The 57,671-nt window shown below is 49.3% G+C and carries 51 protein-coding genes (1 of these 51 running past the window's edge); 23 read left to right on the top strand and 28 right to left on the bottom strand.

Annotated features, from left to right (window positions below):
* Both AC14M5_RS23630 and AC14M5_RS23635 read left to right on the top strand, forming a co-directional pair.
* The coding region (locus tag AC14M5_RS23630; RefSeq protein ID WP_484032183.1) for a class I SAM-dependent methyltransferase at positions 1-649 on the top strand (649 nt) is incomplete at its 5' end.
* Positions 646-1,113 (top strand): GNAT family N-acetyltransferase, encoded by a 468-nt coding sequence (locus AC14M5_RS23635; RefSeq protein ID WP_484032184.1) that lies wholly within the window; start codon positions 646-648, stop codon positions 1,111-1,113. The genes AC14M5_RS23630 and AC14M5_RS23635, both read left to right, overlap by 4 nt.
* On the opposite strand, the gene AC14M5_RS23640 is transcribed toward AC14M5_RS23635, so the two are convergent.
* The 7 genes from AC14M5_RS23640 to AC14M5_RS23670 form a co-directional block, all read right to left on the bottom strand.
* Positions 1,114-1,680 carry a hypothetical protein gene (locus AC14M5_RS23640; RefSeq protein ID WP_484032185.1) on the bottom strand — a complete coding sequence of 189 codons (567 nt, stop codon included), beginning with the start codon at positions 1,678-1,680 and terminating at the stop codon, positions 1,114-1,116.
* 190 nt (positions 1,681-1,870) lie between these two features.
* Complete coding sequence (gene tpiA / locus AC14M5_RS23645; protein ID WP_484032186.1) at positions 1,871-2,629, bottom strand: triose-phosphate isomerase; 759 nt, start codon at positions 2,627-2,629, stop codon at positions 1,871-1,873.
* A gap of 8 nt (positions 2,630-2,637) precedes the next feature.
* Complete coding sequence (locus AC14M5_RS23650) at positions 2,638-4,425, bottom strand: protein kinase domain-containing protein (protein WP_484032187.1); 1,788 nt, start codon at positions 4,423-4,425, stop codon at positions 2,638-2,640.
* A 142-nt stretch (positions 4,426-4,567) separates the two neighbouring features.
* Entirely contained in the window at positions 4,568-5,068 is a 501-nt protein-coding gene (locus AC14M5_RS23655; RefSeq protein WP_484032188.1) for a hypothetical protein, read from the bottom strand.
* 309 nt (positions 5,069-5,377) lie between these two features.
* Positions 5,378-6,550, bottom strand: coding sequence for a phosphoglycerate kinase (locus AC14M5_RS23660; protein ID WP_484032189.1), 1,173 nt, complete (start codon positions 6,548-6,550; stop codon positions 5,378-5,380).
* A 48-nt stretch (positions 6,551-6,598) separates the two neighbouring features.
* Complete coding sequence (gene gap, locus AC14M5_RS23665) at positions 6,599-7,609, bottom strand: type I glyceraldehyde-3-phosphate dehydrogenase (RefSeq protein WP_484032190.1); 1,011 nt, start codon at positions 7,607-7,609, stop codon at positions 6,599-6,601.
* Between the two features lie 221 nt (positions 7,610-7,830).
* Positions 7,831-9,240 carry a gluconeogenesis factor YvcK family protein gene (locus tag AC14M5_RS23670; protein WP_484032191.1) on the bottom strand — a complete coding sequence of 470 codons (1,410 nt, stop codon included), beginning with the start codon at positions 9,238-9,240 and terminating at the stop codon, positions 7,831-7,833.
* Here AC14M5_RS23670 and AC14M5_RS23675 point away from each other — a divergent pair.
* Together AC14M5_RS23675 and AC14M5_RS23680 are read left to right on the top strand one after the other, a co-directional pair.
* A complete protein-coding gene (locus AC14M5_RS23675; RefSeq protein WP_484032192.1) occupies positions 9,235-10,173 on the top strand; it encodes an ROK family protein in 939 nt (312 codons plus the stop codon). The genes AC14M5_RS23670 and AC14M5_RS23675 overlap by 6 nt on opposite strands.
* Before the next feature lie 114 nt (positions 10,174-10,287).
* A complete protein-coding gene (locus AC14M5_RS23680) occupies positions 10,288-11,610 on the top strand; it encodes an acetyl ornithine aminotransferase family protein (RefSeq protein WP_484032193.1) in 1,323 nt (440 codons plus the stop codon).
* A gap of 97 nt (positions 11,611-11,707) precedes the next feature.
* On the opposite strand, the gene AC14M5_RS23685 is transcribed toward AC14M5_RS23680, so the two are convergent.
* The gene (locus AC14M5_RS23685; RefSeq protein WP_484032194.1) at positions 11,708-12,145 is read right to left on the bottom strand and encodes a toll/interleukin-1 receptor domain-containing protein; all 438 of its coding nucleotides are present in this window, start codon (positions 12,143-12,145) and stop codon (positions 11,708-11,710) included.
* Between the two features lie 181 nt (positions 12,146-12,326).
* Between AC14M5_RS23685 and AC14M5_RS23690 the strand changes: the two genes are divergently transcribed.
* The 8 genes from AC14M5_RS23690 (at position 12,327) to AC14M5_RS23725 (ending at position 21,834) form a co-directional block, all read left to right on the top strand.
* Entirely contained in the window at positions 12,327-13,877 is a 1,551-nt protein-coding gene (locus tag AC14M5_RS23690) for an ATP-binding protein (protein ID WP_484032195.1), read from the top strand.
* Between the two features lie 145 nt (positions 13,878-14,022).
* A complete protein-coding gene (gene pepF, locus AC14M5_RS23695) occupies positions 14,023-15,831 on the top strand; it encodes an oligoendopeptidase F (protein WP_484032196.1) in 1,809 nt (602 codons plus the stop codon).
* Between the two features lie 123 nt (positions 15,832-15,954).
* The gene (locus AC14M5_RS23700; protein WP_484032197.1) at positions 15,955-17,313 is read left to right on the top strand and encodes a CpXC domain-containing protein; all 1,359 of its coding nucleotides are present in this window, start codon (positions 15,955-15,957) and stop codon (positions 17,311-17,313) included.
* Positions 17,314-17,374: 61 nt separating this feature from the next.
* Entirely contained in the window at positions 17,375-18,013 is a 639-nt protein-coding gene (locus tag AC14M5_RS23705) for a methyltransferase domain-containing protein (RefSeq protein WP_484032198.1), read from the top strand.
* 209 nt (positions 18,014-18,222) lie between these two features.
* A complete protein-coding gene (locus AC14M5_RS23710; RefSeq protein WP_484032199.1) occupies positions 18,223-19,446 on the top strand; it encodes an adenylate/guanylate cyclase domain-containing protein in 1,224 nt (407 codons plus the stop codon).
* A gap of 511 nt (positions 19,447-19,957) precedes the next feature.
* On the top strand, positions 19,958-21,019 hold the full coding sequence (locus AC14M5_RS23715) for a hypothetical protein (RefSeq protein WP_484032200.1): 1,062 nt from the start codon (positions 19,958-19,960) through the stop codon (positions 21,017-21,019).
* Between the two features lie 2 nt (positions 21,020-21,021).
* A complete protein-coding gene (locus AC14M5_RS23720; protein ID WP_484032201.1) occupies positions 21,022-21,429 on the top strand; it encodes a hypothetical protein in 408 nt (135 codons plus the stop codon).
* A complete protein-coding gene (locus AC14M5_RS23725; protein WP_484032202.1) occupies positions 21,430-21,834 on the top strand; it encodes a hypothetical protein in 405 nt (134 codons plus the stop codon).
* A 40-nt stretch (positions 21,835-21,874) separates the two neighbouring features.
* Here AC14M5_RS23725 and AC14M5_RS23730 read toward each other — a convergent pair whose 3' ends face one another.
* From AC14M5_RS23730 to AC14M5_RS23745, 4 genes are all read right to left on the bottom strand, one after another.
* On the bottom strand, positions 21,875-22,378 hold the full coding sequence (locus AC14M5_RS23730) for a hypothetical protein (RefSeq protein WP_484032203.1): 504 nt from the start codon (positions 22,376-22,378) through the stop codon (positions 21,875-21,877).
* A gap of 270 nt (positions 22,379-22,648) precedes the next feature.
* Complete coding sequence (locus AC14M5_RS23735) at positions 22,649-23,467, bottom strand: PIG-L deacetylase family protein (RefSeq protein WP_484032204.1); 819 nt, start codon at positions 23,465-23,467, stop codon at positions 22,649-22,651.
* 26 nt (positions 23,468-23,493) lie between these two features.
* The gene (locus AC14M5_RS23740) at positions 23,494-23,967 is read right to left on the bottom strand and encodes a HugZ family pyridoxamine 5'-phosphate oxidase (protein ID WP_484032205.1); all 474 of its coding nucleotides are present in this window, start codon (positions 23,965-23,967) and stop codon (positions 23,494-23,496) included.
* Between the two features lie 5 nt (positions 23,968-23,972).
* A complete protein-coding gene (locus AC14M5_RS23745) occupies positions 23,973-24,629 on the bottom strand; it encodes an FHA domain-containing protein (protein ID WP_484032206.1) in 657 nt (218 codons plus the stop codon).
* A 291-nt stretch (positions 24,630-24,920) separates the two neighbouring features.
* Here AC14M5_RS23745 and AC14M5_RS23750 point away from each other — a divergent pair, with 291 nt between their 5' ends.
* The 4 genes from AC14M5_RS23750 to AC14M5_RS23765 all read left to right on the top strand — a co-directional run bounded on the left by AC14M5_RS23750 (position 24,921) and on the right by AC14M5_RS23765 (position 30,062).
* On the top strand, positions 24,921-25,910 hold the full coding sequence (locus AC14M5_RS23750) for a serine/threonine protein kinase (protein WP_484032207.1): 990 nt from the start codon (positions 24,921-24,923) through the stop codon (positions 25,908-25,910).
* Between the two features lie 182 nt (positions 25,911-26,092).
* Positions 26,093-27,295, top strand: a complete 1,203-nt coding sequence (locus AC14M5_RS23755) for a glycosyltransferase (protein ID WP_484032208.1) — start codon at positions 26,093-26,095, stop codon at positions 27,293-27,295.
* On the top strand, positions 27,292-27,645 hold the full coding sequence (locus AC14M5_RS23760) for a YraN family protein (RefSeq protein WP_484032209.1): 354 nt from the start codon (positions 27,292-27,294) through the stop codon (positions 27,643-27,645). The genes AC14M5_RS23755 and AC14M5_RS23760 overlap by 4 nt, the downstream gene beginning before the upstream one ends.
* A gap of 224 nt (positions 27,646-27,869) precedes the next feature.
* Positions 27,870-30,062 (top strand): phosphodiester glycosidase family protein, encoded by a 2,193-nt coding sequence (locus AC14M5_RS23765; RefSeq protein WP_484032210.1) that lies wholly within the window; start codon positions 27,870-27,872, stop codon positions 30,060-30,062.
* 115 nt (positions 30,063-30,177) lie between these two features.
* On the opposite strand, the gene folD is transcribed toward AC14M5_RS23765, so the two are convergent.
* The 4 genes from folD to AC14M5_RS23785 all read right to left on the bottom strand — a co-directional run bounded on the left by folD (position 30,178) and on the right by AC14M5_RS23785 (position 34,600).
* Positions 30,178-31,056, bottom strand: a complete 879-nt coding sequence (gene folD, locus AC14M5_RS23770; protein ID WP_484032211.1) for a bifunctional methylenetetrahydrofolate dehydrogenase/methenyltetrahydrofolate cyclohydrolase FolD — start codon at positions 31,054-31,056, stop codon at positions 30,178-30,180.
* Positions 31,057-31,135: 79 nt separating this feature from the next.
* Positions 31,136-32,410 (bottom strand): tRNA (N(6)-L-threonylcarbamoyladenosine(37)-C(2))-methylthiotransferase MtaB, encoded by a 1,275-nt coding sequence (gene mtaB, locus AC14M5_RS23775; RefSeq protein ID WP_484032212.1) that lies wholly within the window; start codon positions 32,408-32,410, stop codon positions 31,136-31,138.
* Between the two features lie 121 nt (positions 32,411-32,531).
* On the bottom strand, positions 32,532-33,182 hold the full coding sequence (locus AC14M5_RS23780) for a hypothetical protein (RefSeq protein WP_484032213.1): 651 nt from the start codon (positions 33,180-33,182) through the stop codon (positions 32,532-32,534).
* Between the two features lie 23 nt (positions 33,183-33,205).
* A complete protein-coding gene (locus AC14M5_RS23785; protein WP_484032214.1) occupies positions 33,206-34,600 on the bottom strand; it encodes a tetratricopeptide repeat protein in 1,395 nt (464 codons plus the stop codon).
* A 133-nt stretch (positions 34,601-34,733) separates the two neighbouring features.
* Between AC14M5_RS23785 and AC14M5_RS23790 the strand changes: the two genes are divergently transcribed.
* From AC14M5_RS23790 to AC14M5_RS23805, 4 genes are all read left to right on the top strand, one after another.
* A complete protein-coding gene (locus AC14M5_RS23790; protein WP_484032215.1) occupies positions 34,734-37,073 on the top strand; it encodes a GAF domain-containing sensor histidine kinase in 2,340 nt (779 codons plus the stop codon).
* On the top strand, positions 37,073-37,882 hold the full coding sequence (locus AC14M5_RS23795) for a LysM peptidoglycan-binding domain-containing protein (RefSeq protein ID WP_484032216.1): 810 nt from the start codon (positions 37,073-37,075) through the stop codon (positions 37,880-37,882). Before AC14M5_RS23790 ends, AC14M5_RS23795 begins: the two co-directional genes overlap by 1 nt.
* A gap of 59 nt (positions 37,883-37,941) precedes the next feature.
* Complete coding sequence (locus tag AC14M5_RS23800; RefSeq protein WP_484032217.1) at positions 37,942-39,438, top strand: LCP family protein; 1,497 nt, start codon at positions 37,942-37,944, stop codon at positions 39,436-39,438.
* Between the two features lie 134 nt (positions 39,439-39,572).
* Positions 39,573-40,469 (top strand): tyrosine-type recombinase/integrase, encoded by an 897-nt coding sequence (locus tag AC14M5_RS23805; protein WP_484032218.1) that lies wholly within the window; start codon positions 39,573-39,575, stop codon positions 40,467-40,469.
* Between the two features lie 20 nt (positions 40,470-40,489).
* Here the strand turns inward: AC14M5_RS23805 and tilS are convergent, their stop codons facing one another.
* The 3 genes from tilS to AC14M5_RS23820 are packed head-to-tail and all read right to left on the bottom strand — an operon-like array spanning position 40,490 to position 43,029.
* Positions 40,490-41,947: a tRNA lysidine(34) synthetase TilS gene (gene tilS / locus AC14M5_RS23810; protein WP_484032219.1), complete on the bottom strand. Its 1,458-nt coding sequence runs from the start codon at positions 41,945-41,947 to the stop codon at positions 40,490-40,492.
* Between the two features lie 15 nt (positions 41,948-41,962).
* Entirely contained in the window at positions 41,963-42,370 is a 408-nt protein-coding gene (mce, locus tag AC14M5_RS23815) for a methylmalonyl-CoA epimerase (protein WP_484032220.1), read from the bottom strand.
* A gap of 38 nt (positions 42,371-42,408) precedes the next feature.
* Complete coding sequence (locus AC14M5_RS23820) at positions 42,409-43,029, bottom strand: SGNH/GDSL hydrolase family protein (RefSeq protein ID WP_484032221.1); 621 nt, start codon at positions 43,027-43,029, stop codon at positions 42,409-42,411.
* A 117-nt stretch (positions 43,030-43,146) separates the two neighbouring features.
* Between AC14M5_RS23820 and AC14M5_RS23825 the strand changes: the two genes are divergently transcribed.
* On the top strand, positions 43,147-43,944 hold the full coding sequence (locus AC14M5_RS23825; RefSeq protein ID WP_484032222.1) for a DUF1295 domain-containing protein: 798 nt from the start codon (positions 43,147-43,149) through the stop codon (positions 43,942-43,944).
* 66 nt (positions 43,945-44,010) lie between these two features.
* On the opposite strand, the gene AC14M5_RS23830 is transcribed toward AC14M5_RS23825, so the two are convergent.
* The 3 genes from AC14M5_RS23830 to thrC are packed head-to-tail and all read right to left on the bottom strand — an operon-like array spanning position 44,011 to position 47,383.
* Positions 44,011-44,943, bottom strand: coding sequence for a glycosyltransferase family 2 protein (locus AC14M5_RS23830; RefSeq protein WP_484032223.1), 933 nt, complete (start codon positions 44,941-44,943; stop codon positions 44,011-44,013).
* Entirely contained in the window at positions 44,940-46,118 is a 1,179-nt protein-coding gene (locus AC14M5_RS23835; protein WP_484032224.1) for an AI-2E family transporter, read from the bottom strand. Before AC14M5_RS23835 ends, AC14M5_RS23830 begins: the two co-directional genes overlap by 4 nt.
* On the bottom strand, positions 46,115-47,383 hold the full coding sequence (thrC, locus tag AC14M5_RS23840; protein WP_484032225.1) for a threonine synthase: 1,269 nt from the start codon (positions 47,381-47,383) through the stop codon (positions 46,115-46,117). Before thrC ends, AC14M5_RS23835 begins: the two co-directional genes overlap by 4 nt.
* Before the next feature lie 208 nt (positions 47,384-47,591).
* Between thrC and AC14M5_RS23845 the strand changes: the two genes are divergently transcribed.
* Together AC14M5_RS23845 and AC14M5_RS23850 are read left to right on the top strand one after the other, a co-directional pair.
* On the top strand, positions 47,592-48,710 hold the full coding sequence (locus AC14M5_RS23845) for a GGDEF domain-containing protein (RefSeq protein WP_484032226.1): 1,119 nt from the start codon (positions 47,592-47,594) through the stop codon (positions 48,708-48,710).
* Between the two features lie 91 nt (positions 48,711-48,801).
* Positions 48,802-49,233, top strand: coding sequence for a VOC family protein (locus AC14M5_RS23850; protein WP_484032227.1), 432 nt, complete (start codon positions 48,802-48,804; stop codon positions 49,231-49,233).
* A 94-nt stretch (positions 49,234-49,327) separates the two neighbouring features.
* Here the strand turns inward: AC14M5_RS23850 and AC14M5_RS23855 are convergent, their stop codons facing one another.
* The 6 genes from AC14M5_RS23855 to AC14M5_RS23880 form a co-directional block, all read right to left on the bottom strand.
* Positions 49,328-49,981, bottom strand: a complete 654-nt coding sequence (locus AC14M5_RS23855; RefSeq protein ID WP_484032228.1) for a hypothetical protein — start codon at positions 49,979-49,981, stop codon at positions 49,328-49,330.
* A gap of 329 nt (positions 49,982-50,310) precedes the next feature.
* Entirely contained in the window at positions 50,311-51,915 is a 1,605-nt protein-coding gene (locus AC14M5_RS23860) for a histidine kinase N-terminal 7TM domain-containing diguanylate cyclase (protein ID WP_484032229.1), read from the bottom strand.
* Positions 51,916-52,048: 133 nt separating this feature from the next.
* Positions 52,049-54,847 (bottom strand): molybdopterin-dependent oxidoreductase, encoded by a 2,799-nt coding sequence (locus tag AC14M5_RS23865; protein WP_484032230.1) that lies wholly within the window; start codon positions 54,845-54,847, stop codon positions 52,049-52,051.
* A gap of 10 nt (positions 54,848-54,857) precedes the next feature.
* A complete protein-coding gene (locus AC14M5_RS23870) occupies positions 54,858-55,682 on the bottom strand; it encodes an LEM-3-like GIY-YIG domain-containing protein (RefSeq protein WP_484032231.1) in 825 nt (274 codons plus the stop codon).
* A 29-nt stretch (positions 55,683-55,711) separates the two neighbouring features.
* Entirely contained in the window at positions 55,712-56,599 is an 888-nt protein-coding gene (locus AC14M5_RS23875; RefSeq protein WP_484032232.1) for an FAD binding domain-containing protein, read from the bottom strand.
* A 152-nt stretch (positions 56,600-56,751) separates the two neighbouring features.
* Positions 56,752-57,671: the 3' portion of an ABC transporter ATP-binding protein gene (locus AC14M5_RS23880; RefSeq protein WP_484032233.1), read on the bottom strand. 649 nt of this gene lie beyond the right edge of the window; the window shows 920 of its 1,569 coding nt (coding positions 650-1,569); its start codon lies beyond the right edge, outside the window; its stop codon occupies positions 56,752-56,754.

Here is a 57,671-nt window from a genome sequence, read left to right on the forward strand (position 1 = left end):
CATATCTGTGGAAAATAAAAAGGTTCTCGATATTGGCTGCGGGGGTGGGTTGTTTCTCTCCAAAATGAAGCAGGCAGGCGCAGACGTGTTGGGCATTGAGCTAAGTGACACACGGGCATATTACGCCAAAACCAAACATGGTATTGAAGTCATCAAGCGTACAATTGAAGATGAGTACTGGCAGCAGTATTTTGGAATTTTTGATGTGGTTACACTTTGGGATGTGATCGAGCATGTCAATTATCCCTTGTCCACTTTGCGGATGGCCGCGCATATGCTCAGAAGCGGAGGCATTCTGCTGATCGATACCCCATGCAGAGATGCGTTTTATCACCGCTTCGGCCAGTTTACCTACCAAATTTCGGGAGGGAAATACCCAACGTTCTTGAACACCATGTATTCGTCGAAGCCGTTTGGACACAAGCAAATTCTTTCGCTTTCTGAAATGAGGGAAATGCTCGAGGCTGCGGGGCTCGAAGTGCTGGAATTACGGCGCTTTCATGAACTATCCTTCCCTTACGGGTTTTACTTGAAAAAACTGGTCAGGTCCGATTTCCTGGTAAAGCTGCTTCTGCCATTTGTTCACGTCTTTTTTTTCATCTTTCCAATCAGAAACAAAATGCTGGCAATAGGACGAAAGAAAACATGACAAATACCATCAACCTCCGCGATGTATCGCAAGACGACTTGCCCATTCTATTTGAGCATCAACTGGAACCGGAGGCCACCAAAATGGCAGCCTTCCCATCCAGAGATAGGGAAGCTTTCATGGCACATTGGGCAAAGATTATGGCAGACGACAAGGCTATTAACAAGACCATTCTTTTCGATGGTCAGGTGGCAGGCAGCATTGCTTGTTTTGAAATGGATGGGAAGCGGGAAATAGGCTATTGGATCGGGAAGGAATTTTGGGGTAAGGGCATTGCGTCAGAATCGCTGAGGCAGTTACTAGGTCAGGTAACGATGCGCCCGCTTTATGCCCACGTCGCCATGCATAATATCGCATCTCAAAAGGTTTTACAGAAATGCGGATTTAAGGTCATCGCTGAAGATAAGTGGACACCCAGCGTTGAGATAGGCGAAGTTGAAGAGTTAATCCTCGAATTGAAATGATCATCTCACGTCCACTTGCAGGATGTATACAAGCAGGCGATGCAAAATATAAAACGGGATTAACAATACAATATGCAAGGCATTACTTAACCCTAAGAGTAAAGCCACTGAATTTAAGAATTCATCCAAAAGCGGAGCGAGGTTTTCAAGCATCCACGCGCCCGCACCCGAAAGGACCGCTAATGCGAGCAGCACCGTCACCCAGATGCCAAGCGGAAGCCAGGCATGACGATCTGATTCGGATGGCAGCATGGTGCTGGAAATCGCGAAGGTGAGATAAAACCACAGATAAAAATCTGGCGTCGAAGGCAGAAGATCTAAACCCATCCAGAACAGGTTAATCTGCCCATTGCGAAAAACATCCCATAATGTATTCAATTGCAACTGATAAATGCCTGCGTAGGCAACAAACAATGTGCCTGCAATCAAGGGAGCCAGGCCGATCAACGAATCACGCAGGACATCTGTCCGTTCAGTCTCAACATAACCCATGCGCAGATGCCCGTTGGCTAGTGGCTGGGGAGCCAATGAGAATCCATGGGTACGGACGTTTAAAATTCTTGCCATCAAATAATGACTGAATTCATGTAGGAATATTCCTGGGAAAAACAGAAAAGAGAATAAACCTATGGTTAACTGTGGATTGCGGGTGGTGATCAGCAACACAGCTTGAATCTCGCGATGCAAAAGCCGCTGGAGGATAACCAGCGGCAGGAGCATCATAATAAAAGAGGGAAAGCCAGCAAACTGCACAGTCTTATTTCACCGCGGCTCGTGTAATGGCAACGAAATCATACAGTTTCAAACTTGCACCGCCAACCAATGCACCGTCGATATCAGGCTGTGCGAAAAATTCCGCCGCGTTTGCGCCAGTGACCGAGCCGCCATACAACACGCGAATGGCTTGTGCGGTTTGTTCACCATACAACTCCGCAATTGCAGGGCGGATAAAATCCTTGATGACAACGTTCGCCGCTTCACCTGTGGACGCCTTACCTGTTCCAATTGCCCAGACAGGTTCATAGGCGACGACAATGTGCGGCGCAAAATCGGGAGATACATTTCTGAGTCCAAGGCTGGTCTGGCGCGAAACAACTTCACGAGTCTGTTTTGATTCGTATTGCTCCAAAGTCTCGCCGACACAAACAATTGGGGTTAAGTTAAAAGTCTGGGCGGCCATCAACTTCCGATTTACGATTTCATCTGTTTCGCTAAAATAAGCGCGGCGCTCCGAGTGACCAAGAATGACATAAGCGCACAATTCCTTTACCATGACAGGTGAAACCTCACCCGTAAACGCGCCTTTTTCCTCCCAGTGCATATTTTGCGCGCCAAGCCCAATATCTGTACCATCGAGTATTGGATGAGCCGCCATCAACGACATGAAGGGCGGGCACAAAACTTTTTCAACATCCTTGATCTCACGCAATACTGCGCTCATTTTAGAAACCAAGTCGCGGGTTTCCGCGATGGTTTTATTCATCTTCCAATTACCTGCCACGAGAGGTTTTCGCATGAATGATCCTAGTCCATTGTTTTAAGAAATACTTCCGCCATCAGCCTGATCCATTCGGGCGCAGCAAGGTCGGATGAAAGAGACAGCAGGGTGGTCTTTGCAAGCGTACGGTCTCCCGCTTTTAATTCATACTCAGCTTTTAGCAAAAACAATTCATACATATCAGGCTTAACTTTTTCAGCGTTTGCAATATGTAATTCAGCATCGGTGATCTCACCATGATATAAGGCGTACCGTCCGCGCGCAATATAACCAAGCGGCAGGCTGATATTATCGATGCGGTCAAAGAATACAAAAGTGGGCATATCCTTTAGTTCGGCAGCTTTATACACTGACTCATTTAGATCATCCTCAAAACCAGGAGGCGCACTCTCATCTTTATAGATCTGGGCAAGACGCAAATACATACCCGCTGCTGGTATCCATGCCTCGCGTGCTTTGAATTCTTCCGCGGCAGTCAGGTAAAAGTCCTTGTTGGTGGGGCCGGCCAGGTTCGCAGCTTGCGCAAGTTCCTGCATGGCAAGCGGAATTTGATGCGTATCCCAAAGCGCCAGCGCAAGTTCGAGATGCGCATTGGGATCGTTAGGATTCTTCAACATGAATTCGCGCGCGGCAACCACCGATGGATGCTCATTGCTTGTGACTATAGAGGATGGTGTGGTCTGGCCAACTAGAGTTGGAACTTGAGTAGGCAAAGGCGCCTCTGTAGCGGCCAGTGTGGGTCGAGGCGGATTGGGGATGAGTCTGGCAAGCCTGCCACTTCCGCGGAATGAATATAGAACGATGCCGCAACAAAGGATAGAGACCAAGCCAACCCCAACCCACATCCAGGGTGAACGCTTCTTTTCTGGACTTTTAGCAACTACTGTTTCCTTGGCAGGCACTTGCTCCTGGATTTTGGATGCAGTCCTTTCCGCTTTAAGGCTTGATGGACGCATCGTAATGGCTGTCCCTTGCATTGGCACACCGGCTTCCGTCCACGCACCTTTGAAGGCTTTGACCATATCCTCGATTGTTTCATAACGGTCATTACGGTCTTTTGCTAAGGCCTTCAACAAAACACGCTGCACAGGTTCCGGCACCTTGGGGTTGATTTCCATTGGCAGAGGCAATGGCGTATAGATATGGTCGTGAATGATCGAGAACGGTGTATCAGCACTGAACGGGACTTGCCCCACCACCATTTCGTACAACATCACGGCGAAGGAATAGATATCCGTGCCGGCATCCAAATCCTTTTTGCCCATGGCCTGTTCCGGCGAGATGTATTGCGGCGTTCCCATAATGGAATCAGATGAAAGAGTTGATTCTCCAGCGGCAGCAATGCGTGCCAGGCCAAAATCTGCCAGATACATTAATCCATCGGTTGATAGTAAAACATTGGAAGGTTTGATATCGCGGTGCAAAATCCCCTGTTGATGGGCATATCCCAAAGCGGAGCCAACCGAGTTTACGACTTGTTCAATCTCCTGCGATGTCAGCGGGCCCTGGCTCAGGCGCGCCTTCAAGGTATCGCCTTCAATATATTTCATCACTAGGTAAGGGCGTGACTGATGTTCGGAATAATCATAAACCGGGACAATATTTGGGTGTTCCAAACGCGCCACCACCCGCGCCTCCCTTTGGAAACGGGCTGTGAACGTTTTATCTTCATGAAAGGCGGTATGCAGAACTTTTAAAGCAACGTAACGATCAAGGGCTGCATGATAGGCTTTGTAAACAGTTGCCATGCCGCCCTGACCCAATTGCTCAATGATCTGATACGGACCGATATTTTCGCCGATATTGAAGGACATACTTGATCTCCGCTTACGATTTTCAACGATTATAGCCGAGTGTCCTTAAATTCGGTTAGGCTTATTCCAAACCATCAGGAGATTGAAATGAAAAGTGGGCGGGAAGACTCCTGCCCACTCGTTGAGATAATGGAGCAATCGACTAAGGCATTTCAACATTCACATTGACAACACCGTTTTCCGGTGTAAAGGTCACTTTGAAAGGTTGGGAGCTGCCATTCCCACAGTTTACGTTCCACTCTTCGACCCATTCACCGTTTGAATCAGGCTGTTGAAGAACTATGATGGTAGTGCCCTGTGCGGTGGGGCTTTCGCAACCGGCTATTGCGCCAACTACTTGAAGAGACAGCCATGCCGTATAGCGGGTAGAATCATCAGAAAGGCCGCCCTGGGGCACCTCGCCGCTTATGTCAAAACCAGGGATCGGAATGGATGGGCTGTTCGGGTCATTGGGGTCTGAAGGTATGCTGGTTGGAATTTCAAAATCCTGGAAGGCTTCCATCGCTTGCTGGGCCTGGACGTAAGCCTGGTAAGCGTAATAACCTCCAACAGCGGTCACGGCGCCGCAGCAACATAACACCAGGGCAACAGCCACACCGATCATAAGGTTGCGGTTTGAAGTGGGTTTGGGATTTGTGTCCATGATATCTCTCCTTAAACAATTGATTGGCGCATTATACAATAAGCGACATACAGAAAGCCTATTTACTTCTGCTCCCTTTCTCCTATTTTTTTGACTCGCCTTAGAGACTGTTTCTTAAAAGTTTTTTACCACAGGGTACCCATGAACGAATTTCACCATAAGGATGAAAACGGAATCCAACGACTGGAGTCGTTGCTTTTACGTTACCAAAGTCTGGAGACTTTGGACTCCGCGGGGAATCGCGAATTTTTAAAGCAAAACTCACCTCAATTATATAGAGGTGAGTTTATTTGAGAACGAAGTTTCTATTTATTTATCCAGCAAAGCCACAACGCCGGGTAATTCTTTTCCTTCAAGGAATTCAAGTGATGCGCCGCCGCCGGTGGAGACGTGCGTCATCTTTTTGGCAACGCCGGCTTTCTTGACCGCACTCGCAGAATCGCCGCCGCCGATGACAGTGATCGCCTTGGATTCAGCCAGCATCTTCGCCAGAGCGAACGTCCCCTCTGCGAACTTCGGCATCTCGAAGACGCCAACGGGTCCGTTCCAAACGATCAATTTGGCTCCGTCCAATGCAGTTTTATACAAGCTGATGGTTTTCGGGCCTACGTCCAACATGCGCCAACCCGCGGGAATTTTATCCACATCCACAGTTTGGGTGTTGGCTTCGGCATCGAATTTATCTGCGATGACCGCGTCCACGGGCAGAAGGAGCTTGTCTCCAAGTTTTGCGAGCAGCGTTTTGGCGGTATCCAAAGATTCGGCCTCAACGAGACTGTCTTGCATGTTCAATCCCTTTGCAGCCAGAAAAGTATTCGCCATGCCGCCGCCGACAATGAGCTTGTCGCATTTAGAAGCGAGAGTTTCCACCACCAAAATCTTGTCACTGATCTTCGCACCGCCAAGGATGGCAATATACGGATGTTCAGGGTTGGCAACGGCACGCCCGAGGTATTCCAATTCCTGTTCCATCAAGAAGCCAGAGACGGCAGGCAGGAATCTCGCCACGCCTTCAGTGGAAGAATGCGCACGATGGGCAGAACCAAATGCATCATTAACATATATATCACCAAGTGAGGCCATTTGTTTAGCAAGCTCAAGATCATTCTTCTCTTCGCCAGCGTGAAAGCGTGTGTTTTCAAGCATCAACACTTCGACGGGCTTTAAGGCCTTCGCCATCTTTTCAACTTCCGCGCCGACACAATCGGGGGCCATTTGCACGGGACGATCCAACAGTGTGGATAAAACTTCAGAAGCAGCACGCAGACTAAAGGCGGAATCTGAAGCGGATTTTGGTCGCCCAAGGTGACTCATCAAAACTAATGATGCGCCCTGATCCAACACATATTGAATAGTCGGCAATGAGGCTTTGATGCGTTTGTCGTCGGTTACTTTTCCATTTTCCATTGGCACGTTGAAGTCCACGCGCATAAGCACGCGCTTGCCTTTGATGTCGATATCTTTTACGGTTTTCTTGTTCATATTTCACCCAAAAAGTAGGTCACGCTTCCAGCGTGACCTACAAGATGCTTATAGAGATTTCGCCATCTTCGCGGTGAGATCGGCGGTGCGGCAGGCATAACCCCATTCATTGTCATACCATGCTACAACCTTGACCATGTTTCCAATAACGAGCGTATCCATGGCACTGAACACGGAAGAGAAAGTTGTGCCACGCAAGTCGGTGGAGACCAAAGGTTCGTCAGTTACATCGAGAATGCCTTTCATGGGGCCGTTAGCGTATTCAAGCATCGCAGCGCGGACGTCTTCCTTGCTGGCTTCCTTATTGAGAATAGCGGTGAAATCCACAACTGAAACGGTAGGCGTAGGAACACGGAATGCCATGCCGCCAAATTTTCCTTTGAGCTCAGGAATGACCAAACCAACTGCTTTCGCAGCGCCAGTTTCAGAAGGGACGATGTTCTGCGCGGCGGCGCGGGCATCACGCAAATCCTTCGCGCCCACATCCTGCAATTTTTGTGAATTGGTATAAGCATGGATGGTAGTCAACATGCCCTTTTCAATTCCAAATTTATCATTCAAAACTTTCGCAACAGGAGCCAGGCCATTGGTTGTGCAGGAAGCATTTGAAACAATGTTGTGTTTCTTGGGATCATATTTTTCATCGTTCACACCTAGCACAATCGTAAGATCTTCATTTTTACCAGGAGCAGAAATGACAACCTTCTTCGCGCCGCCTGATTCAATATGTGCTTTTGATTTCGTCGCATCCGTAAAGAAACCAGTGGATTCGATCACAATGTCCACACCCATTTCCTTCCACTTGATGGCGCCGGGATCTTTCTCGGCGGTCACTTTCACGGTCTTGCCATCCACAACAAGGTTGCCATCCTTCACTTCAACCTTGCCAGCGAATTGACCATAAATAGAATCATACTTCAACAGATGAGCATTTGTCGCAGGGTCGAACAAATCATTCACGGCTACTATCTCAAGATCATTCGGGTAGCGCTGTTTGATCGTACGGAACACCAAACGGCCAATGCGGCCAAATCCGTTAATACCGATTTTTACTGACATGGGAAATCCTCCAATTAAAATTTAGCTCAGAGCACATTACTCTGGTTATTTGCAACTCTTTGATTTTACTTCCATCCAGTGGATTTGTGAATTTTATTACTGTCTGATTTTTACATGATTAATGTCAGGATGAAAGACAGCGCTTCAGCCTTAACGGAAACTTGATCCTGTTCCGAAAAGAGTTTTTCCTACTCGGATCCCTGGGCGGGATAACCCCGCCCCTACGATAAGGGGCCCGTCCGCTCGTCGAAAATCTCCATGATCGTTTGCGAAAGTTTGGCTGCATCATGCCGCCAGGGATGCTCATCGTCTCTGAGGTCGGCGCAATACGTGCGTGAATCAGACAGGGTCTTTTCATCTGCAATCACCCAGCGGGAGGCTGAACCCAAGTCCCCTTCATAATTATCATTGCACAGAATAATATCGAACAAGTTGTTGCCCACATGTCCTTCCAAGGCGCGGACATGGTCGTAGCAGGTAAAAGAATCCGTCTCACCGGCTTGAGTGGCGATGTTGCAAACATAAATCTTGATGGCGCGGCTGGCATGGATGCCGGCAAGCAGATCATGCACTAATAAATTTGGCAGAATACTTGTATATAGGCTGCCCGGCCCAACCACGATCACATCCGCATTCAAAAGCGCCTTGATCACCGGAGGAAAAGCAGAGGCATCATCGGGTTCCAGCCATACGCGGCGTACACGCCCAGCCATTTCGGGAATCTTGCTCTCACCCACCACGCGCACTTCATTGATGCTGTGCGGCAATTCCATGCTGGCCACCAGCTTTACATTATGCAAGGTGGACGGAAGCACACGCCCATTTACCGAAAGTACACGACCCGATTCAACAACTGCATCCTCAAAACTTCCTGTAATATCGGCCAGGGCGGTAATGAAAAGGTTACCAAATGAATGGCCGTCAAGTTCCGGTGAACCGCTAAAGCGATATTGAAATAATTGCGTGAGCATATCTTCGTCATTGGAGAGCGCAGCCAGGCAGTTGCGAATATCTCCGGGCGGAAGAATGCCGAGAGTCTCGCGCAAACGGCCAGACGAGCCGCCATCATCCGCTACGGTGACCACGGCTGTCAGGTTGCCTGTGTGAGCTTTTAAGCCGCGCAGGAGAGTCGAAAGTCCGTGGCCGCCTCCGATGGTGACAATGCGAGGTCCACGTTCGCGGCGATGATAACCTGTCAGTTGGTTAAACAGATCGGCGCCGGGGCGGATGAACGGTCTAAGCAGGGAACGGTTGAGTTGCAAAATTCCGTAAGTAACCAGCCCAATCCCCAATCCCCCAAAAATGATCGCACGCCAGATTCTGGGGAAGAATCTCAAAGATGCATAATACAGGACTGTGAGAACAGCGGGGTCGGCAGTATCGGTGCGGTATAGGTCAATCAGGATGACCGCAAACCCCAAACCAACTAAAGTAATCCCAATCATGACAAAAACAAACCAACGCTTGATGCCCAACCCCGGGCGGAACCAACGGGAAAGGTCGCGTAGAGTCTGCCAGACACGTGAAAAGATATTTTGCTGCATGAAAAAGATGATAGCAGGGTTGAGAGGCAGAGTCAAACCGTGCACACTCGGAAAAAAGGCCTTACGGTTATAATTGTGAACATGCATACAATTATTGCAGTTGACATTGGCGGCACTCAAATACGTGCCGCTTCTTATGCGCCCGACAAGCTCAAACCGCTCAAATTAAAAAAAATTGCCACCCTTGCCTCAAAGCCCGGCGGATTGGAACGTCTCTTCAATGTGATAGAAGAGGTCTGGCCCAACGGCAATAATGTGGATGCAATCGGGCTGGGATCACCCGGGCCACTTGACCCGCACACTGGGTATCTACTTGCGCCTCCCAACAACCCTGAATGGCATAATTTCCCCCTTGCATCAAACGTTTCGGGACATTTTGGGGTAAAGGCATATCTGGATAATGACGCAAACCTCGCTGGCCTGGCGGAATATCGCTTCGGTGCCGGCAAGGGCCACCATGATGTGTTGTATATCACGGTCAGCACTGGGATTGGGGCGGGCGTAATTATTGAAGATAGATTATTACAAGGCTATCATGGCCTGGCGGCAGAGTTGGGTCATAGCATCATTGATCCGAATGGCCCGCCCTGCTCTTGTGGATACAACGGTCACCTTGAGGCCTTTTCTTCGGGACCTGCCATCGTGAAGTATGTGCTTGGGGAACTGGAGGCAGGCACAAAGTCCAAGCTGAAGCGGGATGTTAATCTAACCGCACGAGAGGTAGCAGAAGCCGCACATAAAGGCGATGTGCTGGCGATCAAAGCCTATGCACGAGCGGGAGAATATCTTGGAATCGGTGTGGCATCTTTTCTACATGCATTTGACCCATCCATCGTTATCTTTGGCGGGGGTGTTTCGCAAGTTGGCAATTTATTATTTGACTCTTTCCATGTCAGTTTGAAAAAACATGTATTTCATCCGCGTTATCTGGAAGGCTTGGTGATCACTAGGGCAGAATTGGGTGATGATGCGGGTCTCCTAGGCGCACGCGCGCTGGCAGAATTAAAATTACAAAAGTAATGTATGTCGTTGCGAGGGATACTCTTTCCGACGAAGCAATCCCCGGCGCAGGGTAGGAGATTGCTTCGGGCAAAGTGCGCCCTCGCAATGACATATAAGTAACAAGGAGAATGTATGACAAACCCAAATTTACCCGGGCCAAAAGCCAAGGCCATGATCGAGCGCGATCATAAAGTGATCTCGCCCTCTTATCCGAGAGGTTATCCATTCGTAATGGATCACGGAAAAGGAAGTGAAGTGTGGGATGTAGATGGCAATCGATTTTTAGATTTCATGGGTGGTATTGCTGTAGTCTCAACTGGATATTCACACCCAAAAATTGTGAAGGCCATTCAGGAACAGGCCGAAAAATTTATTCACATCTCTTCGGATTTCTACCACGAGAATTGGATTCGTCTCGGCGAAAAATTAAGTGAAATCGCGCCCTTTGAAGAGGATGCGCTTTCATTCATGACCAATTCGGGAACCGAAGCGGTTGAAACCGCCATCAAGCTGGCGCGATATCATACCAAGCGCACGAACTTCATCGGTTTCACTGGTGCATTCCATGGGCGCACCATGGGAGCAGTCACCTTCACTGCAAGCAAGGCGAAATATCATGGCGGCTTTTATCCACTCATGAATGGCGTGACTCATGCGCCGTTTCCAAACCCATATCGCCCTGTGCTTGAAAGACGAAAAGGCGAGGATTATGGTGAAGCGGTCGTAAGATACATTGAAGATGAGATCCTCGCGCAAATTCTTCCACCAAAAGATGTGGCGGGTATTTTGGTTGAAACAATCCAAGGCGAAGGCGGATATATTGTTCCACCCGATGGTTTCTATCCCGCACTCCGCAAGCTATGTGACAAGCACGGAATTTTGCTTATTTTGGATGAAGTTCAGTCCGGCATGGGACGCACAGGAAAATGGTGGGCCATTGAGCATTTCGGCGTGGAACCAGATATCATCACCTCCGCAAAAGGGATCGCTTCGGGCATGCCGCTCGGCGCGTGCATTGCACGTAAATCTGTGATGGACTGGGAGATCGGCACACACGGCAATACGTATGGCGGAAACCCCATCTCATGCGCGGCCTCGCTTGCAACCATAGACCTGGTTGAAAATGAATTCATGCAGAACGCCAAAGAAATTGGCGAGTATGCAATGGATGCTTTGGAAGAAATCCAGGTACGCCACCCCAGTATTGGAGAAGTGCGTGGCAAAGGTTTGATGATCGGTGTGGAATTTGTGAAAGACCGCGAGACCAAGGAACCCGCCAAGGAAATAACAGACCGCGTCGTGGAGCTCGGATTTGAGCGCGGCTTGCTGATGCTTTCCTGCGGCAAGAGTGTTATCCGTATTGCGCCTCCGTTAGCCATGACCAAAACTGAAATGGACGAGGGCTTGATGCTGTTCGAGGAAGCGTTGACAGTGGCTGAGGGAGAGTTGATGTAGGGAGGAGAAGGAACGAGTGATAAGTAATGAGTAAAAAGTTTTAAGCTATAAGATCAAAAAAGACCTTTGAGACAATCGCTCAAAGGTCTTTTTTGTTTTAAACAAGCAAGTTTGCGCCGACTTGTTCTGCCCGCAGGTTGAGGCTTTTTATCAATTTCTTCATTCCATCCTCGGCGAACATATCCACCCATTGATAGGATTTCAAACGATATGGCATTTCACATTCTTCCAACTTGGCAGGGATGAGAAAGATGCGTCCATCGGGCATTTCGAGGGCGCGGTCTATTGCGATCTTCATTTCACGCTGAACATAACCTTCCTTATCCACTGATTTTTTGGAAAGACAAAGCAGGATCACATCGGAATTGTCCAAAGCTTTTAATATCTCCATGTTCCAATCTTGCCCGGGCAAGAGCTGCTCAGAATCGAGCCACGGATCTGCGTTGCGCGCGAGTAAAAGGTCATGGATTTTCTTCACCTCAGGTTTATCGCCTGATGAATGGCATAGAAAGATTCTGAGTGATCTGGATGACATGACAATCTCCCGGGTTTAAGCTATCAAACAATGCACCCATTATATTGCATCCATCGTGCATCTTGCAAACGCCACCGAGGACGGCGGCTGAAGCATCGTGAGCTTAGTGACATTTCGTTAACAATTCTCCAACCCAGCGGATAGCCTCCACTCGAAACACGGTGATAAAATATCTGGGCTTATGTCCATCATCCCCTCCATGCTGCCAGATTTTCGTGTCCGTCAACGAGATTACCTGCTCGAAATCTCTCGCGCGCTAACACAGGAACTTGACCTGGAAAAACTGTTGGCGCGCATTTTACACATCTCGATTGAAATGCTGGCAGGGCAGGCAGGGCTCATCGCTCTTAAACAACCCGACGGCTGGCGAGTCGCAACGGCACAGGGCATCGCCCCGGCTTTTCTCTCCTACTTAACTCCACTGTTGGCCGAGGAAAAAGTCCGCGAGTTGGACGTGATCGAACTCAACCGCATGTTAAAGGAGCTGACCTACACCGCCAGCATGGGCTTGCTTAACGGCACAGGTTTGCCTCTCGCCGCCCATGGACAGGTAATCGGCGTGATCTTCATCTTCCGCAATTATGCAGATTTGTTCACCCCCAATGATCGCGTGCTTTTACAGTCCTTTGCCGACCAGGCCGCCATTGCGGTCTTCAATGCCCAGCTTTATGGACAGGTCTCCTATGAAAAGAAACGCCTCGATGCCCTGCTCGATTCTGCCGCAGATGGCATTCTCATTCTCGATGCAAACCTGAATATTGAAAGATGTAATGATGCTTTTGAAAAACTCTTTGGTCAATCACGGGAGGAGATCACAGGTAAACCACATAACGAGATCATTCAATGGAAGAGAGAACCACAAGGCAGAACGCTGGAAGAATCTGTTGAAAATGGCTGGCCGCTGACACCCAACGCAACTTTATACGTCGAAGGCGACCTCGAACGTCCGCTTCCGCCGCCGTTGCCTGTTGGCATTACATACGCCCCGCTGCTTTCAGAAGAAAATAAACTTCGCAATGTCATCGTCAGCTTGCGCGATATAACACACTTTAGAACCGCAGATGAACTCAAGGCGACATTCATATCGATTGTCAGCCATGAACTGCGCACGCCTGTTGCCCTCATTAAAGGATATGCATCCACACTTCGGCGCGACGATGCAAAATGGGATAAGCACATCATCAGCGACTCGTTAGCTGTTATCGAAGATGAGGCCGATCGTCTATCAAAGATGATTGATGATCTGCTGGATGCTTCCCGTTTGCAGGCTGGAGGTCTCAGCTTGAACCAGGCTGATGTTGCCCTGCCCAGCCTTGCGTTAAGAGTGACCGAGCGTTTTGCGTTGCAGGCCCCAAAACATCGCCTCATTACTGATTTTCCAGAAAATTTCCCGATCATCCTCGGCGATGAAAATCGTTTAGAGCAGGTCATTTCAAACCTTGTGTCGAACGCGATGAAGTACGCCACCGAAGGCGAGATAAAGATCAGCGGCACAGTGCACCCCGAACAGGTGGTTATTTGTGTCAGCGATCAAGGACCAGGCATTGATGCCAAGGATATCCCGCATATTTTTGATCGCTTCTACCGTTCGACGAATGCCGCAAAACAGACCAAAGGTGCAGGCCTTGGACTTTACCTCGCCCGAGCCATTGTGGAAGCTCATGGCGGGCGCATCTGGGCTGACCCGAAACCTGATTCCGGCGCGAGGATCTGTTTCTCACTTCCGAGGTAGAGCAGACCTGACATGTTTCATCAGCGCCATTATCGCTTTCGTTTTTCGCTCGGGCAAGAATCACAATTAATCAAGCATCTTCGGAAACATGTCAGGTCTTAACGAATGGTAAAATCAAGCCGCAAACCAACAAAAGGATAACCTCATGGCTAAAACAATCCCCCCACGCAATAAGATCGATAAGAAATATACATGGAATGCGGAAAGTGTTTTTAAGTCCGCCAAGGAATGGGAAGCTGAATTACAAAGTATCTTGAAAGACATTCCCACCATAAAAAAATATCAAGGCAGTTTGAGTTCATCACCAGAGACCCTGCTCCAGGCCATGCAAACCATGGAAGCGTTGATGAAACGTGTGATGCATGTTTACATGTACGCGGCCTTTTCCTACAACGTGGATACCACCAACCAAAAAGCCACTGCCATGCTCGGCAAGGCGCAGGGCATGTATGGTCAGGTGGCGGGTGCGGTTTCTTTCATCAACCCTGAGCTGCTTCAGATCGGCAAAGCCACGCTGGATGATTGGATGAATAAAAACGAAAAGTTGGCTGTCTATCGCCAAAGCCTGCGTGACCTCTTCCGCCAACAGGAACATGTCCGCTCCAGTGAAGTAGAGGAACTCCTCGGTATGCTGGCAGATCCATTCGGCGGCGCAGATAACAGCACCAGCATGTTGGTCAATGCAGATTTCAAATTTACCCCTGCCAAAGATAGCAAAGGCAAAAAGGTGGAAATTACACAGGGTAATTTCCACAATGCACTAATGGAAGACCCTGACCGTAAAGTTCGGCAAACCGCGTTCGAAAGCTACATGGACAAACACATCGAATTCAAGAATACGCTTGCCACCAACCTTTCCACTTCCATCAAGAATAATGTGTTCTTAATGCGGGCAAGAGAACACAGCACGACCCTCGAAGCATCCCTGTTCGGAAACAATATCCCGGAGGATGTGTTCCACAACCTGATCAACACTTTCAAAAAGAATTTGCCCGTTTGGCATAGGTATTTCGAGATTCGTCGTAAGGCTTTGAAAGTAAAGGATCTCAACTATTATGATATGTGGGCTCCCATCTCGAAGAAGAAGCCGAAGATCCCATTTGAAAAAGCGGTGGACTACATCTCCGAAAGCCTGGCTCCGCTTGGCAAGGAATATGTGGAAACACTTCGCAAGGGCTGTCTTCAGGAACGTTGGGTGGATATATACCCCAACAAGGGAAAAGCCAATGGTGCATTTTCATACGGCGCACCGGGCACGTATCCATTCATCATGATGTCGTACACAGATGAAGTAGGCAGCATGAGCACGCTGGCGCACGAACTCGGTCATTCCATGCACTCGCACCTCACCTGGCAGAACCAGCCGATGCCCTACTCAAGTTACTCACTCTTCGTGGCCGAGGTTGCGTCCAACTTCAACCAGGCTATGATGCGCGGCAATTTGCTAAAGACTATTACCGATAAGAACTTCCTGATCGCATTGATCGAAGAAGCAGTTGGTGGAAATTTCTTTAGATATTTCTTCCAGATGCCGACCTTGGCCCGCTTTGAATTGGAGACTCACCAGCGCGTGGAACGCGGCGAATCTCTGACAGCCGATTCAATGCAGGACCTGATGGCTGACTTGTTTACCGAAGGGTTTGGTCCCAAGGTGAAAGTGGATCGTCCTCGCGTGGGCATGGTCTGGTCTACATTCGCCCATCTCTTCGCGGACTATTATGTGTATCAATATGCCACTGGTATCTCAGGCGCTCACGCCCTTTCAGGAAAGATCCTGCGCGGCGAACCCAATGCTGTAGAAAACTATCTCGGCTTCTTGAAATCTGGCTCATCGAGCTATCCGCTGGATGTGCTTAAGAAGGCAGGCGTTGACTTGACCACACCCAAACCCGTTGAAGAAACCTTTGCCGTGATGAAGAGTTATATCGATCGGCTGGAAGAATTGGTTGGGTAGTTTGTTAGTTGGGCAGTTCGTTAGTTTATTAGTCGATTACGAATCACGCATTAAGCAACATGTAATACGTGATTCGTAATCCGTGAATTCGTCAATCTAAAATCGCAAATCGGAAATCGCTAAATGCCTCAAACCACAATTGCATGTCCTCGCTGTAAACAAATGATACCGGCCAACGTCGAGCAGTTATTCGATGTGACGCAAGACCCTGCATCCAAGCAGCGCTTATTGAGCGGACAGTCCAACTTTGCCCGCTGTCAATACTGCGGATACGAAGGCCGCCTTGCCACTCCTATTGTCTATCACGACAACGAGAAAGAATTATTGCTAACCTTCTTCCCGCCCGAATTAATGATGCCGCTCAACGAGCAGGAAAAAATGATCGGCCCACTAATCAAGCAAGTGGTGGATCGGCTGCCTGCCGAGAAGCGCAAGGGATATTTGTTCAGTCCGCAAGCCAACCTGACCTTTGAATCCATGATGGAGACCATTTTGGGCAAGGATGGCATCACACCCGAAATGATCAAGGGACAGCAGGAACGAGTCCAATTCATGGAGAAGTTGATGCAGATCACATCCAAGGATGTGCGTTCTGAATTGATCAAACAGAACACAAAGATCATCGATGAACAATTCTTCGCGCTGTTCAGCCGTATCGCCCAGAGTGCCATGCAAAGCGGACAGGAGTCAGTTGCGCGTTCCCTGATCGAGATCCAGACCCAGTTATTGGAAGAGACCGAGTATGGCCGTCAGCTAAAGGAATCTGTCGGGGAACTGGAAGCAGCTCAAAAGGTCCTGCAAGAGGCGGGGCAAGGCCTCACACGCGAAAAGCTATTAGACTTCGTGCTCGAGGCAAAAACTGATGGCCGCATCCGTGCTTATGTCTCACTGGCACGCGCAGGTATGGATTACGTCTTCTTCCAAAATTTGACGGAGAAGATCGAGAAGGCTTCGGGCGAAGAAAAAACCAGTCTGGAAGGCATTCGCGAGAAATTACTCACCTTCACAAACGAAATTGACAAGCAGCTTGAAGTGCGCTTTAAACAGGCACAGCAATTCGTTGAGAAACTGCTGGAGCAGGAAGATATTGAAAAAGCCACACAGGAAAACCTGGAAGGCTTTACACAGGACGCCGTGGAAATCGTCAACCAATTGCTGAGGCAGGCTTCGGAGAAAAACGATTACACCCGCATGGGCAAACTGCAAAAGATGGTACAGGTACTGCAAGCCGCCAGCACGCCGCCGCCAGAAATTGCATTCATCGAGCAGCTGATTCAAGCGCCAGATGAGGCCGCCATGGAGAAGATGCTCGACGAAAACGAGGCGATGGTCAACCAGCAATTTGTGGATGCGCTAAGTGGATTGGTAGCGCAGTTCGACGCACAAGGAGATGGCAGCGCCGAGGCCAAAAACATGAGCGAAAAGCTCACCGAAATTTACAGGATCGCTTTGAAGCGAGTGATGAAAAAGAATATGGGATAAATCAGGGAAACCGTCACCTTTGTGACGGTTTCTTGTTTTATTCATCAAACGGAGGCGTATTATGAATTGTTGTCATTGCCAGGGAATTGAGGATTTGTTTAGCAAGGAGTACGTAGCCAAAGAGTTGGAAAAATATCGCCGTAAAGGCCCGGACAAAACGACACGTATGTTGATCAATGCCCTGAAAGGGCAAGGCGTGCAGGAATTGACCCTGCTTGATATTGGCGGAGGAGTGGGGGCCATTCAACATGAAATGCTCCGCGCAGGTGCGAAACATGCAACGGATATCGAAGCCTCGGCAGCTTATATGGCTGCCGCCCAAGCAGAGAGCGAACGGCGAGGATATGCCGAACGGATAGACTACCAACATGGCAACTTCGTTGACCTTGCAAATCAGGTTCAGCCTGCCGACATCGTCACGCTGGATCGCGTCATCTGCTGTTACCCAGATATGGAGAAATTGGTGGGGCTTTCTGTGGCACGGGCAGGTAAGCTTTATGGTGTGGTTTATCCGCGTGATGCCTGGTGGGTGAAAATGGTGCTGGCCCTTCAAAACCTTTACTTCCAATTACAAAAGAATCCCTTCCGTACCTTCGCACATCCATCGGAGGCTGTCGAAGCGATCATAAAGCGCAGTGGATTCAAGCGACGGTTTTATCAACGGACATTGGCGTGGCAGGTAGTGGTTTATGCTCGGTAAGCACTCTTCTTCACCCCCTTGAAATGGAGCAAAAGTTCATTTCGTGATTCCCTGAGCGGAGTGAAGGGTCTCTACTGTTGAAATCCGAGATGCTTCGCTCACCGCACAGCAACAAACGCAGTGCGGCGCAGTGTCGCTCAGCATGACACTACATAAGGTGAGTTAAGAATAGAATCAAAACTTATTAATGGTATGAAGGATAAAGCGATATGATCCAAAAAATGTTCAAGTGGATGTTTTCGTCAATCTCCCAAATTGGTTCCGACCCAAACGATGACGATGATATCCGCTTGCAAAAATCGTTGCTGGTGGTGTGTTCTGCTCCCTTCATGGTCGCAGGAGTCGCATGGGGACTGATGTATGTCTTCTCCAAAGAACCATGGGCGGGGGCAATTCCACTCTCTTATTCCTTTGTATCCCTGCTCAGCATCCTCCATTTTCGGCAAACTCGCCAATATCGCTTTTTCCGCTTCAGCCAACTCGCCTTGATTCTGCTACTGCCCTTTTTTCTGATGATAGCTCTCGGTGGATTTGTCAACGGCAGCGCGGTCATCTTGTGGTCGCTGATCTGCCCCATGGGCGCGATGCTCTTCGATAGACCTCGCAACGCCCCACGCTGGTTCCTGGCTTTTGTCCTGCTGGTTACTCTCAGCGGTTTTTTGCAGCCCTATTTACGTTTGTCAAATAATCTATCGCCAGCGTTGATGATCTTCTTCTTTGTCATTAATTTCATCGGAGTTGGTTCGCTGGTATTCATGATGGTCTTTTATTTCGTCGGGCAGAAGAATACGTTTCAGGAAAAATCTGAGGCGTTGTTGTTGAATATCCTGCCGAAAGAAATTGCCGCAATCCTAAAAAACGAGAGCCGCACAATTGCGGATCATTACAGCGAGGCCAGCGTCCTATTCGCGGACATGGTGGGCTTCACTCCGCTTTCCGCAAAGCTACCGCCCGTGGAAATGGTCGAGCTGCTCAACGAAGTCTTCTCGTTTTTCGATTCTCTCCTGGATAAATACGGTGTAGAGAAGATTCGAACGATTGGCGATAGTTACATGGTTGCATCCGGTGTGCCACGCGGACGCGCCGATCATGCCCAGGCATTGGTGCATATGGCCCTGGAGATGCGTGATTACATTTCCACTCATACCTTCCACAATGGACATCATATAAGTTTTCGCATCGGCATCAACTCAGGCTCCATGATCGCGGGTGTCATTGGCCGCCGCAAATTTGTCTACGACGTATGGGGGGATGCAGTAAATGTTGCCAGCCGCATGGAGTCACATGGGCTGGGGGATGCTGTCCAAATTACGCAAGCCACCTACGAATTGATCAAGGACGAATTCATATGCGAGCCGCGCGGTACTGTGAATGTAAAAGGCAAGGGAGAAATGGAAGTATGGCTGGTGATTTCGGCGAAGGATGTTCATTAATGGGACGCGGACGAACGCGGATTCTTTTTAGACCTGCCCCCTACCCCCCGAAGGTTCCCCCAAATCTAAGTGCGGAATTGGGGGAAGGGGAATCTGCTGTTTTATATGAAACTAAAAGTTCAAACCCAAATTACAGTTATCCCTCCCCCATTGTCGCTTTTGTACTTTGACAATGGGGGAGGTGTCGCGCTAGCGACGGAGGGGGTCTATGCACAAACGCACAATCCCAAAATTTTCGCGCCTACCAAAGAATTGCGCGATAACCCATACCCTTTAGAATTCATTCGCGTCATTCGTGCAATTCGCGTTAGAGAATTTTGGACATTGCAAAATCATGACCAAAGAAAAAATTAAGCTCGCAGAAATATGACAATTGACGTATAATGGAGCTTGCCCGTCGTTAGGATGCCCCCCTCATCCTAGCGGCGGGTACTTTTTTGTCTAATCATCGGCCCGCAATTTGCTCCCGCGCAAAGACGGATAAGACACAAGCATCTAAAATCCCTGTCATATGAAACTCCAAATCCGCTTCATCCCCTTCATAGCCTTCGCCATCCTGGCCTTGCTCTTCGGCTTGTGGGCAGGCTTGCTTCGCCTCGGCTGGGCATTGCCATCCATCCCCAACCTCGCGCTGGCTCACGGCCCATTGATGATCTCAGGTTTCCTTGGTGTGCTGATTCCGCTTGAGCGCGCCGTTGCCATCCGCCAAAAGTGGATGTTCGCTGTGCCGATCCTTTCTGCGCTGGGCTGGGTCACTTCACTCCTCGCACCCGCCATCGGCAGCATCCTTTTCACCCTCGCCAGCCTTGGCATACTTGCCATCCTCGGCGTGATGGTACAGCGCGAACCGCATATCCACACAGTCACCATGGCCTTCGGCGCGTTGGCCTGGGTCATTGGCAATCTTTTATGGATGTTCGGATTCCCAATCTTTCAGGTCGTCTTTTGGTGGATATGCTTCCTCGTGTTAACCATCGGCGGTGAACGCCTCGAACTTAACCGAGTCCTGCATCCTGCCCCCGAGCAGATTCGCAGCTTTGGCATTTTCGCTACCACTCTCCTAATAGGCGCGATCCTCACGATCTTCAATCTCAACTGGGGCGCACGCCTCAGCGGACTCGCCATGTTGGCATTGTCAATTTGGTTTTTGAAAAACGACCTTGCCATGCGCAACATCCGCCATTCGAATCCGCTCACCCGTTACATCGCCATTTGCCTCTTCAGCGGGTTTATCTGGCTCGGCCTCAGCGGAATCATCAACCTGTATTTTGGCGCACTGTACGCAGGTCCGTTTTACGATGCGGCCTTACATGCTGTCTTTGTCGGTTTTGTCATCTCGATGATCTTCGGTCACGCCCCCATCATCTTCCCCGCCATCCTTGGTATACCCGTGACATTTTATCCCGCCTTCTTTGGGCATCTCATCCTTCTGCATCTCTCGCTCATCCTGCGCATCACAGGGGATTTGACAAATCTATTCGTCATCCGCAAATGGGGCGGGCTGCTCAACGAAGTCGCAATCTTATTATTTTTAGGGATGACCATTTTCTCCATTGTAAAAGGCAGAAAATAAATATGCCACTGCTTACTCGCTGGTTTATCAAAGCCGCGCTCATTTATCTTGTGCTGGCTTTATGCGTTGGGATTCTGCTTGTTCTGCCGGTTGACGCCCCAGTTGCGAGTTTATTCCCCGCCTATCTGCATATGCTAACCTTCGGCTGGCTGACGCAGTTAATATTTGGGGTGGCATTATGGATGTTCCCAAAATATAGCAGCGCCAAACCTCGTGGACATGAATGGCTTGGCTGGGCAACCCTCATTCTGCTCAATACAGGTTTAATTCTGCGGATCATTTTTGAGCCGCTCAATAGCATATCTCCTTCCCAACTGAACAGCTGGATGTTAATCCTCGCGGCGCTCTTACAGTGGTTGGCAGGCATTACCTTCGTTGCAAACACCTGGCCGCGCATACGTGAGAAATAGATGCCGCGTCTGAGCGTTTATTTTGTCCGTGCTTCACTGGTCTATCTCATCCTGGGTTTTACCTTTGGTGGGCTATTATTGGCAAATAAGGGCGTAATGCTTTCGCCTTTGATTTGGGCATTACTCCCCATTCACATTGAATTCACTTTTATCGGCTGGATGATTCAACTGGCAATCGGTATTGCCTTTTGGATCCTGCCGCGTTTCTCAGGCAACCAGCCACGAGGCAGCGAAGGCTGGAGTTGGGTGGCATTCATCTTGCTGAACATAGGGATTGTTTGTGTAGCTCTGCAGAGTATATTCGGGACGCAATGGCCTTCCCTTGTGGGGAGAACACTCGAAGTTCTAGCTTTGGCCGCATTCGTCATTGGCAATTGGAAGCGGATAAAACCAATCGGAACCTAGTAGATTTAGGGAAATTAGAATCGGTCTTTGAATCCATTAATTAAAACGGCTTAAATCTCATCAGGAACAATAAGGCGGCTGTAACGACTCCGCCAATAGATGCCAATAGCGCCGGGTTGGATTTTGCGATTAGCCGCTGCACTTCATCCATGTTTATGGCTTTGCTTTCATCTGGCGCGTTGCGAGTGGCAAACCCAGTCATATACATCACACCCAATTCTTTTCGGATTGGGCTGTAAATCTTGCGGCTGTACCAGGTCATCCAAATCATTAAGACGAACATAAGCAAGAATGATGCTCCCCACCAACCCCTGTTCCACCAGCTTGCAGCGCTGCCCATATAAATACTGGTAACCAGCAAGCCGAGCAGGCTAATTCCCATTGGAAAAACCGTAATATTTGGGAGGTCAAGCAGCACCTTGATCTTATCGACATTTTTTTCTTTTGGAAGCATGAATGCAGTTGCCATCGAAGACCCATGTACAAAGATAAACAGAAAAGCAGATAAAACGTGCAGCCATACAGCCCATTGATAAAGTGACATCTTGTTCTCCTATTGATAAGTCAGCTTACGCAGAGTTCAATCCCGTAGGGATGTAATGATTATAGAAATCAAGATAATTTGATTAAAAATCCCGAAGGGATGACATGACTCTTCCAATTCATGACACCCCTTCGGGGTTAGCTCACAATTTTTGCAAAGTTACAATCATTACACTCCTTCGGAGTTGTTTCTGCATAAGATCACTTAATAAATTTTTCGCACGGCTTGTTTCATGAGCAAGTAGGGTTTTGAAGGGTATAATTTGGCAATTTATGTGGCGCTCCGCAATCCCTCAAATAAATCCGTTTCAACCTTTCTCCCCCCATTCACCAAACTAAATGCGCGATAAAACGTCCCTTGCATGGCAAGCACAGCTACTGCGGCGTCTTCGTGCATTTCGGCGAGAGCCCCCAGGCTTGCAAGCTGGCTTTGGTGGCATTGAATGGCTCGCCAGGCAGTAATGCAATGCTCAGACATATCAATGCGAGTGGTGATCATCCATTCCTTCCACGGGAATTCACCACGGATTTGGTCACCCACGGGGAAGGTCATATCGCCCATGAATGGGGCAATCAGGTTGACAAAGTTTTCGCCATCCACCATGTAATATAGTTTTGAGATGCGATGTGGGGGGAAATTTTCAGGGTCTTGGTAATTTGCATCCGCAGCACAGATGACGGCGGCAGAGGTGAATTGCCCGATGGCGATGTGGTCTGGATGGCCGTAATTTCCATCAGGAGGAAATGTCACCACTACTTGTGGCTTTATTTTGCGAATATGTGTGACGATCTTGCGGATGGCTTCGTCGTGGTCAGCTTGGTCTACGTCACCATCGACATAATCAAGGAAAGATAAACTCTTCATGCCAAGCAGCGCGACTGCATTCTCCAATTCCTTTGTGCGGATTTGGCCGAGTCGTTCTGGACCTGGATCCTGCTCTTCGGGGCCGAACCAGCCTCTCTCGCCGCGTGAAGCGCATACGAGATGAGACTCCACTCCTTGTGCAGAATACTTTGCCAGCGTCCCACCCATGCCCATCGATTCGTCATCTGGATGAGCAAAGACCGCAAGAAGCTTAAGTGCGTCCATGTTGCACCTCTAAAAGAAAAGTGTGTTTATTTTGACGATACTTTTATTAATGTGTCTGGGGTGATGTTATATGCTTTTGCCAAACCCGCAACATACCGCCCGCCCTTTGGCTTGATGCGCCAAAAGTTGAAATCATCGAGTTTGAATAACGACTCGGCTTCGGGGAAGCGGGCCAGATAATGGTCTTTGAGCGGTGTGTAGCCTGGCTCGCCGTTTTGAATAAACTCTGCGCTGCCGCGAATGGAAACACGCGCCAACGTCTGCGGATCGGCCCTGCCGTCATCGGTCTCGGCGATCAACAAACTCACGCGCTTGTCTTTTTGCATATCCACCGTGTGCTGTGCCAAGCGGCTGAGGAAAACATGGAAAGCAGAAAAATCATCCGTGGGCACAAAAGCGACCATGGAAATCCGCGGTGATTCCTCCCTTAAGGTTGCAAGGGCGGCAACGCGGGTATTACGAATGATGTGAGCTAAGAGTTTTTCTGATTGAACATCCATAATGATTATTCGCCGATCGGTGGGTTATCCAACCGCACGCCGTGACCACGCACGGTATCAATGTATTGATGGCTTGGGTCAAGCACAGCCAGCCTGTCACGCAGGCGGCGGATCAGGGCATCCAGGGCCTGGTCAGATACACCCGCCATTTGATCTTCACCCCAAACAACAGAGACCAGGTCACTGCGAGCGATCACCTGCCCTTGTTTTTCATATAACATCCAAAGTAATTTGAATTGCTGGGCTGACAATGGCGGCACAACCTGTTGTTGATGTACCCAAACCTGGCGTGATTTCTGATCCATCACCAGGCGGCCCTGGCGCACACCGCCTTCGGCAAGCGGCATGGTCGCATCTGAAGTGAGAAAGATGAACTGCTGTGCAAGCGCAATGCCCAGCAGGTCACCATCCTGCAACATAACGGGCGCGGTTATTTCGACCCCATTATGGTTGGTGCCATTCTTGCTCCCCAGGTCTTCAATGGTCACACCTTCAGACGTGGGCGTGATGCGTGCATGAAAACGCGAAACTTGCCTGTCCTGCACATTGATCTCACAGGTAGGGTCACGCCCGACCATCAATGTATGGCTCAGTGCCCAACGCTGCCCTTTCAATGGGCCATCTTGAGCGACAAGGATGGGGAATTCTTCATCGTTTTCCATAATTTCCTCGAATAATACTTTGCCTGTAGATTTGAGTTTAATTTTCTTAAACTACAAACATACGGAATATTCCCAAAAGCATAACTTTAAGATTACCCAAAGGCTTAATAAAATTGGTAACCCTGTGCAACACTCAGGTATAACAAAGACGTTTATAATATAGCAGAAAAGTGGATTTCTGTGCTGATTATATTGTAATTTTCATATTATTAATATGAACAGTGATACACGCCGAAAACATCACTGAAAAGCACAATTACCCTTTCAGGTACGATGCCACAAGGAGAAGGTTTGCCCCAATCTTTAAAGAATGGGGAGATCCTGCGTGACCGCTACAAAATCCGCGAACAGATCGGGCAGGGCGGTACGGGCAGTATTTATCTTGCAGACGATACACGCCTGCAAGGCCGATTATGTGCGCTCAAGGAAGTTGAGCATAACCAGGCTCTCCCAACGGATGTTTTTAATCAGGCACGCGAACAATTCTTTCGTGAAGCTTCTGTACTTGCACGCCTCGATCATCCCAACCTGCCAAAAGTTTCCGATTTCTTTTCTGAAGGCCCACGTGACTACCTGGTAATGGATTTTGTACCAGGCAAAGACCTGCGCGAACGTATGCAGGAAGCGCGCCGTAATAAAACCTTTCTCTCGGAAAAAGAAGTACTGCGTTGGGCCGTACAAATCGCAGATGCTTTAAGTTATCTTCACCATCAGTCCCCGCCCATCATTCATCGTGACATCAAACCCAGCAATCTCAAGATCACGCCCAGTGGAATCATTAAACTTGTGGATTTTGGTCTGGTAAAGATCATGGCGCCCGATGAAGTAACCATCACCATTATTCAGGGACAGGGTACTGCACATTACACGCCCTTGGAACAATACGGCGGGGATGACACACATACTGACCCCCGCGCGGATATTTTTTCATTCGGCGCGACTCTCTATCACCTGCTGACAAATGAACCTCCCGCCGAGGCACGCAAACGCTTCCTGGATACCCGCAGCCTGGTGCCGCCTCGAGAGCTTAATCCTCACCTTAGTAGCCAGGTGGAAAAAGCCATCCTATGGGCGATGTCACTCCATCCCGATAACCGCCCCGCAAAAGTGAGCGATTTCCGTGATGCCTTGCTTGGAAAATTGGAAACACCAGCCAAGCCAGCCATTGACCGCTCAAGTTTTGACACACCTCACATCACAATTTTCACAACCGAGCAGATCGCAGGCTATGCCGCGCTTGGGTTGTTCCTAATCGGGTTGATCACGACACTGCTGAGATAGTTTTAGAACTGGAGTGCAAAGTCTCCGGACTTTGCACCTTGATCTTGCCTTTCCTAAATTAGCCTTGCGCCGAGGACGGCGCAAGGAGCAAGCGACTCCAAAGTCTGGAGACTTTGGAATCCACATTGTTCATTCAAAATCCTGTCCTTGACATTCGCCCTTGCATGTCTTAGCATATCTCCATGCGAATAGGGATGATGGTAGACAGCTACAAGCCATATATCAGCGGCATCACAAATTATGTCGAGATCAATAAACGTTATCTTGAGCTGGCAGGGCACGATGTATTCGTCTTCACCTTTACAGACAAGGAATACAATGATGGGGAAGCACGCGTCATCCGCAGCCACGGTGTGCCACTAGCAGATACGGGTTTTTATCTATCCATGCGTTATTCGCGCGCCGCCAAAAAATTACTGCAAACCATGGATGTTGTCCATGTGCATCATCCCTTCTTAAGCGGGCGTCTCGCCTTGAGGTATTGTCGCCCATTGCAAATTCCTATTGTGTTCACAAACCACACCCGCTACGATCTATATGCGCAGGCCTATCTGCCAATGATGCCAGACGAAGTCAGCCAGGGACTCCTGCAAGCCTACATGCCCACCTTCTGCAAAGCAGTAGAACTCGTCATCACACCCTCCGCAGGCATGGAAAAAATCCTGCGCCAACTTAATGTGGATGTACCCATTGAAGTTGTGCCAAACGGTGTGGACTTGAAAAAATTCCACACTGCCGCTCCGCTTTCACGTGCAGGCTTTGGCTACAAAGACGATGATATTCTGCTTGTGTACGCTGGCCGCATTGCGAAAGAAAAAAATATTCCATTCCTGCTCGAATCCTTCAAAGGCATTTCACAAGCCATTCCAAATGTGCATCTCCTCTTAATCGGCGGCGGCGCACAACAATATGAAGAGGAAATCCACTCCCTCATCAACGAATTAACGCTTGATCAACGAGTCCGTCTCATTGGCAAAATCGCATACGATCAGCTCCCTGCCTACCTCGCAATGTGCAACATCTTCGTCACTGCCTCGGTCACTGAGGTTCATCCCCTCTCCGTTATCGAAGCCATGGGCGCAGGGCTTCCCATCATGGGCATTGAATCGGTTGGGGTTGGAGACACAGTCGAAGATGGAGTCACGGGCTTTCTTGCGACTCATGACCTGCCTGCATTCACCGCCAAACTTACCCGCCTCTGCCTGGACCTGAAACTGCGTGCCCAAATGAGCGACTCAGCGCGAAGGGTTTCCTCCGTTTACGATATTGAACACACTACCAGTCTCATGTTGAAGCAATACGAAAAACTTGTAGCAGAGTCCAGCCCACGGAAGAGCAATTGGCGTACCCGTCTGCGCGGGTTTGTGGAGCAGTTCAGCTCATGAGTGGACGCAACCAAAAGATAGGCGCGTGGGGTGAAGACATCGCCGCAAAATGGCTTGCAGAACGTGGACATCAAATCCTCTCTCGTAACGTCCGCACCCCTTACGGTGAAATTGATATCATTGCAAAAATAAATGACATCACTGTATTTATTGAAGTCAAAACGCTCACATCGAGCAGGAATTTCTACCCCGAACACAATATCACCGCACGCAAGCGCGAACACATGCTCAACGCCGCCCAACACTACACTGCCGAACACGAAATTGACCACTGGCAAATTGACGTAATTGCCATTGAAGGCAGGCCAGGGATGAACCCTATCATCACACATTTTGAGAACGCAATATAACGAAATGACTCAATGTAAGTCGGACACTTGCATCGCACTGGCGTTCGATGCAAGTGTCCGACTTACGCTATACATCATAAACGATGGTCTATCATGGTAACTCCTAGCGAGCCCTAATCAAAATTCCACCGCAATTCCTTTGGTATAATTTTAAAAAGCAACTAACAACCCCGCACATCTCAATAAGAGCTAAAGGAATGTGCGGGGCAACAAGGAGAATTATTATGGCAAACGTTATCGGAGCCGATGTTAGTTTTTATCAGGATGACCCTCAAACTCCTCAAGGTATAGATTTCGCAAAAATGCGAACCAGTGCCGGCTACGTGATTATTCGCGGAGGTCAAAATCTCTGGGCCGATAGGGATTTTAAAGTAAATTGGCGTGAAGCTAAACTGGCTGGCATCCCGCGCGGTTCCTATTGGTTTTACGACAGCCGTATAGACCCCAAAAAACAAGCCGAATTGTGGATCTCTCTCTTCAATGGAGATTTTGGCGAGTTGCCCTTATTTGCAGATTTCGAAGATAATTACGGTGGCTCATTCAAAGGCTGGAAGCACTGGCAAACATTCATCGAGCGCCTCAAAGACCTTACACCTGGAAAAGAAATTTCCATTTATACCGGTTATTACTACTGGCGTGAAAACACTGTATTAGTAAATATCCCGGCAGCATCCCTAGAATACTTCAAACAATATCCACTATGGATTGCCAATTACGGAGTGACCACTCCGCTCATCCCAAAACCATGGACGGATTGGACCTTTTGGCAATTCACAGACAAGGGAGATGGAAGAATTTACGGCGTGGAAAGCGGCAATATCGACCTGAACTACTTCAACGGTGACTTGAATGCCTTCCATGCGCGGTTTGGAATTACTCCCACACCGGTGCCTGAACCAGTTCCTAGCGATAAGTTGTATCGTGTCACAGCTTCATCCCTGGTAATAAGGGAAGGCCCCGGATTAACCTATAAGCAGGTCGGCGGCGCATTCTACAATGAGGTCGTTGAAGAAATCGGGGCAAATTCAGATCGAACCTGGCTGAACATCCGCAAATTGGATGGAACAGCTGTCGGCTGGAGTTTCAGCGCGTACTTGCAAAAAATCAGCACACCGACACCTGAACCCGAACCCACTCCAACCCCTACGCCCACACCTACCCCTACGCCTGAACCCGATGATGAAAACTTGTATCGAGTTATTGCTACATCGCTCAAAGTTCGTGAAGGCCCCGGCCTGGAACACGACTCGATTGGCCTGGTCTATTTCGGAGAGATCGTCGAAAAAACTGAATCTAATTCAGATGGGTCCTGGTTAAAGATCCAAAGACTGGATGGAAGTTTGGTGGGCTGGAGTTTCGGTGCGTATCTGCAAAAAATCAATGCGCCCGTTCCTTCTGAACCCGCTCCGACCACGCCTGTACCTGAACATACTGACAAAAACTGGTACCGCGTTAATACAGTAACGCTTGCCATAAAAGAATTTGCAAATACAACATCCAAAACATTAGGTACAGTATTGAAAAACGATACTGTCCCCGCGCTGGACGATACAAGCGACCCAAACTGGATACAAATCCAAAGGCTGGATGGCTTAACAGGTTGGTGTGATAAAAAACTGGTGGTCTTCCTGGAAAACACCCGCCCCAGCTCCATCAGGCAAAGTCTATTCCCCGGCATCACCTATCTTAGAAAAGATTTGACATCGCCTCGCCCTGTGGTGGTGCACGCCATGGCTATCGACCTGCAAACCGCCAAATTGGAATTTCTTGTCACGCCTTCAGCAAACTCAACGAATGTATTGTGTTCGCGTACTACATCCAAATTCCTTGAAGAATTCAAACTGCATGTCGCCATCAATGGCGGATACTTTAGTTACCTGGACGCTACCTACGACCCCGTTTCATATTGTCCAAACGGAGGCGACCCGGTTCGTGTCAGCGACTATGCAGCATCGCGTGGAAAAATATATTCACCTAAAAAGACCATTCAGCCCATCATCTATATTAAGCAGAAGAATCAAGTTTCTTTCAATGAAATAGAAGGTAAGGTTTTCAATGCTATTTCGGGGGATCGCATGGTCGTTGTAGATGGAAAAGCCGTGAAAAACCTGGCGGACGCTACACCAAATCCGCGTACAGCCGTCGGTTTAAGCAAGAACGTGCGCTGGCTTACCTTAATGGTGGTCGATGGCCGTCAGCCGGGATACAGTGAGGGAGTCACATTCCCTGAACTGGCTGATTTGCTCATCTCTTACGGCGCACACACCGCTGCAAATATGGACGGTGGCGGCTCATCCACGATGGTAATTAAGGGAAGTGATGGGAGTGTACGCATTATGAATTCGCCAGTGGATTTGGATAGACCAGGCAGGGAACGGGCAATTGCAAATCACCTCGGGCTTTTCATCGCACCATGAGCCGCCTTGTCACTGCTTATAAACGCCGTCGCTTCTCCCCCTTTTCAATAATCCGTCTTTTACGTAAGCAGTCCCGCCAAAAGGCGGGACTGCTTACTATTCACTATTTACTAATTCACTTATCTTGAATCTCTGCCGCCCTATACGTATTATTCATCAACATCGCAATCGTCATGGGGCCAACTCCGCCAGGGACCGGGGTTATGAAGCCAGCGACTTCCTTTGCCTCATCAAAACATACATCACCCACCAGGCGATAGCCGCTCTTCTTCGTTGCATCAGGCTTTGAGTTAATGCCCACGTCAATGATAGCGGCGCCAGGCTTGATCCAATCACCGCGCACGAATTCGGTCTTTCCAATCGCGGCGATCAAAATATCAGCCTGCCTGACCGTGCCAGCGATGTCCTTCGTGCGTGAATGGCAAACTGTCACGGTGGCATTCTTGCCGATCAATAACAAGGCAGCGGGCATGCCCACGATATTCGAGCGGCCCAATACTACTGCATTTGCACCTTCAATTTTTACACCCGCTTTTTCGAGCAGATAAATACATCCATATGGAGTGCATGGCACAAACAATGGCTCACGTCCTTTTTGCGCCAAACGACCAATATTCAATGGGGAGAAACCATCCACGTCTTTTTCGATGCTGATCAGTTGAAGTACGCGCTCTTCATTCAGATGATCAGGCAGGGGCAATTGAACGAGAATGCCGTTCACTGATTTATCTGCATTCAGGCTTGTGATTACTTTTTCCAAGTCCTCCTGTGAAATATCGGCGGGCAGGTGATGGCTGACAGACCCCATGCCCAACTCTTCGCAAGCTTTACCTTTTGCTCTCACATAGGTCGCAGAGTCCACGCGCTCGCCAACCAGCACGGTTGCCAGTGTTGGCTTGGGCTTGCCCGCTGCCACGCGTTTCGTAACATTTGCCGCAACTTCGTCACGCACCTGTTGAGCGATCAACTTACCGTCAATTAACTGAGCCGTCATATTTTGCTCCTTTGAACAGTGATTTACGCACGGAAATTATACAATTACTCCCCCCAATCCAAATAGTGACATTCGTAACTTACGGTTTACGAATTATGCCTTTCAACTTTTCCCCATCCAAATCGACCAACTCCACTGAATCCACTTCATTCCAACGCGGAGAGGGGGCTGTTGCACTCACGCGTAGATAATTTCCCGTCCAGCCTTCCATGCGCCAACCGTATTCACCATATTCGGTAGTGGACTCCCACAACACGGACATCGTCTGCCCGACAAATTTTTGCCGATAGGATTTTGCCGACTCTTCAATCGCTCCCTGCAGGATATGATTCCGCTTCTTTCTTAACTCGGGCCTGACCTGCCCCTTCATCCTTGCCGCCCCTGTGCCGGGACGCGGCGAATACGAAAAGACGTGCCCACCTGTAAATTTGATCTCTTTTACGAAATCAAGTGTCTCAGCGAATTCTTCTTCTGTCTCACCGGGGAAACCTGCGATAATGTCTGTTGTGATCGCAACTTCAGGCATAACGTTTCTTGCGGCATTGACCAACTCACGGAAGGAGTCGGGCGTGGTCTTGCGCGCCATCCGTCTCAGCGTGGATTCACTGCCAGATTGTAGAGGCAGGTGAAGGTGAGGCATGAGGCGCTTATCATCCCAAAGAGAAAAGAAACTTGCGTCCAAATCCCAAGGCTCGAGAGATGAAAGTCTTAATCGCTTTACATCCGTTTCACACAAAATGGCTTTGACCAAATCTCGCAGGTGATAATTCAACTCTTGCCCCCATGACCCAAGATGCACACCCGTTAAAACGATTTCTTTTGAATCACCCGCAAGCGCGGAGTTAATATCCGCGGTCACATCTGCAAGCGGACGTGACCGACTTTCGCCGCGAGCGACAGTGGTAATGCAGAAGGTGCATTTGTTATCGCAGCCATCCTGCACCTTGATGAAGGCGCGCGTGCGACGATGCAAGCCAGGGATGGGTGTGCGATCAATGGGTTCGAGATCGAATGTGGAGCGTTCTACGTTTAGCGCATCGGCAACGAGAAAATCTTTATCAAGGTTTGGCACAACTCGCAAAACATTTGGAAGCGCAGCGGCCTCCTTTGGTTGAAGAGTCGTCCAGCAACCCGTGGCGATAATTTCATCCACACCTGCGCGGGCAATGTTGCGAATCTTGCTGCGCGAATCGGAAGCGGCTTGTGTGGTGACAGCGCAGGTATTAACTACAGCCATGTGTGCATGTTCAGCGGAGGCAACGATCTCATGCCCAGCCATGCGGAACTGGCGTGCCATGCTTTCAATTTCGCTTTGGTTGAGTCTACAACCGATAGTGTCGAGGAAAATTTTCATAATTGTCATTTCATGTCATTCCCCATGCGGGGACGATGTGCGAGGAGGCGTTCGTACCGACGAAGCAATCCCCCATTACTATGGGGTTGCTTCGGGCTATCGCCTTCGCAACGACATGTTATTATGGCTGTAACACCACAAAATTATCGAACACAATATCCACGCCGGGTGTGCTGAAGGTGCCAGCCAAAATACCAACATCACCTGTGGTGAGGGTGGAATCCTGAGCTTGTGCCAGTTGAAAACCGTTCACAAAAAATGTGAGGGTGTTCCCTGCGCAATCACCGCGCAGATGATTAACGGCAAGCCCTTTATTGATATGCTCTGAGGATTGCATTTCGCTTTGGCCAAGCAGGATGGCCTGTCCACCTGAATATACGCCCATGCCATAAAAGCCATCACTGGAGATGATGAAGAAATAATAATCTGTACCATTGAAACGACATACCAAACCAATGCGATTTTCATCAGGACCTGCAAGCTTGCCGGTATCTACTTCGATACGAACATCTGAAAAATTTTGGTGTGGGGTTGTCCAAAAATTGGTTTGAAGCGCGTTGACCAGGATGCGATAACCGCCTGCGTCATAATCCATGATGCCTTCGTTGACCAGCGTACGATCCCAGCCTGAGTTGGCGCGAGAAAAATCATCCTGAAACAGCACACTACCCGGTGCTCCAATAGCCGCCTGCGGAGTCGGGAGGATGGTCGATGTGGAACAAGCCAGGGATAGAACAAGCAATAACAAAATGATTAATTTAGCGCGGTTCATGGATGTGATTTTATCATGAGGGGTTACGGAAAATACTGTCCTAACAATTGTTCTGCGGTCTCGCGATACGAACCGTTTGTATCTGAATCACGCACAAAGGTTAATAGGTTGAACGCAGCGGCACGATTGCCTTGTGCGAGGTGAGTCATGGCAAGGTGGATGTATGCGGGGAAATGATCTGGGAAACGCGTGATCACATTTGATAAGGTTTGTTCCGCACTGGCATATCTGCCAGACGAGAGGTAAGACCAGCCCAATGCATCCAATGCAAAGGGGTCATCTGGCGCAAGCCTGACAGCCTGCTGCGCGGCGGGCAAACCAACCTCTTCCACTTGCACTCCGTTATCAGCACAAAAAACCGCCAGCAAACGCCAATACGTTGCTTCGTTTGGCGCAAGTTCTGTTGCATGTTGATAAGCCGTCTGCGCGGCGGCGAGATCGCCAAGTTTGAAATAAGCATCGCCAAGAGAAGCCTGCCAGGCAGGGTTGGTCGGGTCGTATCTTGCGGCAAGCAAATACTCCGCAAGCATTTGTTCATATTTACCCTGACGATTCCAATATAGTGCACGCAAAGCACGGACGATGGGAGACATATGATCTATAGACAATGCCCGGTCAAGCTCCACGCCTCCATTCTGACCGATCTGCTGTTTCGCTTCGCCAAGCCATGCCCAAGCCTCAGCATTCTCTGCGTTAATTTGAGTCGCTTTCTCAAACGCGGCGATGGCAAGTTCCCATTCTTGGACGAGGCCGAGGGCACGTCCAACTGTCAGCATTTGCTGTGAGGCATCGGGTTGTGTGGCAGATAAGCTCAAAGCGGCACGTAAGGTCTGCACAGCCGAGTCAACTTCGGGATTAAGTGAAGAGGCTAGTGTCAATTCAGAGAGTGCCTGTTCAGGTGCAGGGAATGTCAATAAAAGGCCTAGTCGATAATGAGCGTAGGCATCGCTTACATCGAACCGAAGTTGATTCTGGAGCGCATCACTTTCTGCACCCCAATTTTTTTGTTCGCGATAAATGAAGGCGAGACCTGCGTATAAATTGGCCGATTCGTGGAATTGCAGTCCCTGCTGATAGGCCATCAAAGCAGATGGAAGATCATCTGTGTTGATGTATGAACTTCCCAGCGCAACCCAACCCTGCTCTGAAAGTTTGGGGGCGCGGTTAAGATAGTTGATCGCATCCAAATAATTTCCGCCAGCAAACGCGGAGATACCGGCCTTCTCCCAAAGGTCAGAGCGCCAAGGTAGAAGGCGTGCAGCCTGGCGATATTGGTCTGTGGCTTCTGAATAATTTTGCGCGGCAAAGTCAGCATCCGCCTGTTGGATGGTGGAATACCCTGAAAAAAGTATGGGCAAAAGAATCGCGGCAAGTAAGGTGATAACTGCAAGCGGGAAGAACCATTTTTTGTTATACATCGCAGCCGCAATTATATAATACCCACGGTCACAAATTGTGCTTTCCACCTTCAGAAAAAGCGCAATTTGTGACCGAGTGCGGTATACGTGTATGTGCCATATTTTTTTGAACTGGCAGTATAATCATGACTGCATGAATGCATTTACCACTTTAATTCTTACACAACTAACCGTCCCACCGGGGGATTTGATCTACTACATCGTTCTGGTATTCGCTGTGGCAAGCGCGCTTCAATCGGCATTTAACCATTGGCGGGCAACTGAATTCCCGCAAGCCAGGCGCGCTTTTATGGGGCTTGGAATTCTACTTGCTGCGCAAATCGTCATGTTCCTATTCAGCGGGCTGGGCTGGCAACAGATCATCGACCCGAAGACGGTCCTGCCGCCCATGGATCGCGCCTTCATTATGTTTGGCATTATTTGGATCACCTGGCTATATGCTTTCCCAGAACCCAACCGTGTGGCAGATGCAGTGGCGACCTTATTGAGCCTATTTGTGGTGACCGCCTTGGGATTAAGCCTGCTCACCTGGCAGCCTCAGATCGCGTTTCTCAGCTACAACCAGACAGTTGACGATTGGTTCTGGCAGATTGGCTCCTTATTCCTGGCAGTGCTCGGCATGGCAACATTGTTCATCCGTAGGCCAGATGGGATGTGGTACGGCATCACCCTGCTGTTTTTGGGGTTTTTAGGTCACACAGGCCATTTACTCTTCCAAATGGATGGCAATTACTCAGGCATTGTGCGGCTTGCCTACATGGCGGCCTACCCGATCTTGCTAACCTTGCCCCAGCGTTTTGCCATCGTCTCCGGGACGGCTTCCCCCCCACGACCTACTACGCTAAAACAAGATGCCGGGCTTCCAGAACGCAGGCGTTATAGCACCGACCCGAAGACCTTCCATGCCATGCTGGCGCTGGCGGCGGAATCAAACCCAACCAAAGTGAGCCAGGCCATCACCCGTGCCATAGCACAGACCATGCTCTCTGACCTGTGCTTCATGATCTATCTAACTGATAACAATAGCCAGATGATCATTGCTGGCGGATATGACTTGATCCGCGAGGACAGCCTGGAAGGTGGCTCATTAAATAAATCATCCATTCCCATGCTGGCAAATTCGCTGCAGCGCGGGCGTCCATTGCGAATGCCTGCCAGCAGTACATCCGCTGATATTAAGGGATTGGGCGATATTCTCGGCTTAACCAACCCCGGTCATTTATTGAGCGTTCCCATCCTCACCCCGGAAAAAGAATCACTAGGTGGCGTGCTTTTGCTTTCCCCATATTCCGACCGAACCTGGACTGCGGAAGACCAGGCCTTTCTTTCAAACATAGCCACATCTCTTGTTCCGATCATAAAAAGAAGCCAGAAATTAACGAAACTGGAAACACAAAGCGACCAGGCACGCGCACAAGTAACAGAGTTGGAAAACCGCGTGCAGGAACTTAACAAACAATTGGAGAAGTTCCGTGCAGATGCGGAAAAAAGCGGCTCGGTGGAAATGTCTTCGCTGCTTGTTGCACAGGAAGATTCGCAGCGTATCATCGAACAGTTACAGATTGAGAATGCAGAATTACGTTCAGGGAAAAACCTATCTTCTTCATCATCGCCATTACAGGTGGAGAACGAATTAAAGACAACCTTGCAGGAATTGGCGCATTTACAAAACCAACTCGCTGAAGCCAACATGAAAGCGCACGAGATGGAAAAAGGCCATGTGGCAATGAAGAGCACGGAACAGGCCGAGGTGATCGCATCTATTTCACAGGAATTACGCCAGCCATTATCTTCCATCGTTGGATATACCGACTTACTACTGGGTGAATCAGTGGGAATTCTCGGCGCATTGCAAAGGAAGTTCGTGGAACGCATCAAGGCTTCCACGGAACGCATCCGCAGCCTCACAGATGACATGATCCAAATCACCACACTCGCAACCGAGCTGAACGATCTCAAGCCCGAATCTGTGGATTTGAACCTGATCATTGATAATGCCATGTCCTATACCAGCACACAGGTGCGCGAGAAAAATATTTCCATGCACCTTGAACTCCCAAAGACGCTCGCACCTATTCAAGCAGACCGTGAAGCGTTGCAACAGATATTGATTCATTTGCTGCAAAATGCAGGGGCGGCAACTCCCTTCGAAGGCACGATCAGGCTCAAGGTCCAGACGCGAACCGAAAACGGTTTGGAATTTATCCTGATCCAGGTGGCGGATAGCGGCGGCGGCATTGCGTCCAGTGATATGCAGCGCGTCTTCACCCGTTTATATCGCGCAGACAATGTGCTCATCCAGGGTGTGGGTGATACCGGCGTGGGGCTCTCAATTGCCAAGACTCTGACAGAGGCACAGCATGGTCGGATTTGGGTGGAAAGTGAGCAAGGGATCGGCTCTACATTCAGCGTACTCCTGCCGCTGGCCGGCGAGACAGTATCTGACAAGAAAAATAAAAAAGGAAAGAAGTAATGCGTGGGTTGCGCGATTTTGGGAACGCGTTGATCGTGGCGCTGCTCTCAATTGGATTAATGATTGGGGCGTTATCAATTTCGCTGGTAGAGTTCCTGCCTGAAGCAGCACCTACATCCACTGATTCTTTGTTGCCATCGCCTGCGCCGCTTACCCCTACATCCACATTGCCGCCGACATCAACCTCCCTGCCGGGATTCCCCACTTCTATACTTACAGCCACACCCACATTTACGAATATCGTCATGCCAAGTTCGTGTCAGCCGCCCACAGGCTGGGGGCAAATTTTTATTCAAGGTAATGATTCACTGGATAGCATAGCCGCTCGTTACCGCATCAGCAAAGATCAATTGAGAATTGCAAACTGCCTGTTGAGCGATAATCTCGTAGCAGGCAGCATCCTGTATGTGCCCCCGGCACCAACCAGCACACATGCGGTTTGTAATCAGGGCGCAGCCGGGTGGGTAAAATCCTACGTTGTAAAACCCGGTGACACTCTCTACGCGATTGCTACAAACCATTACACGTCAGCGAATCTACTAAGAAGTGTGAATTGCAGAATAGGCGACCTTATTTATTCAGGTGAAGTGCTCTGGGTTCCCAATGTTGCCACACGAACGCCATACCCAACTCCGCTGCCGGGTGTTACGACCACGCCTTATCCCACTGACCCATTAACTGAAACGGCGCTGCCTTTTACACCCACCATCATACCCAGCAACACGCCCATCCCCGCCACAGCCACAACCGCTCCAACTTCCACACCTGCGCCGACTCTTACTGCAAGCCCCACGGCTTTCATTCCATAAGAAATTATTTTTGCACATTGCCGCACGGTCAATACCCCATCACCACTCGACACAGTTAAATGAAACCACCTGCCCTTTATTTATTAATAGCCCTTCCTGCTATTTTGTTATCAGCATGTGGAGCAGCAGCAACCGTGCCTGAACAAGCGCTTTTGCCATTTATCCTGATCACATCCGCGCCGAACGCAACCCCAACATCCACCCCATTTCAACCATCCCTTTTCACGCCAACACTGCCTTCGCTTTATTCTTTCGACGTTAATATATCTGGGTCTCAATTGACCCTCCCCTCCGAAACGCCATCACCAACTCCACCGCCTCCAATCGAACCGACAGCTACCATCAGCTTCGATCAACTTTTCCCCACTCAAGCCGCTCCACCTGCACAAGCCGTCAACCCTGCTGCCCTGCCGCCGCTCACCGACAATGAGACTATCAACTTTCTACTGATCGGCTCAGATAAGCGCCCCGGTGCATCCTATCGGACCGACACACTTGTGATTGCTATCATCTGGCCCGAAGAGGGACAAGTCTCATTGATCTCCATTCCACGCGACTTGTGGATTTACATCCCCACGGTTGGCATGCAGCGTATCAACACCGCCTATCAAAGTGGAGAAGTATACGATTACCCCGGCGGCGGAGCGGGACTCTTGAAAGAAACTATTGCATACAATCTCGGTATCCGCATTGACCATACTGCCATGGTTGAGTTTGATGGCTTTCGCCGCATCGTGGACACCCTCGGCGGAGTTGATGTACCCGTCTCGTGCGCTTACACCGACTGGCGTTTGATTGACCCAAGCTACGACCCATACAACGAAAACAATTGGTGGCTTTACACGGTCGGCCCAGGCCAGGTGCACATGGATGGTGACCTCGCACTTTGGTATGCCCGCTCCCGTTTAAAATCCAATGATTTTGATAGGGGCCGCCGTCAGCAGGAAGTTTTGCGTACCATCTTCCAGAAGGCATTGCAAACAGATACTTTTAGCAAAATCCCGCAACTATATAACGACTTCTCCAGCACCGTTATTACAGACCTTGGGCTGGCGGACATGGTTAGCATGGCTCCATATGCTGTCAACTTCACGAACGCAAACATCCGCGGCTATTACATCCGCCCGCCTTACGTTAGTTCATGGATCACACCCGGCGGAGCATCCGTTCTTTTGCCTAGTGAAGCCGAACTCGAACAAATGCTGGTCGAAGCCACTACCCTTTCACCTTTTGCAGTGACCCGCCAATCGATTAATGTTGAAGTTCAAAACGGCGCATACTTCGAGACGCTCGAATCCCTGGCATCTTCGCGCCTTAACTATGCAGGCTATCAAACCACAATCGGGATCGCCGACCATCGTGACTATGCCAACTCTGTTATCGTGGATTTCACGCCCGGGCAGGATGCCACACAAAGGCAATCGCTTATCTCCACCCTTGGCCTGTATTCGGCAAATGTGCTTTCGCTTCCCGACGCAAACAGCCCGGTGCAATATCGCGTTATCCTTGGCGCCGATTATGAACCGTGTTTTCAACCCCAAGATCTCTCCCATTAATGTAGTAACGACTTCAGTAGTTGGCTTAACGACTGAAGTCGTTACTACGATTTTTTAAAAAGCCAGTTGACAACCCTCCCTAGATTCGTTAAACTATACGAAAAGACTATGCGCTACCACGCAAGGATAATCTAATGGCAAAAACTTCTGATTCCGCACATATTACATCCAAGACCATGCTTCCCGCCGCAATCAATGGCTGGGAAATGTTTCTTTACGATCAGGGACGTTCATCCAACACCGTCAAAGCCTTTCTCTCCGATGTGCGCCTGCTCAGTCAATTCACCTTACCCGATCAACACATTGGCGCGATCACAACTGATGACCTCAACCGCTTCTTCACCTGGATGGAAAAGGAACGCGGCATTCCGTGCAGCCCTAAAACCTTGTCACGCCGAATCACATCGGTAAAATCATTCTTCCGCTGGCTGCATCAACACGGCGCATTGACCATTAACCCCGCAGAAAAAGTCTTGCAACGATCTGCCATCAGCCCCATTCCGCAGGTGCTCACAGATGCAGAATATGATGCCGTCTTGCTCGCCGCAGACCGTCACCGCCGAGAGAAGAAGCCAGACGCCCGCCCTTACACACTCGTTTATTTATTGCTCACTACAGCAATCAAGAAAAGTGAATGCCTTGGGATTCACATTAACCACATTGACCTTGATGCAAAAAACGGCCCGCATCTTTTTGTCCGCTATGCCAGCCCTGCCAATCGTTACAAAGAACGAAAAATAGATCTGGAGGAAGATTGGATTATTGCCTACAAGGAATATCTCGTTCAATATCAACCTGTGGATCAGGTCTTCCCATGGTCACCTCGCAGGCTGGAATATTTGCTGGAAGATATAGGCGAAGAGGCTGGCCTCGTCAAACATCTTTCCTTCGATATGTGCCGCTGGACCTGCGCTCTGCGCGATTATCAATCAGGCATCGAGACGGATAAGGTTCGCCAAAAACTCGGCGTTTCCAAAATACAATGGCGGGAACTGTTCATAAAGCTAAAACAACTAAATGGTGAGATGTAATCAAAAATCCCCGTCAAATTTTATTGGTGGGGATTTTCAATTGTGATCTTCTCAGGTGGGCGGGTCATTGAAAAATAAATGATATTGCGCGTGGCATCTGTCAAACGATAGGTGTGGGATGGCCGGTAACCCGGCACCCATACAATTTCATCACCTGCACACAGCAACGGCCAGTGTTCACGCGCGCGATGCGGAACTTTTTCATTGACGAAGAAATCAGAAAGCTTCTGCGAATGACCATCCATACCCAGGGGCGCAAAATAATCACCTGCGCGACGTGCCCGCAATTCAAATTTCTCAGATAACTTCTCCGCATCCAACCAGACCTGGAACTGGTCCTCGTTCCGTTCGGCCTGTTCCCATGCCAAAGCCGGGAGCCGCCAGCGTTCGCAGTTCAACTTCCAGCCGCCAGCCAGGGCCACCTGCCCCGGCGGTGAAATGGTAATGGATGGAGCATCAGGCATTTGGGGCCAGAGGTTGAACGGCAATTCTGCATCGAGGGTGCAGATGTAAATTAACTTCGACTCGCGAAACATGCGCAGCCCTGCTTTTAAGTCTACCCTCGTGGATTGAGCCTCTGAGCTGATCATATTCGTCGCGCGCTCCAGCACTGAGAAGCTGACATCCACGCCGGGGCGCAGAGTCTGCATGGCGTGTTTGACCAGGTTACGTTGGAGTCCGAGCGAACACTTGGAAAGCAGGTCAGAGTCAAAGGTGATGACATCTTCTTCCATTGCAACAACCGTCTCACGCCAGGTAGTATCCAGAGTTTCCATCACAAACGCGTAATCACCTTTCAATGATTGTGACATGCGCAGAATGGCCTCACGGAATTTCGGATTGTAACTTTCCAGGTTGGGTATCAGCAAATGGCGGATGCGGTTGCGCTGAAAATTCAGTGAATCATTGCTTGAATCATAATGCGGGCGCAAACCATTGACAGCACAATATACAACTGTTTCCTCGCGCCAAAGATCCAGCAGCGGGCGGATTACGGGAATTTCAAGATCGAAGGTTTTGATGATGGAACGATAGGACATGCCCTTCAACCCGGCCATCCCACTCCCACGTAAAAAGTGCATCAACACAGTTTCCACTTGATCGTCTGCGGTATGACCCACCGCTACAGCCTGGGCGCCTCGCCGATGCGCGAGCTCAAACAGGAAGCGATAACGTAGGATGCGCGCAGCTTCTTCTATAGACATCTTCTTTTCTTCAGCATAACCGCGAACATCAGCGCCATCGATGATGCAAGCCAGCATAAGTCTTGCAGCGGTCTTCTCGACCATACGCGCATCCAGGCTTGATTCAGGTCGAAGCTGGTGATCGAAATACGCAACCACAAGAGGATAACCCGCCTGACGCAATGTTTCCATGAGGCATAAGCTATCAGGCCCCCCGGAGACACCTACAATAATAGGGCGGTCTTTTACAAGGCCGCATTCGTTCTTTAGGATGTCGTCAATATTTTCTGACATTACAGTAATTTATGTTCAGGCAATTTGATATAACTCAACCAACACTCCGCCCGTAGACTCGGGATGAATGAAAGCATATTTTTTTCCATCTGCCGCGGTGCGCGGTTCTTCGTTTATGAGGCGAATGCTTTTTGCTTTTAAGTGCGTCATCATCCCCATAATGTCATCCACCTCAAGGCAGATGTGATGCATACCCGGCCCGCGTTTGGCTAGATATTTGGCAATACCAGAATCATCTGTCGTGGGCCGCACCAATTCCACTTCAGCGCCCGCGATAGGCAAAAATGCGACCTGTGATTTTTCGGCAGGGACATCACGCAGTTCATGAAGTTCGATCCCTAATGCGTCCCGCCAAAATGTAAGAGACTTTTCCATATCATCCACTACAACGGCAATGTGATTGATGGCTGTGATCTTGGGCATGAGTTCTCCGTCGGTAGCTTGAAATTTGTGCTTTGATTTTACTCCAGTATTTTAATTGCAATAGGCAGGGCTAATTTCGCCCACTCGGCATACATTTTACCTGAAGGGTGCAGCCCGTCACCAGCAATCAAAGCAGGATCGTTTACAGCTTCGCGTGAAACGGGAGTGACATCCACATAATAAACACCTGCTTTTTGGGATTCCTCCAGGTTGGCCAAATTGAACGCATCAATATCGTTTGCGATCTTTTCGCGATCACTGCCTGAGGCAAATGGCGTAACGCCCCAATCTGGTATGGATAACACGAATACATTTTCAGCATTCCCACCTGCATACTCAATCACCTTCTCCAGCAAAAATCGGAATTCATCATGATATTCGTTTATGTCATATCCGCGATATTGATTGTTGACTCCGATCAAAAGAGACACCATATCATACGGCCCCTGTGGGCTGGCTTGCTGAATTCCCTGCCAGAGTTCGCTAGTCGTCCAACCTGTGCGGGCAATGATGGTCACGTCCACGTTGCGCTCATTTTGGATAAGCGCTGCCAATTGATTAGGCCAGCGTTCATTTTCGGGAACGCTTTCTCCTATCGTATACGAATCACCCAATGCAAGATAACGAATCGACTGATTTGATGAAGCAGTTGCAGCCACGGGGCCTCCACAAGAAATTAGAAATAGTAAAATGAGATGGATGAAAAGTATTCTTGAATTCCACATATTTTTAATTTTAATCCATACATAGAAATTTAAGCCCGTGAAAAGGAAAGAATGTCATTTTCAACTCTTTGGTTTAGCTCGGGTCTTCTAATCCTCAGTCTCATGGCACTACTCTGGCTGCTAAGCCTCGCCCTCAAAAACTCCAGCATCGTGGATATTTTCTGGGGCACGGGCTTTGTCATCACTTTCTGGTTTGGCTCATTGCTCCTATCCTCTGAAATGACCACACGGATTATTTTGCTTGGGGTCATGATCACCATTTGGGGATTGCGCCTATCTATTCATATTTATCGGCGCAATCATGGGCGGCCCGAAGACTTCCGCTATGCCGCATGGCGAAGGGAGGCAGACTCATCCTGGTGGTGGCGCAGTTTCTTCAAAGTATTTTTATTGCAAGGCATATTACTCTGGATCATATCCACACCTCTGCTTGCGACTCAAATCAGAGCCGCCTCCCACCCCATCCTGAACTGGCTCGATTTTTCTGGCGCATTCCTCTGGCTGATAGGCTTCGCCTTCGAGGCCGGCGGAGATTATCAACTCGCGCGCTTCAAAGCCAACCCAGCCAACAAAGGCAGATTACTCACCACAGGGTTTTGGAGTCTCACTCGCCACCCCAATTACTTTGGTGACGCGGCTCAATGGTGGGGTTTCTACCTGATCGCACTGGCAAGCGGCGCATGGTGGACAATATTCAGCCCGATCCTCATGACCTTCCTGCTCATGAAAGTCTCTGGCGTGGCAATGCTTGAAAAAACTCTAAAGGAAACCAAGCCAGGCTATGCTGAATACATCGACCACACCAATTCATTCTTCCCCTGGTTTCCCAAGATGAAGAATAAAGAATAAAAAAGTCGCTGGACACTCTCTTTGAATTGTCCAGCGACTTTTACGAATTACGCATTACGCATTATTTTATTGATCTTCTGGTGCTTCTCTAACTATGTATAACGGCCTGCCTTTAGCTTCATCATAAAGGCGGCCAATATATTCACCGAGTATGCCCAGTGAGATTAACTGCACGCCGCCGAGAAACAGCACTGCGATCAAGGTAGTGGCCTGGCCGAAGAATGCGCCCGAACCTGTGACACGCATATAAACGACGACAGGAATGGCGAGAATGGAAATACCTGCCGAAATAAATCCGAAGTAAGTTGCCACCTGTAAGGGGAAATATGAAAAGCCTGTAATGGCATTCAACGCCAGCTTGAGCATCTTGTTGAACGGGTATTTCGTTACACCTGCCACGCGCGCGGCACGTTTGTATGTAACACCAATTTGCTTGAAACCCACCCACGCAGACATGCCGCGCGGGAAACGGTGGCGTTCTTTCATTTTCTTAAGTACATCCACTACTTTACGATCCATCAGGCGGAAGTCACCCGTATCCACAGGGATCTTTACATCGGTAATGCTGTAGATAATTCTGTAAAACATGGCAGCAGTCATTTTCTTGAACCACGACTCACCCTCGCGCTCGCCGCGAACTGCATAGACCACTTCATATCCTTCTTTCCATTTCTCAGCCAATTCAAGGATCACCTCAGGTGGGTCTTGCAAATCCGCATCGATAATGATGACGGCATCGCCGCGCGCATAGTCCCAACCCGCAGTGATGGCAGGCTGATGCCCAAAGTTGCGGGCAAAGATAATGGGGCGCACGGTCTTATCCGCCTGGGCAAGCTCACGTATCTTTTCAGTGGAGCCATCCGTCGAGCCGTCGTCCACGAGGATGAGCTCCCACGGTTCAGCAGATGAATCCATCACTTCCTTTACCCTGCGATAGAGTTCGGGGAGGTTATCGATTTCGTTATAGATCGGGGCGATAATGGAGTACGTAACTTTCATAAATCTTCATTCCGTATTTCTGGGATGTGTATCTGTTCGGGAGTAGAGTCAACTTCTATTGGGCTAGCAGGCTCAGGGTCAGGTTGTGAAGCGGCGGCAGGCTCATCCCCAAAAGGCGGCAGGCCCAACACGCGATGTCGCAAATATTCAAGGATCACGATCACCGAGGCAAGCAGAGGCACAACCAGCAAAGCACCCATAATCCCTTCCAAAATCGTTGCGATCATGATCGAAATAAATATCAGGGCTTCATTCATATGCAGGCTGCGTCCCATGATATACGGACGCAGAAAGAAGTTTTTCAAATTGATCAGAACAAGATAAACAAGAAAAACGATCCCTGCCACCCATATATTGGAAAGGGGAATCCAATTTGAACCTTCCAGCAGGGCAACTGCCACCGCAAGAGAGGCCGCCAGGAATGGGCCAACATCCGGGATCAATGTAAAAAGACCTGCCAGCACACCCAGCACCAACGCGCCGGGAATGCCCATGATGCTCCATGCAATGGTAAACACAATTCCAACTACAAACATCAAAACGATCTGTCCACGCAGGTAAGCCATCCATACTTCACGCAGGCGGACATACAACTCGCGCATGTCATCCTGATACTGTGAGGGGGCAAGCTCGATCATCCAGGCTCGAATGCGAGGCCATTCGGCCATGAACAAATGCACGCTGACAATGATCACCAAAAACCAAAGGATGCTGACGGAGGTAGTTTCAAGCAAAGCCAGCGCTTCTTCGGGCAAGGGAGTCAACACGGCATCCTGCACATGCGCCAGGCTTTCGCCAAGCTGTTCAAAGTGAAAGATCATTCCACCGAACTGAACCGGGTTAGAAAGAGTCCTACTTATTTCTCGCGAGACCGCGAGCAAATCCTGTGCCACTATTTTTATTTCATCAAAAAAGATCGGCGTCAATGTTGCGGGAACACCCACCAGAAAAATAAGGGCCGAAAAATAAACAATGTTCACAGCCGCCGTACGTGACAACTTTGTTCTCGAACTTAAGTACATAACCGCCGGGCTGATCAAATACGCGACAAATGCCGCAATGATCAAAGCCTTTACTGCTTCACGCGCGTAGATCAAAAATGCCACAAGTGCAGCAAACACAATGATGGCAACTACATATCGAAAAGACAAACTCCAGGTATTGTTGTTGTTCATAGTAATTTCTTTAGCGCCTGCAAAGTAGGTTTAATAACGGGAGCCTGATCAACAGCCTGCATCGCCGCGCGGACATCCTTCAACCCGCTGCCGGTATTCAATATCAGGATGGGATCATCGCTTCCGACCACGCCCGAGCCTGTTGCGTTAACCAGACCAGCATACGCCGCCGCCCCAGCCGGTTCGGCAAAGACGCCCATCCTCCCCAGTTCTGCAATGGACTTGATGATCTCCTCGTCTGAAACTGTTATGTACGTGCCGTTCGTCTCCCTGGCTGCGCGTACCGCACGAACACCGTCACGAGGTAGGTCTACGGAAATACTATCTGCAATTGTCTTGGCAGAGACGGGTTTAATGGTTTCAGTATTTGCATGAAATGCATTTGCAATCGCGGCAGAGCCTTCTGCCTGCACACCGATGATACGCGGCATGTTGGGAATCCAACCCAAGGCCATTAAATCCTTAAAACCCTTATGAATGCCAGAGATGATATTGCCATCTCCCGCCGAAACGAAAATGGTCAGCGGCGAGTGATCGTCCAGCGGACTTTCCTTCTTATGCCATTCACGATGCGCCTCGATCCACCATTCCCAGATCTCGAAGGCGGCGGTCTTCTTTCCCTCCAATGTGAACGGGTTGTAGCCCGTGTTGCGACAATACCAGCCAAATTCCTTAGAAGCTTCAATCGAAAGATCAAAGGCATCGTCGTAAGTGCCATCCACCAAAATTACTTTTGCACCAAAGACCAACAACTGCGCCACCTTCGCCTGCGGAGCAGACTTGGGCGCAAAGATCACAGCCTTCTGCCCCACTGCGGCGGCCATACCAGCCAGTGCCGCGCCTGCATTACCGGTTGAGGCAGTTACTACAATTTCCGAATTCAATTCTTGCGCGCGAGTGACAACCACTGCACTGGCCCTATCTTTAAAGGATGCGGTGGGATTGCGTGACTCATCCTTGAGCCAGAGATGTTTGAGGTTAAGTTTCTCGGCCAATCGTGGCAGGGCAAATACCGGCGTCCAGCCTGCGGCGTGCAATGGAGTGGCGTAACCCTGGGGTTCGTCTACCGGCAGAAGCGGCAGATATCTCCACAGTGAGAAATCAGTCCGAGATTTAATATCTTCTGGCTGGAATTTCTTTTTGATGCTCTCGTAATCAAGAACGACGTCGAGATTGCCGCCATCTTTCGGGCAGGTGTATTCAACCTGCCCTGGAAGGTATTCGGTTCCACAAAGCGAGCATTTGTAGCCAGTGAAATTTTTCATAGCCCCGTAATTTTACTCGATATGAAGTCAGACCTCGGAGTTTTTTGCGAAGCACCCTGCGGGTTGAGAACTCCGATGTCTGAGGACATTCAGGCCCGAGACTCTGGAAGCTTGTTTGCCGCTTTCCAAATATGAAAAGATAATTGTATTCCATCAGCAAAATCAATATACTATGTGAAAACATTTTTCAGACAGTGAGGAATTTTCGATGACCATGCCATCTGCTGAATTCTATCGTTTAGACCCGTTGACTGGGAGCCATAACTTCCTGAGTTTTGTTGAAACGCTTGACCGCATATCGTCGCAGGAGAATAAATCGCAGTTCTCTATTTTGTATACAGACATGAATTACCTAAAGGTGTTGAACGACACAAAAGGACACGCGTATGGCGATACAGTCATCCGCTGGCTGGGCATCGTCCTACAGGAGGAAGCCAATTCGCCCACATATCGTACCGGCGGGGATGAATTCGTGGTGATATTAACCGATGGAATACATGAGGATTACGAAGAATTACTGCATCGGATATTCACCCGACTGAACAGGGAGGGTGAACAATTGGGCATACCTGCTCCTCCTGCAAAAATCGCCTTAATTCACTTCGACACTGATAATCATGTTTCGATCAACGATGTGATGTTTCATCTTGGGGAAACCATACGGGATGTCAAAAAGACCACGGATGGGGCGATTAAGATCTTTCGGGCTCACGATCTGATCAAATCAACTGCAAAGGTGGATGAACAAAGCCCCGACAGCATTGGCCGCTCATGGGAAGTTCTACAATCCATAGCCAACCAATCTATTAACCGCGTCCTGCTCATGGGACGGGTGCTCGATGTTGCGCAAAAGAATTCATACCTTGATTCAATTTCAGGTCTGCCAAACATGCGCGCCGCCCTGCTGAAACTGGAAAAAGAAATCACATCCAAACAACCATTTTCAATCCTGCTGATTGACGGGGACGATCTCCGCCGCTATAACAGCATCAATTATGCCGCCGGAGACGAATTGATCCATAACATGGGTAGTGTCCTCTCTGATCACCTGCGCCCCGGAGATTTTATTGCCCGCTGGCGAACCGGGGACGAATTGATCGTGATCCTGCCAGACACCCCTGGCGAAGGAGCAAAAGTCGTGGGAGAACGATTTTGCACCGCGATCCGGGAGGCATCGAAAGCATGGAAATTCCCAACCAGCATTTCGATAGGAATTGCCACCTACCCGAAGCATGGAGATAATGTGAGCGCACTTGTAGATGTGGCAGAGGTGGCCAACAAGCAGGCAAAGGATGAAGGGAAAGACAGGGCCATCCTTGCTGGGTAATAGGCCTCAACCAAAAAGGACTCTCAGGCTTGAAATCTTGAGAGTCCTTTTGGAATAGGCATATAATGTTGAGTGCAGTAAAGGAGTAGCCATGAACAAATCAAATCGCCGTGTCAAAGGATTGGGTGAAGTGTCCATCCAGGTCAAGGACCTGGACGCGATGCACAAGTTTTACGAAGAAGTAGTGGGACTCGAAGTGCTGAGGCGGGACGAGAGTTTTGTATTCTTCAAAGTCGCCGAAGGCTATGGCGGTCACTCTCAGAATCTCGCACTCTTTGAAGCATCTAACCCAATGTTTCTCGATAACAAGGCTGAACAACTGAATTCACAAGAGTCGACCCTTCATCATATTGCGCTCAATGTAGCGCTTGAAGATTTTGAAACGGAGAAAATGCGACTTGAGGGTTTGGGGCTGAAGGTCAATGCGACTGTACACGAGTGGTTGCATGTCCGCTCGCTGTATTTCTACGATCCTGAGGGGAATCATTTGGAGTTTGTCGCGTATGATGAGACGGTACGGTAGGTAAATAGCATATCCCAATATAAACGGACACTCAGGTTTGAAACCTTGAGAGTCCCTTCTCAGTTTTACATTCCATATTCCGATATTCATCCGATCATCGCAATTGTCGAAAGTCAAAACGAATGAAATCTATTCCAGAGAACTGAAAACCTAACACAAATGTACCTTCAGGTAACAGAAACTGAAGATTATCGGAATTTTCGACTGCATTTGGGTCGCCGCTACTGGATGTATTCGAATATTCAGAAATCGGTTGACATTTCGAGTCGACAATGGAAGTGATCTTGAACAGTTCGCTATCAGGGAAAAAGAGGAACGACAGCGCGGCTATCATTTTTCCGTTCTGGGTAAATTTGATCCCCATCGGGCCCACAAAATCATTGGATGCGAGTTCCTCGCCCGAGAGATAGAAATCTTGAGCGTAAGCTCCCACCTCAATGTTAATCCGTTTTGTTGGATCAATATCGGCAAAATACTGCTTCAGGCAGCTTTCGTCGCCGCTTGTTACAACAGAGGCTAACGGAGTAAGCGATGTGTTCACTACTCCATTTGAATCAACAGATGAGGAAGACGGCGGATTTGTTTGAGCAGGAGGGGTGGGCGTCCTTTGAATCCAAGCAATGATTACAGGGCTGGAGAAGAAGGCAGTCACCAAAGTTCCAACCAGGGCGATCAGCGCCACTGTAATTGCTGGATTAAGTTTTTTGGCAGAGGGATTCTTAACTCGCTTTGACGATTGCTTTGGCATATTTCACACTCCAATCGGCAGAAAGCCTTTTCAAGTTTGGTGAATAATCTAAATTGCATTTTCTTAATGATCGGAATTATAAGCCTTTCCCCGCCTAAATTTTCCTCGCAATCGACCCCTGGTCAACAAGCTAATCAGACCTGACATATCTTGCATGTGCCGCTGTTGACCATAACCCACGCGTGGACAAAGACAAGAGTCCGTCAAGTTCTCCCGAAGACATGTCAGGTCTTAAACAAAAAGGGCTCTCGGGCCAGAAACCTTGAGAGCCTTTTGGATGCAAGGCTTGACGGTAGAATAAAACCAAATGCTTTTATGGTTACGAAATCTTATGCGCGGCTCAGCTCTTCTCTCCAGACCGTGATCTGGTCGCGTCCCGAGCGTTTCGATTCATACAAGGCCACGTCAGCTTTGCCAATTATTTCATCAACGTTTGTGCAATGATGCAATGGATACGATGATATGCCCAATGAAGCAGTCACCTTGATTTCCCGGCTTTCGTAGCGAATAATGGTATTTGCAAGCAAAAGCCTGAATTGCTCGGCCCGTTGAATGGCTACTTCGAGATTTGTTTCTGTTAGAACAAGCAGGAATTCCTCACCCCCATAACGGGAAGCGATATCTGATTTTCGGATATGCACATGTAGTAAATCTGCAACCTCCTTTAGACACGCATCACCAGCCAGATGCCCGTAGGTATCATTAAGCGCTTTGAAGTGGTCAATGTCCATGAGTATGATGCTCAATGGCTGTGATGTGCGTGTGGCGCGGAGAAATTCCCGTTCAAGATTCTCCATCAAATAGCGTCGGTTATACAACCCGGTAAGTGAGTCGCGAATCGCCTGTTCAGTCAGTTGGGCATGGAGCGATTCGATTTCAGCCAACTGCGCCTGCAACCGTTTGCTGAATTGTTTGCGTTCGGTGATGTCATAGAACATTACGATGCGCCCATTGTACTGCCCTGTCTGATCCTTGATCGGCATTACCTGGACTTCAAAGTGTTCGGGCTGTTCATCATACACGTTCACATCGACTTCCTTTTTGTACATCTCTGTGTCCACCTGGGATCGAAAGACCTCTCCGAAGTCAGTAAGAGCCGCTAGGGCTTCCTCCCCGATAATAGAAACGGACACCCGCAGAAGCTGTTGAGCTGCCGGGTTAATATCGACAACGCGGTTTTTTGCATCGAGCACCACTACCCCCATTGGGATGGTTTCCACTAGGGTGGTGCGCGCCAGCGGGAGAATATCCAACCAGCGGTAGCGGAAGATTGCAAAGGCAAAAAGTCCGCTGGAGATTACAAGGGCATTAGGTGTGAAGTCGAATCCCTTGATTGGGCTGATATCCAGAATGTTTGGAATATTCACAATAAAGAGTGTAAGCATGGCGCATAGAATAGCGATGGATTGTTTGCGTTTGATAGGGTTCGCGTTGGAGAAAGAGCGAATCAAATAAAAGTAGGCGATGAGCGAGATGCCCTGCAATGCCACAAAGATGGGAGAGAACAAAACGCCTTCTTTCCATCGAAGAACATCCAACGGGCCTACCCGCTCGACGGTAAGTTCGTTTAACAACAAATTGTGATAAGGGACGGTCCATACAAGTGCAATAAGAATCAACGCCGGGACCATCAATAATGCCAAATGCCAACGTTTGAGCAGGCGGGCAAGTTCGAGATGTTGAAGGACGATCGCCAGCTCGATCAAGGGACCAAAACTGGCGGCGGTGAAGTAGACCTGGGCCCAAACCAATTTCAGCGCCAGGTCGCTGGACGCCATATCCAACCCATATGCTAGCGCCCAAACCGCGCCGAGAATAAAGAACGAGATCAATGGCCATGCGGCCGGTTCGCGTCTGCGTCCCCAAGCGTAAACTGCCATGAGCAGTTGCAACATGGCTGAGAACATGAGGGAGTAAACAACAATTTCGCGCATCGAACAATCTCCTGACTTGAATCACCGCTCCCAGACTTGAAGCAAGCTTCCACATCCTAGCAAAAGACGGACTCACCCTAAGTTGGAGAGTCCGTCTTGATCATATATAGGACCGACAGCGAAAAAAATTATATCATTTCCTCTCCCAAATCTCCCGCGCAATCAACTCCTGATCCACAGGCAGCTTATCAACTCTCACGCCGACCGCGTTATAGATCGCGTTCGTAATGGCGGGCGTGGTTGGGATACTGCATATCTCGCCCACGCCCTTCGCGCCGTAAGGCCCATCAGCGGTAGGATGCTCAACGATAATGGATGTGATCTCTGGCGTGAGCATAATGCCAGGGATGCGATAGCGCGCGAGATGGTCAGTGACCACGTAGCCGTTATCCATGATGAATTCTTCGGTGAGGGCATTGCCGAGTCCCATCATCACGCCGCCTTCGACCTGTCCCTGCAAGCCGAGCGGATTGACCGCCATGCCCACGTCGTTGGCAGAGATGACTTTCAGCACATGCACTTCACCTGTCAGTTTGTTCACTTCCACTTCCGCGGCTTGGACTCCAAAGGAAAAGGCGAAGTGCATATCGCCACCAGTGCCGAGCGGTTGGGTCTTCGGCGCTTCGTATTCGTAGAGGGCGCGTGGCTGTTGTCCCATTGACTTCATTTCTTTGGCCACTTCGGCGTAGGTCATCGAATGTCCGTTGGCGTGGACGATGCCATTTTCAAATCGAATCTGTTCGGGCTTCACATCATACTTTTCAGCCATCGTGGCTGTGATGGCATCGCGTAAGGTTTTTGCGGCATAGCGCGAGGCGTTGCCAGTCACATACGTTTGACGAGAAGCAGTGGTGGGTCCGCCGTTAGGAGTTAAGTCAGTGTCCATCACCAACACTTTTACTTGTTCAGGCGCAACCATCATTTCTTCGGCAACGATCATGCGCATGACGGTGACGAGTCCCTGCCCCATTTCGGCGGAGGAGCTTCGTACTTCGAATGTCCCGTTGTCGTAGAGTTCCACTTCCGCCCCAGCTTTATCGGGCGCGCCGCCACCGAGTCCCGTGTTCTTGTAAGCCGCGGCAAAGCCCCATGAGCGTATCAGGTGCGGCGTGTCAGGTGTCACGCGCGGCTTGAACAATTCCTTCTCAGACAAACCTGACACCTGACACATGGCACTTGAAACCTTATCAATACATTCAACCAAGCCAACCGACTCACGCAGTTCCTGTCCAGTGTTCGTGATGCTCCCAACATGCAGCGCGTTCATGCGACGCAACTCAACGGGTTCGATATTCAATTTCTCGGCAAGCATGTCCATCATCGACTCAACCGCAAACGCCGATTGCGTGACGCCGAATCCACGGAACGCGCCCGCGGGCGGATTGTTGGTGTACATGGCGTAACAATCGGCGCGCACATGTTCGATATCATATGGACCCGCCGAGTGCGTGGTGGCGCGGGTCATCACCTTTTCGCCGAGCGACGCATACGCGCCCGTATCGCCATAGAGTTCCGACTCACACGCCACGATGCGTCCATTTTTTTTCGCGCCGATCTTCACACGAATTTGCGTGGCATGTCGCTTCGGATGCACAAGCAAACTTTCGTGTCGGTCAAACAATAATTTCACGGGGCGCTGCGTCACATGCGCCAGCATCGCCACATGGATCTGCCCCATCACATCTTCCTTGCCGCCAAAGCCGCCGCCCATCAACTGCCCAATAATGCGCACCCGCGACTCATCCCAACCCATCACGCGCGCCACCTGCGTGCGGTCCTGATACGGAATTTGCGAGCCGCAATAAATTTCCATGCGACCATCCGCCAACGGCACACCGATACTACATTCAGGTTCGATGAATGCGTGGTCAGTCGTCGGCGTGTGAAAAGTATGCTCAAGGATCACATCCGCTTCAGCAAAACCTTTCTCCATATCGCCCTTGCGGACCTTGATGTGCTTGAGCAAATTTCCCTTTTCGTGGATCTGCGGGACGCCCTCCTGACGTGCCTGCACTGGATTTGTGATCACAGGTTGGAGGTCGAACTCCGCTTCGATCAAAGCCGACGCCTGCTCGGCAATCTGTTGCGTTTCTGCCGCGATGATCGCGATCGCATCCCCCACGTATCTGACGCGTTCCCCTACGCCGACCATCACGGGCCAATCGTAGATAACCAGTCCATGATTGTGTTCGGCAGGAATATCTTCGGCAGTTAAAACAGCAACTACGCCTTTCAACGCTTTCGCTTTCGATACATCCAACTTCTTCAAAAATCCATGTGGAATCATCGCGCGTTTGGATTTGGCATATAACATGCCATCGAACACAAGGTCATCCGTATAAATCGCGGTGCCGATGACTTTATCAACCCCATCATGACGTGTGTGAGTATGCCCCACCGATTTATGAACGTGAATTGAATTAGGGATCTGCGGCTTCTTGATAGGTTCGCCAGTTCTTAATGACTCTGCCGCCGCGAGAATGGAATTCTCAATAGCAGGATACCCCGCGCAACGACAAAGCGTATCCTTGAGCGCAAAACGAATATCATCGTTGATCGGATTTGGATTCCGTTCTAGTAACGCATAGGCGGTCATAATCTGCCCGGGGATGCAGAATCCGCACTGGACGGCGCCGTGCTCGACGAAGGCTTCCTGTAACGGATGAAGCTTCATCTCTTGATGCACGCGCTGCGCGAGTCCTTCAATGGTGACAATGGTCTTGCCATCTGCGCGCTCGGCGGGATAGACACAAGACATGATCGGCTCACCATCCACAAGGACAGTGCACGCGCCGCATTCGGCTTCATCACATCCGATCTTTGTGCCAGTGAGGCGGAAACGATAACGGAGCAAATCCGATAACGTTTCATTTGGCTTGGCTTCGAGCGTGTGTTGGATGCCATTGACTGTCATAGAGATTTCATTGTTCATATTCATTCACCTATAACTTCTCTTTCTTCAAAAGACTTTCTAAATCCACATTGAAAGCCAATGAAATGAAATCTATCGTTTGCTTTTGATTTCTCAAAGATGCCCTTGCCATTCGAGCAAAAAACAATTTGCTACCCCGAACCCATTTAGCTTCACTTGCGTCGCAACTTGCTTTCCATTCAACTCGAACGGGATATTCGGCTTTTTCAGGGTCACTTGCATTTTCCATCATTCGTTTGCAAACTAAATTTAGCTGGTTTAATCTTTTACCGTTTATTCTAAAATCTTTCGCCATCACTGCTTCTTCAGTTACAACTCCCACCCCTACATACCCTTTCTTACTTAAGTATGCTACAACGACATCACCTTTACGCAATACTTGTGTTTGTTCACCCCATATTTTGCCTTGACCAGCAGAAAGAAAACCATATTTTCTGCAATCAACCCAAGTCCTATGCGGACCTTCACCAACGTTGAAGAAGTAAATACCATTTTGATAATCAAAGCCAGGCAAATTGATATGCATTGTATTGTGAGGGCGAAATTTTTCAGCAAAATGTCCTGAAGACACATTTGTCAAAGTGCGCCCAAGCTTCCAAATCAACGTCTTCTCAATCAAAAAAGCATCATCCTGCGTCAAGTCTTTGGCAATAACTTTGATTATCGGTTTAAGACCTGATTTTTGAATTTGATTTATTCTCTTGGCCTTTTCTGAATCACCTTCATCTCCAAGATGCACATATTTTCTACCCCTAATGCCTTTCCCATAATAGAACTCTTCAAAGTTTCTTGGGTCGATATACACATAAACGTAATAATCAGAATTATTCTTCATGTTTCATCCCAAAACTAGTTTCGCTCTAGTTAGCCAACTCGCTTCCATGCGGACTCAAGTGTATCTTTGAACAACCCACTGACAATATGCCTGCGGTAATCAGCGCTGGCTCTGCGGGCGCTCGTGCGGAATTGGGCTTGGGCGAGCAGGGCTTCGAGCGCGGATTTGAATGTTGTTTCGTTGAGCGATTTGCCCCGTAAAAAGTCTTCGGCTTGTGTGGCGCGGAACGGAGTCCCACCGCCGGGGCCAACAGCGATGCGAATATCTTTAATTGCGTCATTCCCGCGTTCGAGCCAGACGGCGCAATTCAAAATGGGAAGTGCCACGCCTTGCGGACGCATAATCCGTTTGAAACACGAGGCGACTTTGGTTGTAGGGGCTTCACCCCATTGCAATGGAATATAAAAGCCGACAATCAATTCTTCTCCATGTTTGAGGGATGACTTGCCTGGTCCAAGGAATAAATCTCTGAAAGGAACATGACGCGAGCCTGATAATCCTGAAATCCAAACTTCAGCATCGAGGGCAAGCAAGGCAATTGTCCCGTCTGCGGCGGGGAGGGCGTGAGCGACATTGCCTCCGAGAGTGGCCACATTGCGAACTTGTGGGCCCGCGATCAAATCACAGGCTTCGACTAAGGCTTGGGCGTGCGCACCAGTTAGCGGGTCCAGTGCGATGCGGTTGACTGGGACGGAGGCACCGATGAAGAGTTCATCTCCACGCTGCTCGAGCAGAGTCAGCTCTGCAATCGAAGTCACATCAATTAATGTTTGGATAGGAGAATGTCGGCCTTGTTGCAAATCCAATAATAGATCGGTTCCCCCAGCAATTGGCACGAGTGGACGCGGTGCGTGTGCAAAGGCGTCCATCGCTTCGGATAAGGTTTTTGGTCGAATGTAATTCTGCCAAAGGTTCATAGGTGGTGTCCTCTTTCTTAGGACGGCGGCACTTTTCGTTGGTTTTGCCCAACGCCGCTGATGCGTTTGGTTTCAATATGCCCTAAAAGCACAGGGCTACTCAACCACCGACAACAGCGACCACCGAACCGATGGAATAAGATTGTACTACTTTAAGATCGGGCAGGGACTCTTTCTTCGGGATGCACACCTGCCATTAACAAACCGAGTTTTTCACGCGTTGCATCCTGACGGGAAAGAATATCCATGATCCTGCCTTCATAAATCACTGCCACACGATCAGAAAGGGCAAGGATTTCGTCGAGGTCTTCAGAGATGAGCATAATCGCTGCGCCTCTTTTTCGCTGGTCGAGTAATTGTTCGCGGACGTATTCAGTCGCGCCAATATCGAGGCCGCGGGTGGGCTGGGCTGCAATGATGGCACGCGGGTTTCTTGAGATCTCGCGAGCAAGGACAACTTTTTGTATGTTACCGCCAGAAAGATTTTTGGCGAGCGTCTGCTGTGATGGAGTTTTTACCTGGAATTGCGTAATTAATTTATCGGTATGAGTGGAGATATCTTTTAATTTCAAGAAGCCAGAACGCGAGAATTGCTGTTTCTGATGTTCCCGCAGAATCATATTTTCTGCAACCGTAAAATCCCTGATCATGCCGTCGCGCATTCTTTCTTCGGGGATGTAGGACAACATTCGGTCGGTCAGGTCGCCGGGGGCAAAGCCTGTGACATCATTGCCTTCCAAATGAATTCTGCCGCTTGTTATTTTTCGCAGACCAGTAACTGTCTCCGCCAATTCACGTTGACCATTCCCGGAGACACCGGCAATCCCAAGGATTTCTCCTGAGTGGATTTCCAAGCTGATTTCGCGCAGGCCGGGCGTTCCTCGATCACTGCCACACGACAGTTGATCCAGTTTCAGACGGACCTCGCTGCGTTCGACGTTTCCGCGATCTGGCGCAAAGCTGATTTCACGGCCAACCATCCAATTGGCTAAGTCCTGTTTTGTAGTTTCAGAGGTCGGGCGCGTGCCGATCTTTTTTCCGTTGCGTAAAACCGTCACACGATTGCTGATGT

The sequence above is a fragment of the Candidatus Villigracilis sp. genome, assembly GCF_057083605.1.

Coding starts and splice junctions, on each gene's coding strand:
- AC14M5_RS23835 (WP_484032224.1), bottom strand. CDS start 46,118: ATGAACAACAACAATACCTGGAGTTTGTCTTTTCGATATGTAGTTGCC.
- mce (WP_484032220.1), bottom strand. CDS start 42,370: ATGCCCAAGATCACAGCCATCAATCACATTGCCGTTGTAGTGGATGAT.
- AC14M5_RS23685 (WP_484032194.1), bottom strand. CDS start 12,145: ATGTCATCCAGATCACTCAGAATCTTTCTATGCCATTCATCAGGCGAT.
- mtaB (WP_484032212.1), bottom strand. CDS start 32,410: ATGAAAATTTTCCTCGACACTATCGGTTGTAGACTCAACCAAAGCGAA.
- AC14M5_RS23745 (WP_484032206.1), bottom strand. CDS start 24,629: ATGGAAAACGATGAAGAATTCCCCATCCTTGTCGCTCAAGATGGCCCA.
- AC14M5_RS23660 (WP_484032189.1), bottom strand. CDS start 6,550: ATGAACAAGAAAACCGTAAAAGATATCGACATCAAAGGCAAGCGCGTG.
- AC14M5_RS23860 (WP_484032229.1), bottom strand. CDS start 51,915: ATGCGCGAAATTGTTGTTTACTCCCTCATGTTCTCAGCCATGTTGCAA.
- AC14M5_RS23760 (WP_484032209.1), top strand. CDS start 27,292: ATGAGTGGACGCAACCAAAAGATAGGCGCGTGGGGTGAAGACATCGCC.
- AC14M5_RS23845 (WP_484032226.1), top strand. CDS start 47,592: ATGACCATGCCATCTGCTGAATTCTATCGTTTAGACCCGTTGACTGGG.
- AC14M5_RS23785 (WP_484032214.1), bottom strand. CDS start 34,600: ATGTATAACAAAAAATGGTTCTTCCCGCTTGCAGTTATCACCTTACTT.
- AC14M5_RS23805 (WP_484032218.1), top strand. CDS start 39,573: ATGGCAAAAACTTCTGATTCCGCACATATTACATCCAAGACCATGCTT.
- AC14M5_RS23690 (WP_484032195.1), top strand. CDS start 12,327: ATGTCCATCATCCCCTCCATGCTGCCAGATTTTCGTGTCCGTCAACGA.
- AC14M5_RS23720 (WP_484032201.1), top strand. CDS start 21,022: ATGCCACTGCTTACTCGCTGGTTTATCAAAGCCGCGCTCATTTATCTT.
- AC14M5_RS23795 (WP_484032216.1), top strand. CDS start 37,073: ATGCGTGGGTTGCGCGATTTTGGGAACGCGTTGATCGTGGCGCTGCTC.
- AC14M5_RS23740 (WP_484032205.1), bottom strand. CDS start 23,967: ATGGATGTTCAATCAGAAAAACTCTTAGCTCACATCATTCGTAATACC.
- AC14M5_RS23635 (WP_484032184.1), top strand. CDS start 646: ATGACAAATACCATCAACCTCCGCGATGTATCGCAAGACGACTTGCCC.
- AC14M5_RS23725 (WP_484032202.1), top strand. CDS start 21,430: ATGCCGCGTCTGAGCGTTTATTTTGTCCGTGCTTCACTGGTCTATCTC.
- gap (WP_484032190.1), bottom strand. CDS start 7,609: ATGTCAGTAAAAATCGGTATTAACGGATTTGGCCGCATTGGCCGTTTG.
- AC14M5_RS23650 (WP_484032187.1), bottom strand. CDS start 4,425: ATGTCCTTCAATATCGGCGAAAATATCGGTCCGTATCAGATCATTGAG.
- AC14M5_RS23680 (WP_484032193.1), top strand. CDS start 10,288: ATGACAAACCCAAATTTACCCGGGCCAAAAGCCAAGGCCATGATCGAG.
- AC14M5_RS23670 (WP_484032191.1), bottom strand. CDS start 9,240: ATGCATGTTCACAATTATAACCGTAAGGCCTTTTTTCCGAGTGTGCAC.
- AC14M5_RS23855 (WP_484032228.1), bottom strand. CDS start 49,981: ATGCCAAAGCAATCGTCAAAGCGAGTTAAGAATCCCTCTGCCAAAAAA.
- AC14M5_RS23865 (WP_484032230.1), bottom strand. CDS start 54,847: ATGAACAATGAAATCTCTATGACAGTCAATGGCATCCAACACACGCTC.
- AC14M5_RS23755 (WP_484032208.1), top strand. CDS start 26,093: ATGCGAATAGGGATGATGGTAGACAGCTACAAGCCATATATCAGCGGC.
- AC14M5_RS23705 (WP_484032198.1), top strand. CDS start 17,375: ATGAATTGTTGTCATTGCCAGGGAATTGAGGATTTGTTTAGCAAGGAG.
- AC14M5_RS23640 (WP_484032185.1), bottom strand. CDS start 1,680: ATGGCAAGAATTTTAAACGTCCGTACCCATGGATTCTCATTGGCTCCC.
- AC14M5_RS23765 (WP_484032210.1), top strand. CDS start 27,870: ATGGCAAACGTTATCGGAGCCGATGTTAGTTTTTATCAGGATGACCCT.
- AC14M5_RS23700 (WP_484032197.1), top strand. CDS start 15,955: ATGCCTCAAACCACAATTGCATGTCCTCGCTGTAAACAAATGATACCG.
- AC14M5_RS23870 (WP_484032231.1), bottom strand. CDS start 55,682: ATGAAGAATAATTCTGATTATTACGTTTATGTGTATATCGACCCAAGA.
- AC14M5_RS23655 (WP_484032188.1), bottom strand. CDS start 5,068: ATGGACACAAATCCCAAACCCACTTCAAACCGCAACCTTATGATCGGT.
- AC14M5_RS23830 (WP_484032223.1), bottom strand. CDS start 44,943: ATGAAAGTTACGTACTCCATTATCGCCCCGATCTATAACGAAATCGAT.
- AC14M5_RS23800 (WP_484032217.1), top strand. CDS start 37,942: ATGAAACCACCTGCCCTTTATTTATTAATAGCCCTTCCTGCTATTTTG.
- tpiA (WP_484032186.1), bottom strand. CDS start 2,629: ATGCGAAAACCTCTCGTGGCAGGTAATTGGAAGATGAATAAAACCATC.
- AC14M5_RS23780 (WP_484032213.1), bottom strand. CDS start 33,182: ATGAACCGCGCTAAATTAATCATTTTGTTATTGCTTGTTCTATCCCTG.
- AC14M5_RS23825 (WP_484032222.1), top strand. CDS start 43,147: ATGTCATTTTCAACTCTTTGGTTTAGCTCGGGTCTTCTAATCCTCAGT.
- AC14M5_RS23710 (WP_484032199.1), top strand. CDS start 18,223: ATGATCCAAAAAATGTTCAAGTGGATGTTTTCGTCAATCTCCCAAATT.
- AC14M5_RS23735 (WP_484032204.1), bottom strand. CDS start 23,467: ATGGACGCACTTAAGCTTCTTGCGGTCTTTGCTCATCCAGATGACGAA.
- pepF (WP_484032196.1), top strand. CDS start 14,023: ATGGCTAAAACAATCCCCCCACGCAATAAGATCGATAAGAAATATACA.
- folD (WP_484032211.1), bottom strand. CDS start 31,056: ATGACGGCTCAGTTAATTGACGGTAAGTTGATCGCTCAACAGGTGCGT.
- AC14M5_RS23715 (WP_484032200.1), top strand. CDS start 19,958: ATGAAACTCCAAATCCGCTTCATCCCCTTCATAGCCTTCGCCATCCTG.
- AC14M5_RS23730 (WP_484032203.1), bottom strand. CDS start 22,378: ATGTCACTTTATCAATGGGCTGTATGGCTGCACGTTTTATCTGCTTTT.
- AC14M5_RS23875 (WP_484032232.1), bottom strand. CDS start 56,599: ATGAACCTTTGGCAGAATTACATTCGACCAAAAACCTTATCCGAAGCG.
- AC14M5_RS23850 (WP_484032227.1), top strand. CDS start 48,802: ATGAACAAATCAAATCGCCGTGTCAAAGGATTGGGTGAAGTGTCCATC.
- tilS (WP_484032219.1), bottom strand. CDS start 41,947: ATGTCAGAAAATATTGACGACATCCTAAAGAACGAATGCGGCCTTGTA.
- AC14M5_RS23675 (WP_484032192.1), top strand. CDS start 9,235: ATGCATACAATTATTGCAGTTGACATTGGCGGCACTCAAATACGTGCC.
- thrC (WP_484032225.1), bottom strand. CDS start 47,383: ATGAAAAATTTCACTGGCTACAAATGCTCGCTTTGTGGAACCGAATAC.
- AC14M5_RS23790 (WP_484032215.1), top strand. CDS start 34,734: ATGAATGCATTTACCACTTTAATTCTTACACAACTAACCGTCCCACCG.